The sequence below is a fragment of the Streptomyces colonosanans genome, assembly GCF_001866645.1.
GTDB lineage: Bacteria > Actinomycetota > Actinomycetes > Streptomycetales > Streptomycetaceae > Streptomyces > Streptomyces colonosanans.
In genome coordinates this window covers 57,672-99,476 of record NZ_MLYP01000024.1, presented here as the reverse complement: position 1 = coordinate 99,476, position 41,805 = coordinate 57,672, and the positions used below count along the sequence as shown (strand labels likewise).

At 69.8% G+C, this 41,805-nt stretch carries 36 protein-coding genes and 2 pseudogenes (1 of these 38 cut by a window edge); 8 read left to right on the top strand and 30 right to left on the bottom strand.

The window, feature by feature from the left end; all coding sequences use genetic code 11:
• Window positions 1-65: pseudogene (locus BIV24_RS33135) on the top strand (ATP-binding protein); the annotation flags it as partial.
• Between the two features lie 159 nt (window positions 66-224).
• On the opposite strand, the gene BIV24_RS09685 reads toward BIV24_RS33135, so the two are convergent.
• Window positions 225-422, bottom strand: coding sequence for an acyl-CoA carboxylase subunit epsilon (locus BIV24_RS09685; protein ID WP_071365806.1), 198 nt, complete (start codon window positions 420-422; stop codon window positions 225-227).
• Between the two features lie 57 nt (window positions 423-479).
• Window positions 480-2,072, bottom strand: a complete 1,593-nt coding sequence (locus BIV24_RS09680; RefSeq protein WP_071365805.1) for an acyl-CoA carboxylase subunit beta — start codon at window positions 2,070-2,072, stop codon at window positions 480-482.
• Window positions 2,073-2,497: 425 nt separating this feature from the next.
• Between BIV24_RS09680 and BIV24_RS09675 the strand changes: the two genes are divergently transcribed.
• Entirely contained in the window at window positions 2,498-3,121 is a 624-nt protein-coding gene (locus BIV24_RS09675; protein WP_071365804.1) for a YceI family protein, read from the top strand.
• 147 nt (window positions 3,122-3,268) lie between these two features.
• Here BIV24_RS09675 and BIV24_RS09670 read toward each other — a convergent pair whose 3' ends face one another.
• The 6 genes from BIV24_RS09670 to BIV24_RS09645 all read right to left on the bottom strand — a co-directional run bounded on the left by BIV24_RS09670 (window position 3,269) and on the right by BIV24_RS09645 (window position 8,962).
• Entirely contained in the window at window positions 3,269-3,640 is a 372-nt protein-coding gene (locus tag BIV24_RS09670; protein WP_177198664.1) for a hypothetical protein, read from the bottom strand.
• A gap of 309 nt (window positions 3,641-3,949) precedes the next feature.
• On the bottom strand, window positions 3,950-4,978 hold the full coding sequence (locus BIV24_RS09665; RefSeq protein ID WP_071365802.1) for a phosphotransferase family protein: 1,029 nt from the start codon (window positions 4,976-4,978) through the stop codon (window positions 3,950-3,952).
• A 123-nt stretch (window positions 4,979-5,101) separates the two neighbouring features.
• Window positions 5,102-5,620 carry a GNAT family N-acetyltransferase gene (locus BIV24_RS09660; protein WP_071365801.1) on the bottom strand — a complete coding sequence of 173 codons (519 nt, stop codon included), beginning with the start codon at window positions 5,618-5,620 and terminating at the stop codon, window positions 5,102-5,104.
• Between the two features lie 146 nt (window positions 5,621-5,766).
• The gene (locus BIV24_RS09655; RefSeq protein WP_071365800.1) at window positions 5,767-6,507 is read right to left on the bottom strand and encodes an ABC transporter permease; all 741 of its coding nucleotides are present in this window, start codon (window positions 6,505-6,507) and stop codon (window positions 5,767-5,769) included.
• Window positions 6,507-8,027 (bottom strand): ABC transporter permease subunit, encoded by a 1,521-nt coding sequence (locus BIV24_RS09650; protein ID WP_071365799.1) that lies wholly within the window; start codon window positions 8,025-8,027, stop codon window positions 6,507-6,509. The genes BIV24_RS09655 and BIV24_RS09650 overlap by 1 nt, the downstream gene beginning before the upstream one ends.
• Complete coding sequence (locus BIV24_RS09645; protein WP_071365798.1) at window positions 8,024-8,962, bottom strand: ABC transporter ATP-binding protein; 939 nt, start codon at window positions 8,960-8,962, stop codon at window positions 8,024-8,026. Before BIV24_RS09645 ends, BIV24_RS09650 begins: the two co-directional genes overlap by 4 nt.
• Before the next feature lie 121 nt (window positions 8,963-9,083).
• On the opposite strand from BIV24_RS09645, the gene BIV24_RS09640 reads away from it, so the two are divergent.
• A complete protein-coding gene (locus tag BIV24_RS09640; protein ID WP_071365797.1) occupies window positions 9,084-9,422 on the top strand; it encodes a hypothetical protein in 339 nt (112 codons plus the stop codon).
• Window positions 9,350-9,526, top strand: a pseudogene (locus tag BIV24_RS31535) (response regulator transcription factor); the annotation flags it as partial. The gene BIV24_RS09640 and the pseudogene BIV24_RS31535, both read left to right, overlap by 73 nt.
• 42 nt (window positions 9,527-9,568) lie before the next feature.
• On the opposite strand, the gene BIV24_RS09635 reads toward BIV24_RS31535, so the two are convergent.
• The 13 genes from BIV24_RS09635 to BIV24_RS09580 form a co-directional block, all read right to left on the bottom strand.
• A complete protein-coding gene (locus BIV24_RS09635; RefSeq protein ID WP_071365796.1) occupies window positions 9,569-10,924 on the bottom strand; it encodes a hypothetical protein in 1,356 nt (451 codons plus the stop codon).
• A 78-nt stretch (window positions 10,925-11,002) separates the two neighbouring features.
• Window positions 11,003-12,607 (bottom strand): citramalate synthase, encoded by a 1,605-nt coding sequence (gene cimA, locus BIV24_RS09630; RefSeq protein WP_071365795.1) that lies wholly within the window; start codon window positions 12,605-12,607, stop codon window positions 11,003-11,005.
• A 301-nt stretch (window positions 12,608-12,908) separates the two neighbouring features.
• Window positions 12,909-14,210 carry an MFS transporter gene (locus BIV24_RS09625; protein ID WP_071365794.1) on the bottom strand — a complete coding sequence of 434 codons (1,302 nt, stop codon included), beginning with the start codon at window positions 14,208-14,210 and terminating at the stop codon, window positions 12,909-12,911.
• A 364-nt stretch (window positions 14,211-14,574) separates the two neighbouring features.
• Window positions 14,575-15,165 (bottom strand): TetR/AcrR family transcriptional regulator, encoded by a 591-nt coding sequence (locus BIV24_RS09620; protein WP_071365793.1) that lies wholly within the window; start codon window positions 15,163-15,165, stop codon window positions 14,575-14,577.
• Window positions 15,166-15,174: 9 nt separating this feature from the next.
• Complete coding sequence (locus BIV24_RS09615; protein WP_071365792.1) at window positions 15,175-16,212, bottom strand: agmatine deiminase family protein; 1,038 nt, start codon at window positions 16,210-16,212, stop codon at window positions 15,175-15,177.
• 10 nt (window positions 16,213-16,222) lie between these two features.
• Window positions 16,223-17,905, bottom strand: a complete 1,683-nt coding sequence (locus tag BIV24_RS09610) for an urease subunit alpha (protein WP_071365791.1) — start codon at window positions 17,903-17,905, stop codon at window positions 16,223-16,225.
• On the bottom strand, window positions 17,902-18,582 hold the full coding sequence (ureA, locus tag BIV24_RS09605) for an urease subunit gamma (RefSeq protein ID WP_071365790.1): 681 nt from the start codon (window positions 18,580-18,582) through the stop codon (window positions 17,902-17,904). Before ureA ends, BIV24_RS09610 begins: the two co-directional genes overlap by 4 nt.
• Before the next feature lie 222 nt (window positions 18,583-18,804).
• Window positions 18,805-19,893: a branched-chain amino acid aminotransferase gene (locus BIV24_RS09600; RefSeq protein WP_071365789.1), complete on the bottom strand. Its 1,089-nt coding sequence runs from the start codon at window positions 19,891-19,893 to the stop codon at window positions 18,805-18,807.
• A gap of 276 nt (window positions 19,894-20,169) precedes the next feature.
• On the bottom strand, window positions 20,170-21,213 hold the full coding sequence (locus BIV24_RS09595; RefSeq protein ID WP_071365788.1) for a 3-isopropylmalate dehydrogenase: 1,044 nt from the start codon (window positions 21,211-21,213) through the stop codon (window positions 20,170-20,172).
• Between the two features lie 141 nt (window positions 21,214-21,354).
• Window positions 21,355-21,486, bottom strand: a complete 132-nt coding sequence (locus BIV24_RS35975; RefSeq protein WP_107459322.1) for a hypothetical protein — start codon at window positions 21,484-21,486, stop codon at window positions 21,355-21,357.
• A 255-nt stretch (window positions 21,487-21,741) separates the two neighbouring features.
• Complete coding sequence (locus BIV24_RS09590) at window positions 21,742-22,272, bottom strand: GNAT family N-acetyltransferase (RefSeq protein ID WP_071365787.1); 531 nt, start codon at window positions 22,270-22,272, stop codon at window positions 21,742-21,744.
• Between the two features lie 96 nt (window positions 22,273-22,368).
• Window positions 22,369-24,000: an L-glutamate gamma-semialdehyde dehydrogenase gene (gene pruA, locus BIV24_RS09585; RefSeq protein ID WP_071365786.1), complete on the bottom strand. Its 1,632-nt coding sequence runs from the start codon at window positions 23,998-24,000 to the stop codon at window positions 22,369-22,371.
• 38 nt (window positions 24,001-24,038) lie between these two features.
• On the bottom strand, window positions 24,039-24,965 hold the full coding sequence (locus BIV24_RS09580) for a proline dehydrogenase family protein (protein WP_071365785.1): 927 nt from the start codon (window positions 24,963-24,965) through the stop codon (window positions 24,039-24,041).
• A gap of 162 nt (window positions 24,966-25,127) precedes the next feature.
• On the opposite strand from BIV24_RS09580, the gene BIV24_RS09575 reads away from it, so the two are divergent.
• Entirely contained in the window at window positions 25,128-26,339 is a 1,212-nt protein-coding gene (locus tag BIV24_RS09575; protein WP_071365784.1) for a PucR family transcriptional regulator, read from the top strand.
• Window positions 26,340-26,406: 67 nt separating this feature from the next.
• Window positions 26,407-27,273: an alpha/beta fold hydrolase gene (locus BIV24_RS09570; protein WP_071365783.1), complete on the top strand. Its 867-nt coding sequence runs from the start codon at window positions 26,407-26,409 to the stop codon at window positions 27,271-27,273.
• Here BIV24_RS09570 and BIV24_RS09565 read toward each other — a convergent pair.
• Window positions 27,260-27,469, bottom strand: a complete 210-nt coding sequence (locus BIV24_RS09565) for a DUF397 domain-containing protein (protein WP_071365782.1) — start codon at window positions 27,467-27,469, stop codon at window positions 27,260-27,262. The genes BIV24_RS09570 and BIV24_RS09565 overlap by 14 nt on opposite strands.
• Window positions 27,470-27,472: 3 nt before the next feature.
• Window positions 27,473-28,354, bottom strand: a complete 882-nt coding sequence (locus BIV24_RS09560; RefSeq protein WP_071365781.1) for a DUF5753 domain-containing protein — start codon at window positions 28,352-28,354, stop codon at window positions 27,473-27,475.
• Window positions 28,355-28,559: 205 nt separating this feature from the next.
• On the opposite strand from BIV24_RS09560, the gene BIV24_RS09555 reads away from it, so the two are divergent.
• The gene (locus BIV24_RS09555; RefSeq protein ID WP_245766722.1) at window positions 28,560-28,928 is read left to right on the top strand and encodes an ATP-binding protein; all 369 of its coding nucleotides are present in this window, start codon (window positions 28,560-28,562) and stop codon (window positions 28,926-28,928) included.
• 944 nt (window positions 28,929-29,872) lie between these two features.
• Here the strand turns inward: BIV24_RS09555 and BIV24_RS09550 are convergent.
• Window positions 29,873-30,484 (bottom strand): TetR/AcrR family transcriptional regulator, encoded by a 612-nt coding sequence (locus BIV24_RS09550; protein WP_071365780.1) that lies wholly within the window; start codon window positions 30,482-30,484, stop codon window positions 29,873-29,875.
• A gap of 97 nt (window positions 30,485-30,581) precedes the next feature.
• Between BIV24_RS09550 and BIV24_RS09545 the strand changes: the two genes are divergently transcribed.
• On the top strand, window positions 30,582-32,150 hold the full coding sequence (locus BIV24_RS09545) for an MFS transporter (protein WP_071365779.1): 1,569 nt from the start codon (window positions 30,582-30,584) through the stop codon (window positions 32,148-32,150).
• A gap of 157 nt (window positions 32,151-32,307) precedes the next feature.
• Here BIV24_RS09545 and serA read toward each other — a convergent pair whose 3' ends face one another.
• The 6 genes from serA to BIV24_RS09515 form a co-directional block, all read right to left on the bottom strand.
• Window positions 32,308-33,909, bottom strand: a complete 1,602-nt coding sequence (serA, locus tag BIV24_RS09540; RefSeq protein WP_071365778.1) for a phosphoglycerate dehydrogenase — start codon at window positions 33,907-33,909, stop codon at window positions 32,308-32,310.
• 347 nt (window positions 33,910-34,256) lie between these two features.
• Window positions 34,257-35,255 carry a ketol-acid reductoisomerase gene (ilvC, locus tag BIV24_RS09535; RefSeq protein ID WP_071365777.1) on the bottom strand — a complete coding sequence of 333 codons (999 nt, stop codon included), beginning with the start codon at window positions 35,253-35,255 and terminating at the stop codon, window positions 34,257-34,259.
• Between the two features lie 138 nt (window positions 35,256-35,393).
• The gene (gene ilvN / locus BIV24_RS09530) at window positions 35,394-35,918 is read right to left on the bottom strand and encodes an acetolactate synthase small subunit (RefSeq protein WP_071365776.1); all 525 of its coding nucleotides are present in this window, start codon (window positions 35,916-35,918) and stop codon (window positions 35,394-35,396) included.
• Between the two features lie 18 nt (window positions 35,919-35,936).
• Window positions 35,937-37,784, bottom strand: coding sequence for an acetolactate synthase large subunit (locus tag BIV24_RS09525; RefSeq protein WP_177198663.1), 1,848 nt, complete (start codon window positions 37,782-37,784; stop codon window positions 35,937-35,939).
• A gap of 231 nt (window positions 37,785-38,015) precedes the next feature.
• The gene (locus BIV24_RS09520; protein ID WP_107459318.1) at window positions 38,016-41,249 is read right to left on the bottom strand and encodes an EAL domain-containing protein; all 3,234 of its coding nucleotides are present in this window, start codon (window positions 41,247-41,249) and stop codon (window positions 38,016-38,018) included.
• Between the two features lie 345 nt (window positions 41,250-41,594).
• A protein-coding gene (locus BIV24_RS09515; RefSeq protein WP_071365774.1) for a 2-hydroxyacid dehydrogenase crosses the window boundary here: on the bottom strand, window positions 41,595-41,805 show its end. It continues 731 nt past the right edge of the window; only the last 211 of its 942 coding nucleotides appear in the window; its start codon lies beyond the right edge, outside the window; its stop codon occupies window positions 41,595-41,597.

Here is a 41,805-nt window from a genome sequence, read left to right as displayed (position 1 = left end):
GCGCGGACGCCAAGAGCGCGCTGATCACCCTCGTGGAGCACGCGCTGATGGCGCGCCTGCGGTAGGCACCGCCGAGGTGCGGCTTGTGTGCGCGCCAGGGCCCCTCCTCACCGGAGGGGCCCTTCTTCATGTGCCCGATGTACCCGCATGTACCCGCACAACGGCATGACAAGAGGGGCCCCTCCGAAGCGGAGGGACCCCTCGAAACCCGGCTGGCGCCGGGCCTATGCGTGCCAGCTGTGCGGTGCGCGGAAGCCCGGCTCGCGGTCCAGGCGGCGCCAGCCTGCCTTGGCGCGGCCTCGGTGGGCCGGGGTCGTGGAGGGCGACTGGGCGGCGGCGCGGGCCAGGAGGACGGCCGTGATGGCGGCCACCTCCTCGGGCTCGGCGTGGCCCTTCTCGACGCGAATGTCAGAGTTGCTCATGGGTGTCGGTCTCCGTGAGAGAGGGGTCCGCGGAGTTGCCGCGGCGGGTCCGCTCGGCTACTGCGGGGGGTTGCCGTGCTTGCGGGAGGGCAGGTCCGCGTGCTTGGACTGCAGCATCGCAAGCGACCTGATCAGGACCTCACGCGTCTCGGCGGGGTCGATGACGTCGTCCACCAGACCGCGTTCGGCGGCGTAGTACGGGTGCATCAGCTCGGACTTGTATTCCTTGACCATCCGTGCCCGCATGGCCTCCGGGTCCTCAGCCCCGGCGATCTGGCGTCGGAAGATGACGTTGGCGGCACCCTCCGCACCCATCACGGCGATCTCGTTGGTCGGCCAGGCGTAGGTGAGGTCCGCTCCGATGGACTGGCTGTCCATCACGATGTAGGCGCCTCCGTATGCCTTGCGCAGGATCAGCGAGATCCTCGGCACGGTCGCGTTGCAGTAGGCGTACAGCAGCTTCGCGCCGTGACGGATGATTCCGCCGTGCTCCTGGTCGACACCGGGAAGAAACCCGGGGACGTCCAGGAACGTCACCAACGGAATGTTAAAAGCGTCACACATCTGCACAAAACGTGCAGCTTTTTCCGAGGCCTCGATGTCCAGGACACCGGCGAGCGTCTGCGGCTGGTTGGCGATGATGCCCACCACCTGACCGTCCAGACGGGCCAGCGCGCAGATGATGTTGCGCGCCCAGCGCTCGTGGATCTCCAGGTATTCGCCGTCGTCGACGATCTCCTCGATGACCTTCGCCATGTCGTACGGCCGGTTGCCGTCCGCCGGCACCAGGTCCAGCAGGCTGTCGCCGCGGCGGTCCACCGGGTCCGCGCTCGCGACCCGCGGCGGGTTCTCCCGGTTGTTCTGCGGGAGGAGGGAGAGGAGGTAGCGCACCTCGGCGATGCAGGTCTCCTCGTCGTCGTAGGCGAAGTGACACACGCCGGAGGTCTCGGCGTGCACATCGGCGCCACCGAGCCCGTTCTGGGTGATCTCCTCACCGGTCACGGCCTTGACCACGTCCGGCCCGGTGATGAACATCTGCGAGGTGTCACGGACCATGAACACGAAGTCCGTCAGCGCCGGGGAGTAGGCCGCGCCGCCCGCGCACGGGCCGAGCATCACCGAGATCTGCGGGATCACTCCGGACGCCTTGGTGTTGCGCTGGAAGATGCCGCCGTAGCCGGCGAGCGCGCTGACGCCTTCCTGGATACGGGCGCCCGCGCCGTCGTTCAGCGACACCAGCGGCGCGCCCGCCGCGATGGCCATGTCCATGATCTTGTGGATCTTCGTGGCGTGGGCCTCACCCAGCGCACCGCCGAAGATGCGGAAGTCATGGGCGTAGACGAAGACCGTACGGCCCTCCACCGTGCCCCAGCCGGTGATCACACCGTCCGTGTACGGCTTCTTGGCCTCCAGGCCGAATCCGGTCGCCCGGTGCCGGCGCAGCTGCTCGACCTCTTGGAACGAGCCCGGATCCAGCAGCAGCTCGATGCGCTCCCGCGCCGTCAGCTTGCCCTTGGCGTGCTGTGCCTCGGTCGCCCTCTCGCTGGGGCCGGCCAGGGCCCGCGCACGAATCTCGTGCAGTTCGGCGACGCGCCCGCGCGCGTCCGTGGGCCCGCTCCCGGTGTCTACAGCCTCGTCCAAAACGGTCATGTAGTGACCTTACGAAGTAGACCAAGGAAACCGGGCCGTCGACTCCGCACAGTCTCAGGCCTGTTTTCCTGGTACCACCGAACAGAACCATTCCCCCATGCAGCCGATCTGACTGCCCAGAAGGCCCTGACGTTGTAGAGGTCACACAAAGCCGTCGGCCGAGTACCGACACACATCGGCGAGGCGCATATGCCGCCCCTGGAGTGACACGGAACCTCGAACGGCCCTCTGAGGCCACCGTCCCGGAGACGCCGCACCTCCCTCATCGTCGTCACGCACGGCGACATCGGCAACACATTCCCGATGATGTTGAAACTTGAACGGAATGGGTCTACCGTCGATTGCGTTCGGCTCGTTGAAGATTAAACAGCTTCGGCGCCGCGGCCTCCCGTGGAGACCGCGCACTCGTCCCCAAGGAGCACATCATGGGCATTTTCGGCCGCAAGAGCAGCACCGGCGACCTCGCCACCTCCACCGCCACCACGCCGGCCGCCCGGGTGAACCCCGAGCTCGCCGCGCTGACCGGCGACTACACGCTGGACCCGGCGCACAGCACGATCGGCTTCGTGGCCCGCCACGCCATGGTCACCAACGTCAAGGGCGGCTTCCAGGACTTCGAGGGCACGCTGCACCTCGACGGCACGGACCCGTCGAGGTCCACGGCCTCGATCGACGTCAGGATGGACAGCATCGACACCGGGTCCGCGGACCGCGACGGCCACCTGAAGAGCGCGGACTTCTTCAAGACCGACGAACACCCGGCCATGACGTTCCGCTCCACCAAAGCGGAGGCGCTCGGCGGCGACGCGTACCGGATCACCGGCGACCTGACCATCCTCGGCACCACCAAGCCGCTCGCCATCGACCTGGAGTTCAACGGCGCGGCCAAGGACCCGTTCGGCAACGAGCGCGTCGGCTTCGAGGGCAAGGCGGAAATCCTGCGCTCGGAGTGGGGCCTGACCTGGAACGCGGCACTGGAGACGGGCGGTGTGCTGGTCTCGGACAAGATCAAGCTGGTGCTGGACATCTCGGCGATCAGGCAGGCGTGATCGCCACCACCGTCACGCTCAGCGCCCGCCCACATGATGGGGAGGGCGGACGCCTGGTCGTGTGGCGGACGGGCGCCCGGGGTCATTCGCCTTCGTACAACCGCGGCAGATCGACCAGGATCACCTCACCCCGGGCCTCGGCCGCCCTCAGGTCGTCGCTGAATCCCGCGCCGCTGTAGCACGCGAGCCGTACGGCGAACCTGTCGACGCCACGGGTGGCGAGCACAGCGACTGGACCCGGCGCAGACGGTCCAGATGACCCACACCCATGACCTGGTCCCACTTGGCCTCGCCCAGGGAGAGCAGCACTCCGCTGTCCTGGCCGACCGCGCCGCGCACCACCACGTCGATCTCGTGGCTGGTGCGCGCTTCCGGGTCCGCGACGGTCCCGTACGACACCTCGATGGGCATGCCGCCCGGGGTGTCCGGCGACGCGAAGTGCGCCACCCACTCCCGGCAGACCTGCTCGAAGTGCGGCCCCACGACGGCGGAGAGGAATCGGGCGCGGGAACTCTCCATCCACATCCGCGACTCCAACCCCCGACGGTGACGCCCTCACCGTCTCCCCCGCCGCCTGGAGCGAGTTCCTCACACGTCACGCCGCCTGAACGGAATCGAGTCCGCCGCCAGGCCTGGTCGCGTCCATGCACATGGTGTGACGGCGGCTGCTCACCGGGAGGGGATTCTGCAGATGTGACACATCTGCCAAAAATGTCACACTCCGCCGATACACACCCCCGTGGACCCGGCCGCTGGGGCGGTGCCCACGCCCGGCCGCGGCCCGTGGCTCGGGGGGATGCGCTGCGGGCGCGCCGGGCGAAAGGTCGCCTACGGCCGTTGCGGCGGCAGCGGTCGAAGCTTGGGCCAGCGGATGAGCATCCGTTCGCGCATGGCCGCGGCGATTCTTCCGAGATCCTTCAGGTCACTGCTCTCAGCGGTCATCCGGCTGACGACCCGAAGACGGTGGACCAGGCGCTGACGGGCGGTCGCGGTGCCCCACTTCCAGTCTTGGTTCGGGATTTCGCCCAGGTGGTCGCTGGTACCGCGCTGGGCCCGCTGGACCAAGGCATCGCCCCGTAGCAGCCAGCCGGCGCACGCGTCCATGAGATCGCCTTGGACCTCGGCGCCTGTCGAGTCGCGCCATGTCGTGCGGTAGGCGGTCTCTGCCGCGTCCAGTACGTCGGCGTCGGGAGCGGTAACGCACCAGCAGGTCGGGAAGCCGATGCGCAGGTAGGCGAGTTCCACAAGGCCGTTACCCAGCGCGGCCTGTTCGAAGTCGATGAACCTCACACCGGTCCCGGTGTGCATGTCGTTGCCGGGACAGGGATCGCCGTGCAGCAGGGCATGGCCCGCCGTCTCGGTCAGGCGGTTCAGCAGGCCGTCGAGTTCCGCTTGAACCCCGGCCGGCACCTCCACGCCGAGCGTCCGGGCCAGCCTGAGGAACGAGTCGACGTCACCCTGGGTCGGGCCCGACCAGGTCGGAAGACTGCCTGCCGCGTCAGCGCCGGTGGCCGCGTGGAGCCGGGCCAGCGCTGCCGCGTAGTCCACCATCCAGTCCTCGCGTGGCTTCTGGTGGTCCAAGTACTCCAGGACCAGCACCCGTTCACCTGGATCTGTACCGAGAAGCATCGGAACCACAGGCGGATCGACCTGGGACGCGAGGTGCAGGGCAGACACCTCGCGGGCGTACCTCTCGGCCGCTTCCGGTCCGTCGATGAGCTGCTTGACCACTACGGGTGTGCCCGACAGCTCGGCCCGCCATACCCGTGAGCGCGGGCTGCTGCCCAGCCTGCGGACCCGTCGGGGTGAACCCAGTTCGGCGCTGAGCTTCTCCCCCAGGGGCAGGCGTGACCACATGGCCTCATCCTTCCATGCGCGCAACCTCGTTACTGGGAAGTGGAGTCAGGAACCCATTCGGTTCACGCTGCGCACCTCCGTTGTCTCAGGCGCGGGCGAGCGGCACGCAAAGGAGTCTTGAAGTCATCGCCTGATGCTCCAGTGCCATCGGATCTCGCCGTCGTGCCATTCATCGGTGGGCGCGAGCCCGGCGACTTTGGCGACGGCAGCGGATGCCCGGTGTTCGGGGTGGATGTGGGCGATGACGGTGTGCACGGGCTGTCGGCTGAGCCAGTCGACGAGTCCTCGGGCCGCTTCGGTGGCGATGCCTCTTCGCTGCCACGGGGTCCCCACCACCCAGGCGATCTCGGCGAGGAGGCCATGTCCGGAGGGGCTGACCGTCGCCTGGACCGTACCCGTCAGGCAGGACTCATCGCGGAGTCGGATCACCCAGTTCAGCCAGATGACGGCTGGATCGGGAGAGCCTGCGGTCATGCGCCGGTAGCGCGAACGCAGGGCCTGCGGGGTGTCCGGAGTGCCGCCGATGAAAGTGTGCAGGGCCGGATCGGACAGCACTACGGCCATCTCCTCGGCGTGCTCGACGTCCAACGGAAGCAGGTCCAGCCGCCTGGTGCCGATGACCTGGGCCGCAAACTTGCTCACGCCGTGACCTCCTCGGGGCGTTCGACGAGCCGACCGCGTGCGAGCATACGCGGAGCTGAGTGGCACCAACTTGCCGGTCCAGCCGGCATCTTGGCCAGGGCCCAGCTGGCGCCCCGACCGACAAGCCCCGCCACCTGGCGCGGTCCTCACGCGTCACGCCGCCCGAACAGGACCGAGCCCGCCACCAGCAACCCCAGCGCGTACGCCGCCAGGACGCCCAGGCCCGGCCAGGGGGCGATGGGCAGGTGGTCCAGGTTTCTCGTCGCCTGGATCGACAGGGCCGCCGGCATCGGGGCCCAGCGTTCCAGGCGGTGCTGCCAGGTGGGTGAGTGGAGGATGTCCGCCAGGAGCGGGACGATGTAGAGCAGGCCGAGGCCGCAGATGATCGCGGCTGCCGTGTCCCTCAGCAGGGTGGCCAGGGACAGGCCCAGCAACGCCACCAGGATGAGGCAGAGGACCGTGCCCGTCGCGGGGCGCAGGGTTGAGCCATGGAGCGGGAGGATCAGGCGGGCGGTCCACAGCGAGGCCAGGACCGCCACCACTCCCGCCGCCCCTGTCAGCAGGGACAGCGCCGTCGCCTTCGACACCAGCAGGCGCCGGCGGATCGGCACCGCCGTGAGCGTCGTACGGATCATGCCCGTGCTGTACTCCGCCCCCATCGACAGCACGCCGAGGACCAGGCAAGCCGCCTGGCCGAGCCACACGCCCGTCAGGCTCAGTTTCACCGTGTCCTCGTGGCAGTCGGCGGGCGACAGGCACGCCTGGGAGGTGACCGAGTCGACCGCGGCCGCACCCAACGCCACCATCAGCACCACCGTCGCCGCCAGCAGCCACCAGATGCTCGGCAGGGTGCGGAGCTTCGTCAACTCGGCGTGCAGGGACCTCATCACACGTCCCTCCTGCGCAGCCGCCACCCCGCCAGCAGCAGGGCCACCGCCGCATACGCCACCAGCACCAGCAGGCCGTTCCACGGGGCCATCGGGTAACAGCCGCTCTCCGGCAGGCAGTTGTGTTCCACCTGCGGGTAGTACGTCAGCCCCTGCTGGATCGCGTACGCCGCCGCCGGGGTCAGCCGCAGCAGCCAGTGTGCGGTGGGGAGGGGAAGCGCGAAGGCCAGGATCTGCGGGAGGATCACCAGCACGAGGACGGTCGCGATGGTGCCCGCGCTGCTGCGCACCAGCGCACCCACCGCCAGAGCGAGGACCGCGACCAGGGACAGCAGGACCGCGCTACCGACGACCGCGCGGAGCGCCGTGGCGTCCAGGAGCGAGTAGTCGGGGAAGGCGGGGGGCTTGTAGCCGTTCGCCCGCAGGCGGCTCTGGGCCAGCGGGAAGGCCACCGCCGTGGCGATCAGGCCGACCACGAACGTCACCGTGGCGATCACCAGCGTCTTCGCCGCCAGGACCCGCACCCGGCCGGGTGTCGCCGTGAACGTCGTACGGATCAAACCCCGTTTGTACTCGCTGGTCACGAAAAGCGCGCCCAGTGCGACCATGAACAGCACACCGACGAAGACCCCCTGGAAGCTCATCTGGACGGTGTCGCCGACCGTCTCGTCGGGGGCGATGTCGCCGTGGCCGGTGAGCGTGTAGGAACCGGAGGCGGAGACGGCCGTCCGGCCCGTCGCGCCCTCCCGGACGCCGGCCGGGATCGGGCCGCTCACGTCCGTGCTCGTCCAGCGCGCGGCGGCCGAGGTGCCCCGCAGGGACAGGTGGCCGAACGTCCCCGTCACCTCTCCCCCGCCGGACGTCTCGCTCGTGCCACCGAAGGAGCGGTGCAGTTTCTGATGGTCGGGTGTGGCGACGAACGGGCCCACCTCGACCGTGCGCGGCAGGCCGTCCAGCCGTACTTCCTTGATCTTTGTCCAGGTCCGGCCGTCCGCCGACTCGTACCCGGTGAGCAGGTCGCCCTTCCTCGTCAGGCGAAGCCAGCGCGGGGCCGAGGCCACATCGGCCGTGCTGCCCGCCGTGTCCTGGGTGAAGTTCCACTGCATGCGGACGCCGTGGTCGGGAGTCCCCAGCACCGCCGCGTACGGGGAGCCGGGCCGCAGGTCCTTCTTGACGATGATCCCGGCCTTGGCCCAGGACTCCAGACCGCCCCGCACGCCCTTCAGGCCGGTGACGCGGACAGTGATACTGCCGTCGCCGGTCAGCGGGCGGTGGGTGAAGCGGAAGGCATCGCGGACCACCGTGCCGTCGGGGCCGGCGATGAGCTCGCCCGCGCCGGTGTCGATGGAGCCGCTCGCCCCGAGCTGCGAGATCACCACGGTGACGGCCGCCGCCACGGCCAGGACCAGCAGCCAGGCACGGACCGTCCAGAACTTCGCCCACTCCGCGCGCAGCAAACGGGCGAATCCGGCGCGGGCCGGGTGAAGACGGGAACGGTAGGGGGTGAGCGTCGTCGTCACGGGGTGACCTCCTCGCCGTCCGGTGAGGAGCCGAACTCGACCGCCTCCCGGGTGAGTTCCATGTACGCCTCCTCCAACGTCGCCCGGTGCGCCCCCACCTCGGTGACGGGCACCCGTGCCTCGCTCAGCAGCTCGACGATGCGTTCCACGGGCAGTCCGGTGACCGTGAGCGTCTCGCGGTCGGTGACCGTCACCGTGCCGCCCTCCCGGGCGAGCAGTTCCAGCGCCTCCGTGCGGGCGGCGGTGCGCAGCCTGACGCGGTCACCGGAGGCGGCGGCGAGCAGGTCGGCGACCGCCCTGTCGGCGATCAGCCGGCCGCGGCCGATGACGACCAAGTGGTCGGCGGTGTCCTCCAGTTCACTCATCAGATGGCTGGAGACGAGGACGGCGCGACCCTCGGCCGCCAGTCGGCGCAGAAGGGTGCGGATCCACTGGATGCCCTCCGGGTCCAGGCCGTTGACCGGTTCGTCCAGGAGCAGGACCGGGGGGTCACCGAGCAGGGCGGCCGCGATGCCGAGGCGCTGGCGCATGCCCAGCGAGTAGCCGCCCGCCCGGCGCCTGGCCGCCTTGTCCATGCCGACCTGTTCGAGAACCTCGTCCACGCGGTGCGTGGGCAGGCCGTGCGAGTGGGCCAGCCAGCGCAGATGGTCGCGTCCGCGACGGCTGGGGTGCAGTGCGGCGGCGTCCAGGAGGGCGCCGACCTCCAAGAGGGGGGTGCGCAGGTCGCGGTAGGGGCGGCCGCCGATGAGTGCCGTGCCCTGGTCGGGGGCGTCCAGGCCGAGGATCGCCCGCATGGTGGTGGACTTGCCCGCGCCGTTGGGGCCTACGAAACCGGTGACCGTGCCGGGCTGAACCGTGAAGGAGAGTCCGTCGACGGCGACGGTCCGGCCGAACCGCTTGCGCAGATCGCGGACTTCGATGGTTGCGTCGCTCATGTCGAGGGAGGCTAGGCCTGGTCGAGGCCAGCGTCGTCACGCCCGGGAGGTCCCTCGCACGAGGGACGCCGTCGGCGGGGCGTCTCGGCACAATAGCGGGGTGGGTGAGGGGAAGAGAGGGATGGCGGACGAAAGGGTGCTGCGGCTGCTGCCCGCGATACTGGCCCTGCTCTCCGTCGGCGAAGTCCTCGTCCGCGGTGGCGATCTGCGGGGCGGCTTCGCGGCCGTGCTGCTGCTCGCGCCCGCCACGACCCTGCCGCTGTTCTTCGTTCTCGGGTCCGAGCGGGTGGCCCGGGCGGGGGCCGCGCTCGGGTTGAGCGCCGCCGGTGTGCTGGCGCTCGTGCCGTTCGGGGCGCTCACCGTCGCCGGTGTCGTGGCCCAGCTGAGCTGCGGCTGCTGGCGGAAGGGCTCTCGAACCCGGAGATCGCCGGGCGCCTGCGGGTCGGCGAGGAGACGGTGAAGACGCACGTCAGCCGTGTCCTGTCCAAGCTCGGGCTGCGCGACCGTACGCAGGCCGTCGTCGTGGCGTACGAGTCGGGGCTGGTCGTGCCGCGGATGTCGTAGCGCGTAGGGCCACCGATCACCAGGAGCCCCCTGCGGACGCGGTCAGAACCCTCCGCCGAAGTCCCCGCCGCCTCCGAAGTCTCCCCCTCCCCCGCCGTCGCCGAAGCCGCCGCCGAAGTCTCCGGGGTCGAAGTCGGCGCCCGAGACGTCCCCGCCGTCGTAGCCGGCGGCGCCGAAGTCGCCGTAGCCGGTGCCGTAGCCGGCCGCGTACGACGGGGTGGACATCATGCTGCCGAGCAGCGTGCCGACCAGCAGGCCGGGCAGCATGCCACCGCCGAAGTAGCCGCCCGCCCAAGGGCCGTAGGCCGGGCCGGCGTCCCAGTAGGGGCGGCGACCGTACTCCGTGTCCACCTCGCGGACCATGGGCTCGCGGCCGTCGGCCAGCCGGGACCGGTCGGCCGCGCAGACAGGGACCTCGCGCGGACTGCCGCCCGGGGGCGTCCAGGTCGCGTCGGCGATGGACGGACCGTGGCGCGGGTCGAAGAAGCAGGGCGGCCGGCGTTCGGGCAGCGGCCTGCCGGCGCGCCGGGCGGCGAGCACCGCCAGCGAGAAGCGGCCGTCCTCCAAGGCCTGGGTCACGGCCTTCACGTCCTCGGGGCGCTCGGCCGCCGCCATGAACGACTTCGCCTGGTCGTACACGTCCAGCGCCCGCACGTAGTCCGCGCGCATCGCGTCGTCCGCACCCGGCTCCGCCGGCTGGAAGTCGAGGCGGTCCAGCTCCTCGCCGAAGGCGGTGATGTCCTCGTCGACCACGACCCGCAGCTTCTCCAGCGCGGCCCGCTGCTCCTCCTCCCGTCGGCGCCGGTTCACCCGTACGAGTGCATAGGCGCCCACGCCGGCCGCAACGATCACCGCACCCGCCGCGATCAGGGAAGTGGACGAGAACCCGCCGCCCGCGCCCGCGGTGCCCCAGCTCGACGGGGCGTGGCCGCGGACGTTCAGGAGGGCGCGGTCGGTGAAGTCGTTCAGCTGGGCCTTGGCACTCTCGCCCTGGACGCTGGCGGTCAGGTTCACCACGGCGGTGCGGGGCAGGACCGAGGAGTCCGCCCGCGCGTCGAAGCGATCACCGAGACGGATCGCGTACACGCCGGTGATGCCGGTGGCCGTGCGCAGGTCGGAGAAGAGGTTCTGCGTGGGGTAATCCGCGGGCAGGACCGCCACGAAGACGGGTTTGTCGGCGTCCTTGATCTTCTTCGCGAGGGCGTCGGCGTCCTGGGGCGACAGCTGCCCGGAGGCCGCGGGGTCGACGTACACCGGGCCTTTGCGCAGTGACTCGGCGATGACCGAGATATTCGTCGCCGTGTACGCGCGGGCTGCTCCCGTGGACAGCACCGTCAGGAGCGCTATGAGCAGGGCGACCAACGGTATGGCGCATATGCGAACCGGCCTGGCGTTCATAGTACGAAGCTACCTGAACTCCCCCAAAAGGGGCCGTCCCGCCCCGGAAGGAGGGGCGGGACGGGCAACCCTGGAGATCTACTCCGCCGGTTCCACGCCCGCGCGCAGCAGACCGTAGGTGTACGCGTCCTCCAGCGCCTGCCACGACGCCGCGATCACGTTCTCCGCCACGCCCACCGTGGACCACTCGCCCCTGCCGTCGGACGTGGAGATGAGGACGCGCGTCGTGGACTGCGTGCCGTGCTTGCCCTCCAGGATGCGGACCTTGTAGTCGACCAGGCCGAGGGCGGCGAGCTCGGGGTAGATCCGTTCCAGGGCGACCCTCAGCGCGCGGTCCAGGGCGTTGACCGGGCCGTTGCCCTCCGCTGTCGCCACGATACGCTCGCCCTTCGCCCAGAGCTTGACCGTCGCCTCGTTGGCGTGGGTACCGTCGGGGCGGTCCTCGACGATCGCCCGCCAGGACTCCGTGCGGAAGTAGCGCAGCGGCTTCCCCGCCACCTCCTCGCGCAGCAGCAGCTCGAAGCTCGCGTCCGCCGCTTCGTACGTGTAGCCCTTGAGCTCGCGCTCCTTCACGCGCTCCACCACCCGGCCGACCAGCTCCCGGTCGCCGCCCAGGTCCACCCCCAGTTCCTTGCCCTTGAGCTCCACGGACGCCCGGCCCGCCATGTCGGAGACCAGCATCCGCATGGTGTTGCCGACGAGCTCGGGGTCGATGTGCTGGTACAGGTCCGGGTCGACCTTGATCGCGGACGCGTGCAGGCCGGCCTTGTGGGCGAAGGCCGAAACGCCGACGTAGGGCTGGTGTGTGGAGGGGGTGAGGTTCACGACCTCCGCGATCGCGTGCGAGATCCGCGTCATCTCGCGGAGCCTGCCCTCGGGCAGCACCTTCTTGCCGTACTTCAGCTCCAGGGCCGCCACCACCGGGAACAGGTTGGCGTTGCCCACCCGCTCGCCGTAGCCGTTCGCCGTGCACTGCACGTGGGTCGCGCCCGCGTCCACCGCGGCCAGGGTGTTCGCGACCGCGCATCCCGTGTCGTCCTGGGCGTGGATGCCGAGGCGGGCGCCCGTGTCCGCCAGGACCGTGGAGACCACCGCGTGCACCTGCGCCGGCAGCATGCCGCCGTTCGTGTCACAGAGGATGACGACGTCCGCGCCCGCCTCCGCCGCCGCGCGGACCACCGACTTCGCGTACTGGGGGTTCGCCCGGTAACCGTCGAAGAAGTGCTCGCAGTCCACGAAGACCCGGCGGCCCGCCGCGCGCAGACAGGAGACCGTGTCGCGGATCATCTCCAGGTTCTCGTCCAGCGTGGTGCGCAGGGCCAGCTCGACATGGCGGTCGTGGGACTTGGCGACCAGGGTGATCACCGGCGCCCCCGAGTCCAGCAGGGCCTTGACCTGGAGGTCCTCCGCCGCCTTGGCGCCGGGCCTGCGTGTCGCGCCGAAGGCGACCAACTGGGCGTGCCGGAAGTCGATCTCCTGCTGGGCGCGAGCGAAGAACTCGGTGTCGCGCGGATTTGCACCAGGCCAGCCGCCCTCGATGAAGCCGACGCCGAAGTCGTCCAGGTGCCGTGCGATGGCCAGCTTGTCCGCGACGGTGAGGTTGATGCCCTCGCGCTGCGCGCCGTCACGCAGCGTCGTGTCGAAGACGTGGAACGAGTCGTCGAGCTCGCTGGTTTCCGTCATGGTGTGAAGGCTCCTGTATTGGGTCTCGGTCTACCGGAATGACCGGTTCCACCGTCCCTCCATGGTCCCTCGCGCTTCCCTCCCGGCTGAAGGTGGGCCAGGAAAACGAAAAACCCCTCGCGGGTGCGAGAGGTCTGCGCGCGGGTCGAGGACGACGATGGCCGCCCGCACCGGGTCGTGCGGGACGGTCACTGCGGACCGGCGCGCCTGCTGCCAATAATCATGGCGAACGAGAGCACGGGGGAAGTTTGGCACATTCCGCCCCCGCACTCATCGCCGTCTCAGGATGCGGGCGTCGGCTTCAGGATGCGGGCGTCAACGAGGACGGCTCGGAGTCCTTCATCCTGGTGAGGTCCAGGTCCCGGGTCTCCCGCATGGTGAGGTAGACGACCAGGGACACGGCCGCACAGCCCGCCACGTACCAGTAGAAGCCGGACTCGGCGCCCGCGTTCTTGAACCACAGCGCTACGTATTCCGCCGTGCCGCCGAAGAGGGCGTTGGCGATGGCATAGGGCAGGGCGACCCCCAGGGCGCGGACCCCCGTCGGGAACAGCTCCGCCTTCACGCACGCGTTGATCGAGGTGTAGCCGGTGACCACGATCAGGGCCAGCAGGGACAGGCCCAGCGCCGGCCAGTAGCCGCCCGCGTGCTTCAGCATCGTCATGATCGGCACGGTCAGGAAGGTGGAGCCGATCGCGAAGGTGATCAGCAGCGGGCGGCGGCCGATCCGGTCGGAGAGCCGTCCGGCGAACGGCTGGAGGCAGGCGAAGACGATCAGCGCGGTGAAGGAGACCAGGGTCGCGGTCTGCTTGGACAGGCCCGCCGAGTTCGACAGGTACTTGGTGAGGTACGTGGTGTACGTGTAGTAGGCGACCGTGCCGCCCATGGTCAGCGCGATCACCAGGAACGCCTCGCGCTTGTGCCGCCACAGCGCGCGCAGCGTGCCGCGCTCATCGCCGCCGTTGTCGTCGGCCTCGTAGACCTCGGTCTCCAGCATGTTCCGCCGCAGGTAGAAGATCACCGCCGCGCCGAGCGCGCCCACCACGAACGGGATGCGCCAGCCGTAGCTGTGCAGTGCGCTGTCGGACATGGTGCGCTGCAGGACGATCTGGAGACCGAGGCCGACGATCTGGCCCGCGGTCATCGAGACGTACTGGAAGCTGGAGGCGAAGCCGCGCCGCCCGGGGTCGGAGGCCTCGGTGAGGTAGGTCGCGCTGGCCGCGTACTCGCCGCCCACCGACAGCCCTTGCAGCAGCCGGGCGACGAGCAGCACGAGCGCGCCGCCGTACCCGGCGACGGCGTAGGTCGGTGCGATCGCAATGAGGATCGCGGAGGCGGACATCAAGGTGACCGTGAGGGTCAGCGCGGCCTTACGGCCCTTGCGGTCACCGACCCGGCCGAGCAGCCAGCCGCCGACCGGGCGCATGAAGAACCCGACCGCGAAGATGCCCGCGGTGTTCATGAGCTGGGCCGTGGGGTTCCCGTCGGGGAAGAACGCCCCGGCGAAGTACGTGGCGAAGCTGGCGTAGACGAACCAGTCGTACCACTCCACCATGTTGCCGGCCGAACCGATCCAGATCCTCTTCCAATGCTCTCGTCCCATGGCCGGTAACGTGCCGGTCGTTCGCGGATGCGACAAGAGCGCCTCGGGTTTCGTTCATTGCGTTCACGGCGCCTGGCCGGATCATTCGGCCGGGAACGGGCGATCACGCCTTTGCGAGCGCACGCTAGTGCCCCAACAGGCAACGTTCGCCCCGTCGCGACGCCCGGCACGCTCCCCCAAGCTCTTCGAGCAGGGGGTACCCCCACTCGCCGCACCGGCCGAAAACCCAAGTACATCCAGTACGAGGGCTTCCGGCCGGCACGCCGAGAGCACGCTCCCCCACTCTCGGCTTCGCTCGAGCGGGAGGTGCCCCCACGACGCCGCTCCTTGACGGGCAAACGTTGCCTGCCGGGGCACTAGCTGGTCAGCCGAGAGATTCGTCCAGGAACTCCCCCACATGGCGCAGGACCTGCTCCCGGTCCGTTCCGCGCAGACCGATCGCCACATGGATGGAGAACCCGTCGAGGAGGGCGCGCAGCCGGGCGGCGAAGCGGTCCGGGTCGACCGGCCGGAACTCCCCGCGCGACACCCCTTCGGCGAGCAGGGCCGCCAGGTCGCGGTGCCAGGCGCCCTCGACGGCGGCCTGCCGGTCGCGGGCGTCGCCGGCGGCGGTCTGCGAGCGGTTCCAGACCTCCAGCCAGAGCGTCCAGTGCGGGTCGCGGTGGCCGTCGGGGACGTACAGGTCGACGTACGCGGCCAGCCGTTCCCGGGCCGGGCCGAGGCCGCTCAGCAGCCGGCCCCGTTCGGCGCCCAGGCGGCCCTCGCTCCACTCAAGGGTCTGCAGCAGCAACTCGTCCTTGGAGCGGAAGTAGTAGAGCAGATGCCCGCTGCTCATCCCGACCTCACGACCCAGCGCCGCCATGGTGAGCTTCTCCAGCCCGCGCTCGGCGATCATGCGCATCGCGGCGGCGAGGACGTCCTCGCGCGGCGGCGCGTTCCTGCGCGCACCGGCCATCTGCGGCTCCTAGATCTTCGGCTGCTGTTGCGTGATGCAGTGGATGCCTCCCCCGCCCGCGAAGATCGTACGGGCGTCGACCAGCGTCACCGTCCGCTCGGGGAACAGCCGGCGGAAGATCCCGGTGGCTGTCTCGTCCCGGGGGTCGTCGAAGCCGCACAGCACGACTCCGTCGTTGCAGAGGTAGTGGTTGATATAGGAGTAGTCGGCCCAGCGGCCGTCGGCCTCCAGGACGGTCGGCGCGGGAACCTCGACCACCTCCAGGCGGCGGCCGCGCGCGTCGGTGGCGGACCTCAGGATCCCGATGACCTCCTTCGTCACCTCGTGGTCCGGGTGCGCCGGGTCCGGCTGCTGGTGGGCGACCACGACGCCGGGGCGGGCGAAGGCGGCCACGATGTCGACGTGGCCGAGGGTGCCGTAGCCGTGGGGAGGGTAGTCGCCGGTCAGGCCGCGCGGCAGCCAGATCGCCTTGCGGGTGCCGAGGTGGGCGTGGATCTCGGCCTCGACCTGCTCCCTCGTCCAATGCGGGTTGCGTTCGGGGCCGAGTTGCACGGTCTCGGTGAGCAGGACCGTGCCCTCGCCGTCGACGTGGATCGCGCCGCCCTCGTTGACGAGCTTCGACGCGTACGTCCTCGCCCCCGCGAGGTCCGAGACATACGAGGCGATCTTCGCGTCGTGTTCCCAGCGGGCCCAGTGCTGGGCGCCCCAGCCGTTGAACGTCCAGTCCACGGCGGCCAGTTCCCGCCCGTCGGTGAGGAAGGTGGGGCCGATGTCGCGCATCCAGGCGTCGTCGAGATCGCGCTCGACCGTCTCGATGCCGTCGCCCAGCAGGGTGCGCGCCTCGGCGGACTGACCGGGGCCGCAGACCACGGTCACCGGCTCGAAGCGGCGCACGGCGCGGGCGACCGACGCCCAGGCCGCGCGGGAGGCGGCCAGATCGTCCGGATCGTCGAAGGTCGGGTTGGGGCCCGGCCACGCCATCCAGGTGCGCTCGTGCGGGGCCCACTCGGCGGGCATACGGAAGCCGTCGGCGGCGGGAGTGTTCACAGAAGGGTCCTCAGAGGAAGTACAGGCGGTTGAGGGAGACCGAGTCGGCGGGCGCGGAGCGGAGCGGGTCGCCGTCGAGGGTGACCAGGCCGGTGCGCTGATCGACGTCGACCGCCCCGGTGCGGGAGTTGAGACGCAGATCGGCGGGGCCGATGCCGCGGGTGCCGCGGACGGCGACCCTGCGGCGCCGGGTCGGCATCCGGTCGTGTCCCTGGTCGACGGCGGCCTGCGCGACGAAGGCGACGGAGAGATCGGCCGCGGTGGCTCCGTGCGCGCCGAACTGCGGGCCGAGCACGAGGGGTTCACAGGTGTCGGTGGCCGCGTTCGGGTCGCCGACCACGCCGTACGCCGGGAAACCCGACTTGAGTACGAGCTGCGGCTTGGCGCCGAAGAACTCCGGCCGCCACAGCACGATGTCGGCGAGCTTGCCGGCCTCCAGGGAGCCCACCTCGTGCGCAAGGCCCTGCGCGATGGCGGGGTTGATGGTCAGCTTCGCCATGTAGCGCAGGACGCGGGCGTTGTCGTCGTCCGGTCCGTCGCCCTCCATCGGGCCCAGCTCGGCCTTCATCTTCCCGGCCATCGCGAAGGTGCGGCGCACGGTCTCGCCCGCGCGTCCCATGCCCTGCGCGTCCGAGGAGGTGATGCCGATCGCGCCCAGGTCGTGCAGCACGTCCTCGGCGCCCATCGTTCCGGCCCGGATGCGATCGCGGGCCATGGCGGCGTCGCCGGGCAGGTCGGTCTTCAGGTCGTGGACGGAGACGATCATGCCGTAGTGCTCGGCGACCGCATCCCGGCCGAAGGGCAGGGTGGGGTTGGTGGAGGAGCCGATGACGTTCGCGACGCCCGCCATCTTCAGGACGTTGGGCACATGACCGCCGCCGCACCCCTCGATGTGGAAGGCGTGAATGGTCCGCCCTTCCAGGACCCGGAGCGTGTCCTCGACGGACAGGCATTCATTCAACCCGTCACTGTGCAGGGCGACTTGGACGTCGTGCTCCTCGGCCACGCGGAGGGCGGTGTCCAACGCGCGCGTGTGGGCGCCCATGTCCTCGTGCACCTTGAAGCCCGAGGCGCCGCCTTCGGCGAGCGCTTCGACCAGGGGCGCGGAATCCGAGGACGAACCCCGGCCCAGGAAACCGATGTTGACCGGCCAGGCGTCGAAGGCGTTGAACGCGTGCCGCAGCGCCCAGGGCGAGTTGACGCCGACACCCCACACCGGCCCGAACTCCTGGCCGATGATCGTGGTCACCCCGGACGCGAGCGAGGCCTCCATGATGCGCGGCGACAGCAGATGGACGTGGGTGTCGACGGCCCCGGCGGTGGCGATCAGCCCCTCACCGGACACGATCGACGTACCCGTGCCGACCACGACGTCGACGCCGTCGAGGGTGTCGGGGTTCCCGGCCCGCCCGATGGCATGGATCCGGCCTTCCCGGATCCCGATGGAGACCTTCCGGATCCCGAGGGCGGCGTCGATCACGAGGACGTTGCTGATGACGACGTCGCAGGTCTCGCGCACGGCTGCGGCCTTGAGGTGCAGCCCGTCACGGGCGGTCTTGCCGAAGCCGGCGAGGAACTCGTCGCCGTACTTCTGCGCGTCGGACTCGACCCGCACGACCAGCCCGGAGTCGCCGAGCCGGATGCGGTCGCCGGCGCGGGGGCCGTGGGTGGACGCGTACTCGTACGGGTTCATCGCGCGGCTCCCAGGTATCCGCAGGCTGCGGCCCTCTGCAGGGCCTCCTTCTTGGCTCCGGGCGCGTCCAGCGGCCCGTCGACGAGGCCCGCGAAGCCGATGGCGATCCGGTCGCCGCCGATCGGTACGAGCCCCACCTCGACGGTCTCCCCCGGCCCGAAGCGGACCGATGACCCTGCGGGTACGGCGGCCCGCATCCCGTAGGCCCGCTCCCGTGCGAAGTCGAGCCGCGGATTGGCCTCGAAGAAGTGGAAGTGGGAGGTGACGGACACCGGGACCGTGGCGGTGTTGGTGACGGATATCCGCACGACCGCCTCGGGCTCGGTGTGCTCGGGCCCCGGCAGCAGTGCGCCCGGCGCCCGGTCGGCCAGGTGGCCCCCGATGGGGTCGGTGACCACCGCGAGCCGCGATCCGTCGTCGAAGACCGCCTCGACGTGCACCTCCGTGACGATGTCCGCGACGCCCGGCAGCACATCGTCCGGGCCGAGCACGGACCGGGCCGCCTCGATGGCCTCGGCGAGCCGCTTCCCGTCGCGGGCGGCCTCGCACACGGTGTCCGCGATCAGCGCGGTGGCCTCCGGCACGTTCAGCCTCAGGCCCCGGGCCCGGCGGACACGGGCCAGCTCGGCTGCCCCGAAGAGCAGCAGCCGGTCACGCTCTGTGGGGGTGAGTCTCACGTCGCGGCGCCTCCTTGCCTCACGGATTTAGAACGCCACTCTAACCGTGAGATCTATTCTCGGGAAGAGTGCAAGAAGTCATAGGGATCTGCTATTGAGCAACACTCAAAGGGTGTGGGGAGGACGGGGCAGTCAGCACCGCCGCCCGGCCGCACGCACGAACAGGGCCGCTCCGGACGCGTTGTCCGGAGCGGCCCTGTTCGTGTTGTCCGTGGCCGGGGATCAGCCGAGGCGGTGCATCCAGCCGTGGCTGTCCTCGCGGGTGCCGCGCTGCAGGTCCAGCAGGGCCTCGCGGAGCTTGAGGGTGACCTCGCCGGGCTCGCCGTTCGACTGATTCCACTCGGCGCCCGCGCGCTTCACCGTCCCGACCGGCGTGATGACGGCCGCGGTGCCGCAGGCGAAGACCTCCGTGAGGGTGCCGTTCTCGGAGTCGGCCTGCCACTGGTCGATGGAGACGCGGCCCTCCTCGGCCTCGTAGCCGAGGTCGCGGGCGACGGTCAGCAGGGAGTCACGCGTGACGCCCTCGAGGATGGACCCGGTCAGCGACGGGGTGACGATCTTGTTCCCGTACACGAGGCACAGGTTCATGCCGCCGAGCTCCTCGACCCACTTGTGCTCCACGGCGTCGAGGTAGCAGACCTGGTCGCAGCCCTTGGCCGCGGCCTCGGCCTGGGCGAGCAGGGAGGCGGCGTAGTTGCCGCCGGTCTTGGCGTCGCCCATGCCGCCGGGGACGGCGCGGACGCGGTCCTCGGAGACCCAGATGGAGACCGGCTTCACACCGCCCGGGAAGTAGGCGCCCGCCGGGCAGGCGATGACGACGAAGAGGTACTCGTTGGACGGCTTCACACCGAGGCCGACCTCGGTGCCGATCATGAAGGGACGCAGGTAGAGAGACTCCTCGCCGCCGTGCGCCGGCACCCAGGCCTGGTCCTGCCGGACGAGGACATCGCACGCCTCGATGAACGTCTCGACCGGCAGCTCGGGCATCCCCAGGCGGTGGGCGGAGTGCTGGAAGCGCCGGGCGTTCTTGTCGGGGCGGAAGGTGGCCACCGAGCCGTCGGGCTGGCGGTACGCCTTCAGACCCTCGAAGATCTCCTGCGCGTAGTGCAGCACATTGGTGGCCGGGTCGAGGGGGATCGGCGCGTACGGAACGAGCTGACCGTCATGCCAGCCCCGCCCCTCGGTCCATTTGATCGTCACCATGTGGTCGGTGAAGTGGCGGCCGAACCCGGGGTTGGCCAGAACCGCCTCCCGCTCGGTGTCGGAGAGCGGGCTTGCGGAGGGCTTGAGCTCGATCGTGGGCGTCGTCATGTGTGTTGTGTCCTTCACCGTTGGTGTGTGACGGGCCGCGCTCACGCCCATACCGCTACCGCCGGTGGCGGGTGGTAGGACGTCCGAGCATTCCCTCATTCCGCGGCTCCGCGTCCGATTATCGCAATCGCGGAACCTGGACGAAAACGGTGTGAACGCGGCCCATTTGCTTGCCCAGGGTTGGGTTGATGGTGGCACCCGGCGAAGGCAGGAGAAAGCCGCCGGGCGCGATGCGGACCCGGCGGCCTTCTCAGGGAGTGTGAGTGGCGGCCGGGATCAGCCGGCTACTCGTACGGCGAGCGCGTCGCCGATCTCGTCGGTGCTGCGGGCGGGCTTGCCCACACGCTCGGCAAGGTCGACGGAGACGGCCTCCTCGATGCGGGCGGCCTCGGCCTCGTAGCCGAGGTGGCGCAGCAGCAGGGCGACGGACAGGACGGTGGCCGACGGGTCGGCCTTGCCCTGGCCCGCGATGTCCGGAGCCGAGCCGTGCACGGGCTCGAACATCGACGGGAACTCGCCGGCCGGGTTGATGTTGCCGGAGGCGGCGACCCCGATGCCGCCGGAGATGGCCGCGGCCAGGTCGGTGATGATGTCGCCGAAGAGGTTGTCGGTGACGATCACGTCGAAGCGCTCGGGCTGTGTGACAAGGTAGATCGTCGCCGCGTCCACGTGCATGTACTCGGTGGTGACCTCGGGGAACTCCTCGCCCACCTTGTTGAAGATGTCCGTCCACAGGTGACCGGCGTGCACCAGCACGTTGTTCTTGTGGACGAGGGCCAGCTTCTTGCGGGGGCGGGCCTGCGCACGGGCGTACGCGTCACGCACGACGCGCTCGATGCCGAACGCGGTGTTCAGCGAGACCTCGGTGGCGACCGCGTGCGGGGTGCCGGTGCGGATCGTGCCGCCGTTGCCCGTGTAGGGGCCCTCGGTGCCTTCGCGGACGACGACGAAGTCGATCTCCGGCTGGCCCGCGAGCGGGGTCCGGACGCCCGGGAGCAGCCGGGAGGGGCGCAGGTTGACGTGATGGTCGAAGGCGAAGCGGAGCTTGAGCAGGAAGCCGCGCTCCAGGACGCCGGACGGGACCGACGGGTCACCGATCGCGCCGAGCAGGATCGCGTCGTGCTGCCGCAGCAGCTCCAGGTCGGCGTCGGTGAGGGTCTCGCCGGTGGCGTGGTAGCGCCGGGCGCCGAAGTCGTACTCCTTGGTCTCCAGCTTCACATCCTGCGGGAGGACGGCGGAAAGGACCTTGAGCCCCTGGGCCACGACCTCCTGGCCGATGCCGTCACCGGGAATCACTGCGAGATTGATGCTGCGAGACATGACAGCACCGTACCTCTTGTCCCATGGAATGACACGCGCGTCCGGGATGCGGACACCACGCCTCGTCCATCGGTGCGGGACCCACCGGCCCACGGTGGGCCACGCACCCTCTGGATTCCGGCTGTGCGGTGCAGCTTCGGCTCAGTGGCCGGTCTCTCCGCCGTTGTCCCTGCGGTCGAGGGCGCGCTGGAGCGCGGCGGCGGCGTTCCTGCGGTCGGACTCGCTCGTACGGGACACGTGACGGACTCGGCGGCGGGCGGTCGTCTCGGCCATGGGAAATCGACTCCTTCAAAGTCCGGGAGCGCGGAAGGGGGAGACGCCGGAGGGGCGGGGAGCGGTGCCGCAGGGGTTGCCTGCCAAGGGCCCGGCTCACGGCCGCCATTCGCTTGATCGAGCGAGACGTTCGGCTCCTACCAAGCTAAGTGAGGACGGGACATCTGTCTCCACCATTACTCGGACTTCCTACTATCTGAGACGGCGGACCGGGTCACACGCCGCTGACCAGCGCTTTCCTCTGGCTCGGATGGATCAGAGGACGTCCCCGTCGCGCCAGTCGAAGACCAGTTCGGCCGCGGGACCGATCGCCGGCCACACGTACGTGGAGCCCTCCTCCTCGACCAGCCGCACCACACCGTCCGGCCCGAGCACCTGGATCCGCCCGTCCCACACCCGCCAGCCCCGCGCCGCGTACAGCGGGGCGCCGTCGTCACTCGCCGAGAGCGCGCCGAAGGCGTACGCGCGCGTGATGACCCCTTCCAGCGCGGCCATGATCCGGCCACCGAGACCGGTCCGCCGTACGTCGTGCCGGACCGCCACGCCCTCGACGTACCCGATCCGCAGCCACCGCCCCCGGTACCTCACCCGCCGCATGACCACCGCCCCGTGCCCCGCGAGCCCGCGCGCGTCGTACGCGAGCGCGTGCACACCGCCCAGCGCATGGTCCCAGTCGTCGTCACCGAAGTCGGCGTCGAAGGCGTCGTACAACAGCCCGCGCACGGCACGCAGTTCGTCGGGACGCAGCTCGGCGGTGTGGGCGGTGCGCAGCAGCTCGATGGCCATCGGACCAGTATTCAGGGGCCGCCGGACATGGCACCGCCCCCGGTCCGGAACAGTGCTTCCAGAGCGGGGGCGGAGTTCGGGGGTACCGCGCGGGTGTCAGCCCATGTGCGGGTACGTGTAGTCCGTCGGCGGGACCAGCGTCTCCTTGATGGCGCGGGTCGAGGTCCAGCGCAGCAGGTTCAGCGGGGCACCCGCCTTGTCGTTGGTGCCGGAGGAACGGCCACCGCCGAAGGGCTGCTGGCCGACCACGGCGCCGGTCGACTTGTCGTTGATGTAGAAGTTGCCGGCCGCGAAGCGGAGCTTCTCCATCGTGTACGCCGCGGCAGCGCGGTCGTTCGCGATGACCGAGCCCGTCAGGGCGTAGTCCGACACCGACTCCATCTGGGTCAGCATCTCGTCGTACTTGTCGTCCTCGTAGACGTGCACGGCGAGGATCGGGCCGAAGTACTCGGTCGTGAAGACCTCGTTCTCCGGGTCGGTGCACTCGATGACGGTCGGGCGGACGAAGTAGCCGACCGAGTCGTCGTAGGTGCCGCCCGCGACGATCGTGCAGGCCGCGTCCTCCTTGGCGCGGTCGATCGCGGCCTTGTTCTTGGCGAACGACCGCTCGTCGATGACGGCGCCGATGAAGTTCGACAGGTCGGTGACATCACCCATGGTCAGGCCGTCGACCTCGGCCGCGAACTCCTCCTTGAAACCGGAGTTCCAGATGGAGGCCGGGACGTAGGCCCGGGAGGAGGCCGAGCACTTCTGGCCCTGGAACTCGAAGGAACCGCGGGTCAGGGCGGTCTTCAGCACCGCACGGTCGGCCGACGGGTGGGCCACCACGAAGTCCTTGCCGCCGGTCTCGCCGACGAGACGCGGGTAGGAGCGGTACTTCTCGATGTTGGTGCCGACCGTCTTCCACAGGTACTGGAAGGTCTTGGTCGAACCGGTGAAGTGGATGCCCGCGAGGTCGCGGTGGTTCAGGGCGACCTTGGAGACCTCGATGCCGTCGCCGGTGACGAGGTTGATGACACCCTTCGGCAGGCCCGCCTCCTCCAGCAGCTGCATCAGCAGCACGGCGGCGTGGGTCTGGGTCTGGGACGGCTTCCAGACCACCACGTTGCCCATGAGGGCGGGGGCGGTGGGCAGGTTGCCGGCGATCGCCGTGAAGTTGAACGGGGTGACCGCGTAGACGAAGCCCTCCAGCGGGCGGTGGTCCATGCGGTTCCACACGCCCGGGGAGTTGGCCGGGGGCTGCTCGGCCAGGATCTGCCGGGCGTAGTGGACGTTGAAGCGCCAGAAGTCGACGAGCTCGCAGGGGGTGTCGATCTCGGCCTGCTGAGCGGTCTTCGACTGGCCCAGCATGGTGGAGGCGGCCATGGTCTCGCGCCAGGGGCCGGCCAGCAGCTCGGCGGCACGCAGGATGATCGCCGCGCGGTCGTCGAAGGACATCGCGCGCCAGGCCGGCGCAGCGGCCAGGGCCGCGTCGATGGCGTCCTGCGCGTCCTGCTCGGTGGCGTTGTGGAACGTGCCGAGGACGGCCTTGTGGTTGTGCGGCTGCACGACCTGGTGCGCCTCACCGCCACCCATGCGCCGCTCGCCGCCGATGGTGCACGGCAGGTCGATGGGGTTCTCGGCCAGTTCCTTGAGCTTGACCTCCAGGCGGGCGCGCTCGGGCGAGCCGGGGGCGTAGCCGTGCACCGGCTCGTTGACAGGGGTGGGGACCTGGGTCACAGCGTCCATGGGTTCCGAAACTCCTTACTGAGCGGGGCGGGTCGGGCTCAGCCCTTGCTGACCATCGAACGGAGGAAGAAGCGCAGGTTCGCCGGCTTCTCCGCCAGGCGGCGCATGAAGTAGCCGTACCAGTCCGTGCCGTACGCCGTGTACACGCGCATCCGGTGGCCCTCTGCAGCCAGCCGCAGATGCTCGTCGCTGCGGATGCCGTACAGCATCTGGAACTCGTACTCGTCGAGCTTACGGCCGGCGCGCCGGCCGATTTCCTGCGCGATGGAGATCAGCCGCGGGTCGTGCGAGCCGATCATCGGGTACCCCTGACCCTCCATGAGGATCTTCAGGATACGGACGTACGCCTTGTCGATCTCGGCCTTGTCCTGGTACGCGACCGACGCGGGCTCCTTGTACGCCCCCTTCACAATACGCACCCGGCTGCCGGCGGCGGCGAGACGGCGGGCGTCGTCCTCGGTGCGGAAGAGGTAGGCCTGGATCACACAGCCGGTCTGCGGGAAGTCCTTCCGCAGCTCCTCGTGGATGGCGAACATCGAGTCGAGGGTGGTGTGGTCCTCGGCGTCCAGCGTGACGGTGGTGCCGATGGCGGCGGCGGCCTCGACGACCGGGCGGACGTTGGCGAGGGCCAGCTCGTGGCCGCCCTCCAGCGCCTGGCCGAACATGGACAGCTTGACCGACATCTCGGCCTTGGTGCCGAGGTTCAGCTTCCCGAGGTGCTCGATCAGCTGCAGGTAGGCGTCGCGCGCGGCCGCGGCCTGGTCGGGACTGGTGATGTCCTCGCCGACGACGTCCATGGTGAGCTCGAGACCCTTGCCGGTGAGGTCCTTGACGATCGGGACGATCTCACCGACGGTCTCGCCGGGGATGAAGCGGTCCACGACCTGCTTGGTCACCGGCACCGCCGAGATCAGGCGGCGCATCCGGTCGCTTCGCGACGCGGCGAGAATCACGGGACCCAGCACGGGGCACCTCCAACACACTCATCAAAAGACCGCATCCCGAGCATTTCGGGTACGGCACGGAGAACCACCGTGAAACCTACGGATCGCTCCGGGCGTCGACCATCGACAGCTGTCACGCATCCGTGCCCTGGATCTCATACATCCGTATGAAGGCTGCGGCGAATGCGGGAGAATACTGCTGTGGCGGATGTCTTCAAATCAGGGCGGGGCGACTACCAGGAGCTCGTCGACGAGATCTCGGCACTGCTGGGTGCCCCCGCGACCCTGGAGAACCGGGACTTCGAACTGATCGCCTTCGCCGCGTACGACAGCGACGGCGACTTCGACGAGGCGTCCCTCGACCCGGTCCGCACCCGCTCGATCCTCACGCGCCGCTCCACGGCGGCGGTGCGGAAGTGGTTCGAGGGCTTCGGCATCGCTCGGGCCACCGGGCCGGTACGCATTCCGCCCACGCCGGAGGCGGGCGTCTACCGGGGACGGATCTGCCTGCCGGTACGCCATCGGGGTGTCGTCCTCGGGTACGTATGGCTGCTCGCCGACGAGCCGGGCCCACCCGAGACACAGCTGTCCGCGGCGATGGAGGTCACCGCCCGCATCGGCGCGCTGCTCGCGGACGAGGCGCAGGCGGGCGCGGACCTGACCCGTGAACTGCGCGCGGTCCTCACCGCCGAGCCCGGCTGGCAGCAGGACATGGCGGTGGCCGAGATGCGTACGGCGCTGGGCATGCGGGGCGACGGTCTGCAGACGGTGGTGTGTGTGGCCCCCTGGCTTTCGGCCGACCCGGACGACGCCCCCTCGGCCCGCACGATCCCGGCGGCGACCGCGCTGTGCACGGTGCCCTGGGGCACGGAGGGCCAGAGCCTGGCCCTCCTGGTACGGCTGCGCTCGGCGGATGTGCTGACCCCGGCGCTGACGGCGGCCTCCCGGCTGCTGCGGGAGGCGGAGGGGACGCACGGTGGCGGGCGGACCGCGGCCGGGGTGGCCGGCGCCCGCCACGGCCTCGCGGAGCTGGGCGCCGCGTGGCGGGAAGCCTCGGCGGCGGCCCGCGCGGCCCTGGCCGATCCCCGGCTCGGCCCGGTCGCGCAGTGGTCGGCCATCGGCCCGTACCGCCTGCTGACGTCGCTCCCGCCGGAGGCGGCCCACGACCCCGCCGTGCACGCCCTGTTGTCCCCCGCCCACCGCGAACTCGCCCGTACGGCAGAGGTGTTCCTGGACTGCGCCGGCCAGGCGGGCCGCACGGCGTCGGAACTGGGCATCCACCGCCAGACCTTGTACTACCGTCTGTCCCGCGTCGAACAGCTCACGGGACTGGACCTGGACGACGGGGAGGACCGGTTGCTGCTGCATATGGCGTTGAAGGGGGCTCGGCTGTAGGCGCGCCACGCCTGGACATCCTGGCTGCCTGTTGTTTCAACTGGGGGCCGTTGAGAGGGTGTTGACCATGTCTACCTTCTCTTCCTCCTTCTCCACGTACGACGGGACCGAACTCGCCTACCACGTATCCGGAGAGGGCCTTCCGCTGGTCTGCCTGCCCGGCGGCCCCACGGACTCCGCCTACCTCGGCGACCTCGGCGGACTGTCCGCGCACCGCCGACTGATCAGGCTGGACCTCCGGGGGACGGGCCGGTCCGCGACGCCACGGGACACCGCCTCCTACCGCTGCGACCGGCTCGTCGACGACGTGGAGGCCCTGCGCGAGCACCTCGACCTGGACCGGATGGACCTGCTCGCACACTGCGCCGGCGCGAACCTGGCCGCGCTGTACGTGAGCCGCCGCCCGGAACGCGTCGGCAGCCTCGCACTGATCACACCGAGCGTCCGGGCCGTCGGCCTCACGATCAGCGGGGAACTGCGGCTGGAGGCGGCCGGGCTGCGCAGGGACGAGCCGTGGTTCACGGAGGCATTCGCGGCACTGGAGGCGATCATGGCGGGCGAGGCCACCGCTGACCACTGGCAAGCCATCGCCCCGTTCTCGTACGGCCGCTGGGACGAGGCGGCTCAGGCATATCAGGCCGCAGGGGACGAGCGGTTGAACCCGGAGATCATGGCCGCCTCCGGCGCCGAGGGCGCCTTCGACCCGCCCGCCACCCGGGCCGCGCTCGCCCGATTCACACGACCGGTGCTGCTTCTCGCCGGGGAGGTCGACCCGGGCGCCCCTCCCGCCACGATCACCGAATTCGCCGAACTGTTCCCGAACGCCGAGCTGCTGATCCAGCCCGGCGCGGGCCACTACCCGTGGCTGGACGACGCCGAATGCTTCGCCACGGCCACGGCAGGGTTTCTGAACCGGGCCGTCAGCTCTCGCTGACGTAAGCGATGAACTCTGTCCAGGCGTGGGAGGGGAGGAGGAGGGCGGGGCCGTGGGGGTTCTTGGAGTCGCGGATGCCGATGTGGGGGGCGACGTGGGCTACTTCGACGCAGTTCTGGCCGTTGCCATCGCTGTAGGAAGACTTGAACCAGGCGTGGTCGGGTGCGAGTTCCGGTGCGGTGTGGCGCAGGCGCATAGCTCACAGCTCTCGTTGTAGTCGTTGCAGGAAAGCGGGCGTGTCCTCGGGCGGCAACGCTGATGCCGTCATCGCGTCGTACTGCCGGATGAACCGGTCGACCTCACGGCGCTTTTCAGACGTGTGAGTTGCCCCCCAGGCGCTGTCGATCTGAACCCTCGGTGGAAGATCGTCACCGAGGTCCAGGATGGCAAAGTCGTGGGTGGACCGGAAGCCAGGGCGGAACGGCAGCACCTGGATCGTGACGTGGTCCCAGGACGACATCGTCACGAGTCGTTCGTACTGCTCACTCATGACGTCGGCGCCTCCGACCGGGTAGAGCAGAGCCGCTTCACCGAGGATCACGCGCAGCTTGACCGGGTTCTCCCGGCTGAGTACCTCCTGGCGCTTCATCCTGAGTTCCACGCTATTGCGGATGAACTCGGATGTGTGCTCCTCTACCGGCTTGTTCGCTTCGGAGAGGGCCTGCGCGTAGCGCCTGGTCTGGAGGAGACCGTAGACGAGAGTCGGGTGGTACGCCCGCATGCCACGAGCTTCCGGCTCCAGACCGACGAACGCCGGCATTCCGGCGGGCATGAGCCCCCGGAACTGGGTGAGCCAGTCCTGATGCCCCGACTCACGGTTGAGGTTGACCAGCGACTCAATGATCTCCTCGTCAGTAACGCCATACTTTTCGAGCAGTTTGCGCAGGTCACCGATGTTCCGGAAGTTGAGGGCGCCGGTCTCGATCCGCAGGAGGCTTGCCTCAGAGATTCGCAGCCCTTGTACGGCCTGCTTGCGGGTGAGTCCACCTCCCCGGTCTCCGCGGCCGCAACCCTCCCTTAATTGGCGGAGCTGCAAGCCAAGTTCAAGTCGCTGTGCCGTACGTCCGCGCTTGGATGCCATGCGCAGAGTGTGACACCCCCTGTACGGACCATGCAGCCGAATACGCAGATCCGGGCATAGTCCAATTTCAACTCCCTTGAAATTTCTGCGGAGTTTCGATTGCAGCTCGATAGACGGTCTCGCCACCGTGGACGGCAACCACTCCACAGAACGGAGCCCCCATGCCCCCACTCTCCTCACCCACGACTGGTCCATGAGCTACCCCATGACCACTCGCAGCGTTCCCGTCACCCGGATCCACGTCCGCCGCCGCCTCACTCTGTGGAACTGGGCCGGGGACGTGGAGGACGCCGTACTCGTGGCCTCGGAGCTGGTCGCGAACGCGGTGGTGCACGGCAGGGCGCCCGGTCATGAACTGTGGCTGCGGCTCGCCGAGTTGGAGGGAGGCGGATTGATCGTGGACGTGTCGGATCCGGTACGGGCATTCCCCGAGCCGGGCCGGGTGGGCATCGGAGGCGAGCGCGGCCGGGGACTCCTGGTCGTCACCCAACTCGCCGAGGAGTTGGACTGGTTCCTGAGGGCGGAGGTCGGCAAGACGGTACGGGCGCGGTTGGGTGTCGCGGGCCCAAGTTGAAAGGTTGCCGTGGGGCCGCCCGCTTCTCGGCCAGAGTCGTGCTTCCGCGAGGCGAGTCAAGGGCGCTACGCGTCGCCTTCGGCGATGGCCCTCCGGGCCACCCTTGACACGCCTCGCTCCAGCACGGGTAAGAAGCGAGCGGGTGGCCAGCCCGGTGTCGGGGGTGGAGTTGGCCGGGACGTGGGCTGGTGGTGGCGGCGCGTTCGCGTCTCGCCAGCACGCCGGGGGGGCTTAGCGGCTTACGGCCGGTGGGACAGGGGGCGCGGTCGCACCTCACATGCACGCCGGGGCGGCTCGGCAGATTGCGATGAGCGGCGGGGCGCGATGGCAAGCTGGGGCACGCCGGGCTGGCTCAGCGGCAATCGGCCGATGGGATGGGGAGGTGGTATGCCCCCGGGTACCAATCTGGGCAGGGACTGCAGCAATAGGCACGATTGGAGGGTTTGTGCCACGGCCGGAGCTTCCCACCAGCGCTTCTGTCCCCGCCTGCTGGCACAAACCCTCCAATTAGCGTCCGCGCTCCCGCGTAAGAGCACCAGCGTCACACCTGTCACTCCTGACCGGCCCACCGGCCGCAGCCCGGACCCACCACCCCAACCCGCCGCAAGCCGTCAAACCCACCCGGCGTGCCCCCACTCAGCGAACGCACCCTCCCGCCCCACCGGCAGTAAGCCGCTAAGCCCACCCGGCGTGCTGGCGAGACGCGAACGCGCCCCCGGCCAAGGGCACGATCGCAGCCCACCCGAAGCTCGACACCGGGCTGGGCCACTGCTCTTCCGGGCCGCTCGCTCGCTTCTTACCCGTGGTGGAGCGGGCCGGGTCAAGGGTGGCCCGGAGAGCCATCGCCGAAGGCGACGCGAAGCGCCCTTGACGCGGCCCCCTCCACCACGACACTTGGCAAAGAAGCGAGCGGCCCAACGGTCACTTCTCGGCCTACGTAAGCGTCAGCTCTGCCCCTCACCCTGAGGCGCCGCGTTCGCCGCCTTCATCACCCGGCGCAGCCCCTCGGTGAGTTGATCGGCATGGGTGGCCGTGTCGGGGTCGAAGAGCCACTGCACCATGAGGCCCTGAAGCAGGGTCTGATAGAGGCGGCCCTCGGTGTCGACGGTCTCCTTGTCGAGCTCCGCCTCCGGGACGTCGGTGAACAACGGGACGATCCCCGAACGGCCCTCCTCCTGCGACTCGGCGAGCAGCTTACGCACCTCAGGCACCCGGTCCCCCTGAAAGATGAGCTCGAAGCTCAGCAGCCAGATCGCGCGTGACTCGGGCACCGAGCGGATGATGTTCGCCCATACCTCCTGGAAGCGCTCCAGCGACCCGGCGGGCGTCCGGGGCACGGCACTCGCCTCCCAGCCCGGCCCGGTGCCGTCGCTCATCTCCTCCACGAAAGAGATGTACGCCTGCACCAGCAGCGCGTCCTTGGAGCCGTAGTGGTAGCCGATCGACGCCAGGTTGGTCCCCGACTCCTTGACGATGTCGCGCGCGGTCGTGCGCACGAACCCCTTCTCCAGCAGGCAGCGCTTGGCGCCCTCGAGCAGATCCTCACGGTGTCCCATGCGGCTCACCCTACTCCGGACCCATACAACCGTCCTAGACGAGCGATTTATACGTCCGTACTAGACAAGCGTTTAAGACATCCGTACAGTCACTGCCATGACGAACCCAACGAGCACCACCACGACCGCGACCGCACCTGCCGCCCGCGCCGGCCGTCGCGAATGGACCGCCCTCGGCGTGCTGATGCTGCCGCTGCTGCTGGTCTCGATGGACGTCTCGGTCCTGTACTTCGCCATCCCGGAGATCAGCGCGGACCTGGAGCCGAGCAGCACCCAGCAGCTGTGGATCTTCGACATCTACGCGTTCGTCCTGGCTGGTCTGCTGATGACGATGGGCTCGCTCGGTGACCGCATCGGCCGCCGCAAGCTGCTGCTGTTCGGCGCCGCCGCCTTCGGTGCCGCCTCGCTGACAGCCGCGTACGCGAACAGCGCCGAAACCCTGATCGCCGCCCGCGCGGTTCTCGGCATCGGCGGCGCAACCCTGATGCCCTCGACGATGGCGCTGGTCCGCACGATGTTCACCGACCCTGGCCAGCGGGCGAAGGCGATCGGTCTCTGGTCCGGGGTGATGACCGGCGGCATCGCACTCGGCTCGGTGCTGAGCGGCGTCCTGGTGCAGTACTTCTGGTGGGGCTCGGTCTTCCTGGTCAACCTGCCCGCGATGGCGCTGCTGCTGGTACTGGGCCCGATCCTGCTGCCCGAGTCGAAGAACCCGGAGCCCGGCCGCTTCGACCTTCTCAGCGTGCCGCTGTCGATGGCGGCGGTTCTTCCCTCGATCTACGGCCTGAAGGAGATGCCCTCACAGGGCGTACGCCCGCTGTACATCGGCTCGATCGCCGTCGGCCTGCTCTTCGCCGCCCTCTTCGTCCACCGCCAGCGCACCACGGCCTCTCCGATGATCTCGCCGGCGCTGTTCCGCGGCCGGGGCTTCGCCCCCGCGGTGGTCCTCAACCTCGTCTCCACGTTCGCCATGATGGGCTCGGCCTTCTTCACCACGCAGTACCTGCAGTCGGTGCTCGGCAAGAGCGCGCTGGAGGCGGCGCTGTGGTCGCTGCTGCCGTCGGTGCCGATCGGGATGGCGGCTCCGGTGGCGGCCGCCCTGGTACAGAAGGGCGTCAACCGGGCGTACGTCGTCACGGCGGGCTTCGTGATCGCCGCGTCGGGCTACGGGATGCTGGCCCTGGCCGGGACGGACTCGCTCTGGCTGGTGCTGGCCGCGTGCGGGGTGCTGGCCTCGGGCATCGTGATGGTCATCTCCCAGATGACCGATCTGGCGCTGAGTGCGGCTCCCGTGGAGCAGGCCGGCGCGGCCTCGTCGCTGCTGGAGACGGGATCGGAGTTCGGTGGCGCGCTGGGCATGGCCGTCCTCGGCTCCATCGGTACGGCGATCTACCGCCACGAGATCCCGGCCTCCGCGCCGGCCCCGGCCCATGAGACCCTCGGCGGCGCGCTCGCGGTCGCCGGACAGCTGCCGGGACGTACGGGCGAGGCCCTGGTGACAGCGGCGCGGGAGGCCTTCACCAGTGGGATGCACGGGGCGGCGATCGCGGGGGCGGCGGTGCTGGTCCTCGCGGCGATCGCGGCGACGCCCCTCCGCCGGATCCACGTCAGTGAGGCCTCTCCGGCCGAGGACGAGGTGACCGAGTCTGCGATGGCCGTGGCCTGACACCCGGTCACTGCTCCCCAGCACGGAATGCGCCGGACGGGCTGCTGAAGCCCGTCCGGCGTTGACGTATGACCCCCGTTCCCCACGAACGGGGGTCACGGGGCAATACCCCGGGGTCGGTGCGGCGACCGCACGCGGCGGTCGCCCATGACGCACCTCAGACCAGGTTCACCGACCGGGCGAACGTCGCGCCGATCTCCGCGGCGACCTCCGCCAGCACGCCGGACGGCACCGTGTCGTCCACGGTCAGTACCGCCAGCGCCTCGCCGCCGGCCGCCGCGCGGGCGACCTGCATGCCGGCGATGTTGATGCCGGCCTCGCCGACGATGCGGCCGACCGCACCGACGACGCCGGGACGGTCCTCGTAGCGCAGGACGACCATGTGGTCGGCGAGCGCCAGGTCGACGTCGTACTCGCCGACGGCGACGATCTTCTGGAGGTGCTTGGGGCCGGTCAGCGTGCCGGAGACCGACACCTCCCCACCGTCGGAGAGGGTGCCGCGCACGGTGACGACATTGCGGTGGTCGGTCGCCTCGCTGCTCGTCGTCAGGCGCACCTCCACGCCCCGTTCCTGGGCGAACAGCGGTGCGTTGACGTAGGAGACGGTCTCGTCGACGACGTCCTCGAAGACGCCCTTGAGCGCGGACAGCTCCAGCACCTTCACATCGTGCTGAGTGATCTCGCCGTAGACCTCGACGTCGAGACGGACCGCGACCTCGCCCGCGAGGGCGGTGAAGATGCGGCCGAGCCTCTCGGCGAGCGGCAGACCCGGCTTGACGTCCTCGGCGATGACACCGCCCTGGACGTTCACCGCGTCCGGCACCAGTTCACCGGCGAGCGCGAGACGCACCGACTTGGCGACCGCGATGCCGGCCTTCTCCTGCGCCTCGTCCGTCGAAGCGCCCAGGTGCGGGGTGCAGACGACCTGGTCCAGCTCGAACAGCGGCGAGTCCGTGCACGGCTCCTTCGCGTACACGTCCAGGCCCGCGCCCGCGACCCGGCCCTCCTTGAGCGCCGAGTACAGCGCCGCCTCGTCGACGATCCCGCCGCGCGCGGCGTTGACGATACGGACGCCCGGCTTGACCTTGTGCAGTGCCTCGTCGCCGATCAGGCCGATCGTCTCGGGGGTCTTCGGCAGGTGGACGGTGATGAAGTCGGAGGTCTCCAGCAGTTCGTCCAGGGTCAGCACCTTGACGCCCATCTGCGCCGCCCGGGCGGGCTGGACGTAGGGGTCGTAGGCGACGACCTTCATGCCGAACGCGGACATGCGCTGCGCGACCAGCGCGCCGATGCGGCCGAGGCCGACCACGCCGAGGGTCTTCTCGGCCAGTTCGACGCCCGTGTACTTGCTGCGCTTCCACTCGCCGTTCTTCAGCGCGGCGTTGGCCTGCGGGATGTTGCGGGCGGTGGACAGGATCAGACCGCAGGCGAGCTCGGCCGCGGTCACGATGTTCGAGGTGGGGGCGTTGACGACCATCACGCCGGCCTTGGTGGCGGCGGAGACGTCCACGTTGTCCAGGCCGACGCCGGCGCGCGCGACGACCTTGAGCTTCTGCGCGGCGGCGATGGCCTCGGCGTCGACCTTCGTCGCGGAGCGGATCAGGATGGCGTCGACGTCGGCGATCGCCGGGAGCAGTTCGGCGCGGTCGGCGCCGTTGCAGCGCCGGATCTCGAAGTCGGGGCCGAGGGCATCGACAGTCGCGGGCGACAGCTCTTCAGCGATGAGTACCGTGGCTTTTCGACGAGGGTACGAGCTCACGTGAGTCCTCACATGTCCAATGCGGACGGCCGTGCCGACGGCCGCAGGCGGTGGAGGGGTGCTAGCCGCGTGGAAGACGCACGACACTGTGGGCCTGACGCGTTTGTTGTCCAGCAGTCTAGTGGCGCCGCGCGTATCGTTTTACGCCGCTGCGGAAGGATCACCCGTCCGTGGCTGGACGGGCCGGACAACGCCGGGTTCCGGGCATTGCCCACGGTGTGCCGAGGGCCTGTCGTCAAATTCCCGTCGTCGCCCGAAGGGCGGCCCCGCGGCGCGGGGCGGACCGGAATTTGACGACAGGCCCTCGGGGGCCGGAGCAGACCGCTCCGGCCCTCTGGCCATGAGGCTTACGCCTCCTCGTTCACCCAGCTCATGAGCTTGCGCAGCTCCTTGCCGGTGGTCTCCAGCAGGTGCTCGGAGTCCTGCTTCTTGTACTCGTTGTACTTCTTCAGACCGCCGTGGTACTCGTCCATCCAGTTCTGCGCGAAGGTGCCGTCCTGGATCTCCGCGAGGACCTTCTTCATCTCGGCCTTGGTGGCGTCGGTGATGATCCGCGGGCCGGTGACGTAGTCGCCCCACTCGGCGGTCTCGGAGATCGACCAGCGCATCTTCTCCAGACCGCCCTCGTACATGAGGTCGACGATCAGCTTCAGCTCGTGCAGGCACTCGAAGTAGGCGATCTCCGGCTGGTACCCGGCCTCGGTCAGGGTCTCGAAGCCCGCCTTCACCAGCGCGGCCGTGCCACCGCACAGGACGGCCTGCTCACCGAACAGGTCGGTCTCGGTCTCCTCGGTGAAGGTGGTCTTGATGACGCCGGCGCGGGTGCCGCCGATGGCCTTGGCGTAGGAGAGGGCCAGGGCGAAGGCGTTGCCGGAGGCGTCCTGCTCGACGGCGGCGATGCACGGAACGCCGCGGCCCTCCTCGTACTGGCGGCGCACCAGGTGGCCCGGGCCCTTCGGGGCGACCATGCACACGTCGACACCGGCCGGGGGCTTGATGAAGCCGAAGCGGATGTTGAAGCCGTGGCCGAAGAACAGCGCGTCGCCGTCCTTCAGGTTCGAGGCGATGGACTCCTCGTAGACCTGGGCCTGGATCGGGTCCGGGACCAGGATCATGATGACGTCGGCCTCGGCGGCGGCCTGAGCGGGGGTCACCACGCGCAGGCCCTGCTCCTCGGCCTTCTCCTTGGACTTGGAGCCCTCGTGCAGACCGACCCGGACGTCGACACCCGAGTCACGCAGCGACAGCGCGTGGGCGTGGCCCTGGCTGCCGTAGCCGATGACCGCGACCTTGCGGCCCTGGATGATGGACAGGTCGGCATCAGCGTCGTAGAACAGCTCGGCCACTTTCGGTTCTCTCCTTGGTGTGCAGATGTTGCGTCCCACCGTATGACGGTGAGGCGAAGGGACGTTGCGGGTATCGGATACGGGCGGCCGGCGGCCGGCCACCCCTCTCCGGTGGTACGGGATTCTTCTGGACGGGTCCTAGGCGGACCGGTCAAGGGCGCGTAGCGACCGGTCCGTGATCGAACGGGCGCCGCGGCCGATCGCGATCGTGCCGGACTGGACCAGTTCCTTGATGCCGAACGGCTCCAGCATCTTCAGCATGGCCTCCAGCTTGTCGCTGGACCCGGTGGCCTCGATGGTGACGGCCTCCGGGGAGACGTCGACGGTCTTGGCACGGAACAGCTGGACGATCTCGACGACCTGGGAGCGCGTCTCGTTGTCGGCGCGCACCTTCACCAGAACGAGTTCCCGCTGAACGGCGGACGACGGCTCCAGTTCGACGATCTTCAGGACGTTGACGAGCTTGTTGAGCTGCTTGGTGACCTGTTCGAGCGGGAATTCCTCGACACTCACCACGATGGTGATGCGGGAGATGTCGGGGTGCTCGGTGACGCCGACGGCGAGCGAGTCGATGTTGAAGCCGCGGCGGGAGAACAGCGCGGCGATCCGGGCGAGGATGCCCGGCGTGTTCTCGACGAGGACCGAGAGGGTGTGCTTGGACATGGTTCTCACTCAGCTCTCTCAGTCGTCTTCGCTGTCGCCGAAGTCGGGGCGGACGTCCCGGGCGGCCATGATCTCGTCGTTGGAGGTTCCGGCGGCGACCATCGGCCACACCATGGCGTCCTGGTGGACGATGAAGTCGATGACGACCGGCCGGTCGTTGATGGAGTTCGCCTCTTCGATGACCTTGTCGAGGTCGTCCGGGGACTCGCAGCGGATCGCGTAGCAGCCCATGGCCTCCGACAGCTTCACGAAGTCGGGGACGCGGGTGCCCTTGGCCTCCGGGTTGACGTCGTCCGGGCCGGAGTGCAGGACCGTGTTGGAGTACCGCTGGTTGTAGAAGAGGGTCTGCCACTGGCGGACCATCCCGAGGGCGCCGTTGTTGATGATGGCGACCTTGATCGGGATGTTGTTCAGGGTGCAGGTGGTCAGCTCCTGATTGGTCATCTGGAAGCAGCCGTCGCCGTCGATCGCCCAGACGGTCCGGTCGGGCCGTCCGGCCTTGGCACCCATGGCGGCCGGGACCGAGTAGCCCATGGTTCCCGCACCACCGGAGTTCAGCCAGGTGGCGGGCTTGTCGTACTGGATGAAGTGCGCGGCCCACATCTGATGCTGGCCGACGCCCGCCGCGAAGATCGTGCCCTCGGGTGCGAGCTGCCCGATGCGCTCGATGACCTGCTGCGGGGAGAGCGTGCCGTCCTCGGGCTGGTCATAGCCGAGCGGGTATGTCTCGCGCCAGCGGTTCAGATCCTTCCACCAGGCGGTGTAGTCGCCCTTGTGGCCCTCGCCGTGCTCCTTCTGCACGGCCTGGATCAGGTCGGCGATGACCTCGCGGGCATCGCCGACGATCGGAACGTCGGCGACGCGGTTCTTGCCGATCTCGGCCGGGTCGATATCGGCGTGGACGACCTTGGCATAGGGGGCGAAGCTGTCGAGCTTGCCGGTGACGCGGTCGTCGAAGCGGGCGCCGAGGGCGACGATCAGGTCGGCCTTCTGCAGCGCGGTGACGGCGGTGACCGCACCGTGCATGCCCGGCATTCCCACGTGCAGCGGGTGGCTGTCGGGGAATGCGCCGAGCGCCATCAGGGTGGTGGTGACGGGCGCTCCGGTGAGTTCTGCGAGGACCTTCAGCTCGGCGGTGGCCTGCGCCTTCAGGACGCCGCCGCCGACGTAGAAGACCGGCCGCCGGGCGGAGGTGATCAGCTTGGCCGCCTCGCGGATCTGCTTGGCGTGCGGCTTGGTCACCGGTCGGTAGCCGGGCAGGTCCGTGACCGGCGGCCAACTGAAGGTGGTCCGGGCCTGGAGGGCGTCCTTGGCGATGTCGACCAGGACGGGGCCCGGGCGGCCGGTGGAGGCGATGTGGAAGGCCTCCGCGATCGTCCGCGGGATGTCCTCCGCCCGGGTCACGAGGAAGTTGTGCTTGGTGATCGGCATGGTGATGCCGACGATGTCCGCCTCCTGGAAGGCGTCGGTGCCGATCGCCCGGGAGGCGACCTGGCCGGTGATGGCGACCAGCGGCACCGAGTCCATGTGGGCGTCCGCGATCGGGGTCACCAGGTTGGTGGCGCCGGGACCCGACGTCGCCATGCAGACGCCGACCTTGCCAGTGGCCTGCGCGTACCCGGTGGCCGCGTGACCCGCGCCCTGCTCGTGCCGCACCAGCACGTGCCGCACCCGAGTGGAGTCCATCATCGGGTCGTAGGCCGGAAGGATCGCACCGCCGGGAATGCCGAATACGGTCTCGGCGCCGACCTCCTCGAGAGAGCGAATGAGCGACTGCGCACCCGTGACGTGCTCGGGCGCGGACTGCTGTCCTCCGGATCGGGGCCGCGGATGCGGGTGTTGGGCCCCGGTGGCCTGCTCGGTCATCGGCATTCTCTTCTCGGTGCTGAGGGTTTTTGCGATGTTTGGGCGTTGTGCGGCAGGTGCCTGTGCAACAAAAAACCCCTCGTGCCATGAGGCAAGCGAGGGGAGCGCGCCGGGTGTGGTCGCTGGGTGTCCGGTTCATGTCCGGTGAGTCCCAGTTCAGCCGACGCGCTGTCCAAGTACGAGAATTCGGGTGCGCATGGCACTGACCCTCCCCCCGGCACACCGTCACTGTCAAGTAGGTGGGACGGGAGTCTCATTATGTGAGCGGAGGTGCGTTCCGCCTCCGAAAACAGCGGGCACGCTGGTGTACACCGCCGCGCTGCCGCCGGCGAGGACCGGCTCCACCGGGCCGTGCGGCACGGGATGGCAGCCGGAGGTCAGCGCCCGGCGCAGCCGGTACTCGTCCAGCGGCCCGGAGAAGGCCATGCCCTGCCCGTGTGTACAACCCATCGCATGCAGCGCGACGGCCTGCTCGGGCAGGTCCACGCCGTCGGCGACCGACTGCAGGCCCAGGTCCGTGGCGATGCGCAGCAGCCCGCTGGTGATCTTGTGCAGTTGCGCGGACTCGACGACCCCCTCGACCAGGCTGCGGTCGATCTTGAGTACGTCGATGGGAAGCCGGCGCAGCGCCGTGATGGCCGCGTGGCCGCTGCCGAGGCCGTCGAGAGCGATACGGACGCCGATCCTGTGCAGGGCGCCGAGTCTGCGTTCCAGCTCGTCCAGACAGACCCTCGGGTCGGCTCCGGACAGTTCGATCGTCAGGGCGCCCGAGGCCAGGCCGTGCCGGGTGAGCAGGGTCTCGACGGAGCCGAGGGGCAGGGAGCGATCGAGGAGGCGGCGGGCGCTCAGCCGCACGGCGACGGGCACGGCGAGCCCGGCGGCGGTGCGCTCGGCGGCCTGCTCGACGGCCTCCTCGAGCATCCAGCGGCCCAGCTCGGCGGCCTTGTCGCTGTCCTCGGAGACGCGCAGGAACTCGGCGGGCGTGAAGAACACGCCCTGGGAGGAACGCCAGCGCGCCTGAGCACTGACCGAGGTGATCCGGCCGTCGGCCAGCGACATCACGGGCTGGTGCAACAGGGTGAACTCACCATCGTGCAGTGCGGCCCGCAACCGGGTGGTCAGCTCGGCCTTGCGCACCACGTCCTGCCGCATATGGGGCGCGTACAGCTCGACGCGGCCCTTGCCCGCCGCCTTGGCGCGGTACATGGCAAGGTCGGCGTTGCGCAGCAGCTCGCCGGTGCCCAGGCCCGGTTCGGCGAAGGCCACTCCGATGGACGCGGCCACCCGGACGTCGCCGCCGTCGATGTCGTACGGCTGGGAAAGGGTGAGGCGGAGTCGGTCGGCGAGTTCGAGGATGTGGCGTTCACGTGCGGCGCGGTCGCGGGTGCCGTCCCCGATGATCAGGGCCGCGAACTCGTCGCCGCCGAGGCGGGCGGCGGTGTCGCCCTGCCGGACCGCGTCCTGGAGTCTGCGGGCGGCCTGAACGAGCAACTCGTCCCCGGCATGGTGTCCGATCGTGTCGTTGACGGCCTTGAAGCCGTCGAGGTCGATGAAGAGGACCGCCGTGTTGCGCAGGGCTGTGCCGCGGTCGGTGGAGCGGCGGCCGGACAGGGCCTGCTGGACGCGCTTGGTGAACAGGGCGCGGTTGGGCAGGTCGGTGAGCGGGTCGTGCTCGGCGCTGTGCTGGAGCTGCGCCTGCAGGCGCACCCTCTCGGTCACGTCCCGGCTGTTGAAGATCAGCCCGCCATGGTGGCGGTTGACGGTGGACTCGACGTTGAGCCAGCCGCCGCGGCCCGACCTGAAGCGGCACTCGATGCGGGTCGTGGGTTCCTCGGCGTGGCTGGCCGCGAGGAAGCGGCGCACTTCGTGCACCACGCAGCCCAGGTCCTCCGGGTGGATGAGCGCGGCGAGTTCGGTTCCGACGAGGTCCTCTGCGGGCCGCCCGTACACACCGGCGGCGGCCGGGGAGACGTACCTGAGGGTGCCGTCGGGTGCGGCGATCATGATGACGTCGCTGGAGCTCTGCACCAGGGAGCGGAAGTGGTTCTCCTTCTGCGCGAGTTCCTGGGTGAGGGTGATGTTGTCGAGCAGCATGATGCCCTGGCGCACGACCAGTGCGAGCACCACGGCGCCGGCGGTGACGAGCACCACGCGGTCGACGCTCTGGCCGTTGAGGACGTTGTAGAGGACCCCCAGGGTGCAGACGGCGGCGGCGAGGTAGGGCGTGAGCGCGGCCAGGGATCCGGTGATCGGGCGCGCGGCCGTGGACGGGTACCGGTCGCGGCCCGCCTCCGGCGGGAGCTGCCGGCCCAGGTCCCGCGGCAGGCCGGGGTCCGGGTCCCGAGGGAGCACATGGTCCAGGTCCGGAGAGAGCGCATGCGGGTGCCCTCCCTGATGGTCCGCTCCCCGCACAGCCGCCTGCCGCTGCCCCGGCACGTGGTCGTGCACCGCGCGCGCGTGCCCGTCGTCGCGCGGCAGCGCCTGCGAAGGAGGACCGACCCAGGGGGCGTAGGCGAGGAGCAGCGAGCCGGAGAACCAGCCCGCGTCCAGCAACTGGCCCGAGTGGTAGCTGCTGTGGAGCAGCGGCGAGGTGAACAGCGCGTCGCACACCACGGTCAGGGCGAGCGCGCCGATGGCGGTGTTGATGGCGGACCGGTTGACCGCCACACTCCGGAAGTGCAGGGCGAGGACCATGCTGATCAGGGCGATGTCCAGCAGCGGGTAGGCGAGCGAGAGCGCGGTGTGCGCGACGCTCGGCCCGTCCAATTTGGCCGCCTGAGCGAGCGCAAGGCTCCAGGACAGCGTGAGCAGCGAGCCGCCGATCAGCCATGCGTCGAGTGCGAGGCAGACCCAACCCGCCCTGGAGACGGGCCTTTTGGCGAGCACGAGCAGTCCTACGATGGCCGGCGGCGCGAAACAGAGGAAGAAGAGGTCGGCGCAACTGGGCGAGGGGACGTGGCGGTCGAGGACGACCTCGTACCAGCCCCAGACGGCGTTGCCCAGCGTCGCCATGGCGGAGGAGAGCGCGAACAACAGCCAGGCGGGTCGAAAGCGGCTGCGCCTGCTACGGGCGTAGACGAAGCAGGAGACTGCCGCGATACCCGCCGCCACGCTCAGCCCGAAGTCGCCCATGAGAAGCGCGGCCTCCCGGGAGCCCCAGCCGAGCGCGGAACCGACGGCGTATCCCGCGCACACCAGGGCCAGGACGAACTGCGGAACCCGGCGCGTTTGGCCGCCGGGCCGCGGGCTGCGGACCGGAGCCGCCCCGAGGGAGCTCACCGGGTCCACCCGGTCCGAGGCGCCACCGGCTCCCGCCGGTCCGGGTGGGCTGGGTGCGCATGCCTCTTGCGGCCGCTGTGCCTGCGGTGGTGGTGATGGCTGCCGTGACCGCTGTGGCCGCGTCTGTGTGCCGCCGCTCGCCAGGGTCGCCGCCCGTGGCCCCGCCCCGTCGGATCGCTCGTCCATTGGCCGTACATCGCCCGTCGCCCCCCTCGCATGTCTGAAAGTTCCATCCCCGGCGCCGAACGGTCGCGGCGCATCCCCTGTCGGGACGATACACCAGTCTCGTCACTCAGGGACATAGTTCCTCTACGCTCCGTAACGAGCAGCGAGGAAGTGGGTACGTACCGCGTACGGGGGACTGCAGAGTGTGCCCGAAGCAGACGGGGAGCGGACGGGAGACGACGCGTACACCGGTCGTACGCCCGGCGGCCGGGGCGTGCGCCGGAGGCCGTGTCGGCTGAAATCGTGCGCCGGACGGGCCCGTTCACACCCGGGCCGGTCCTCCCCGTGCCGTCTCCGCTCCGTGCCCTACGCGCCGGTCGTCGATATCACGTTCTCCATCGGTTCCCCCTGCACGAAACGGTTCAGCTGAGCGCTCAGAAGGCGCTTGGCGCGGGGCCAGAACGCCGAAGTGGGGCCGCCGACATGGGGGCTTATGAGCACGCCGGGCGCATGCCAGAGGGGGTGCCCCTCGGGCAGCGGTTCGGGGTCGGTCACGTCCAGGGCCGCCGTGATGCGG

What these genes read in the sequence shown, in the direction of transcription:
- BIV24_RS09685 (WP_071365806.1), bottom strand. Translation starts at nt 422, where the DNA reads ATGAGCAACTCTGACATTCGCGTCGAGAAGGGCCACGCCGAGCCCGAG.
- BIV24_RS09680 (WP_071365805.1), bottom strand. Translation starts at nt 2,072, where the DNA reads ATGACCGTTTTGGACGAGGCTGTAGACACCGGGAGCGGGCCCACGGAC.
- BIV24_RS09675 (WP_071365804.1), top strand. Translation starts at nt 2,498, where the DNA reads ATGGGCATTTTCGGCCGCAAGAGCAGCACCGGCGACCTCGCCACCTCC.
- BIV24_RS09670 (WP_177198664.1), bottom strand. Translation starts at nt 3,640, where the DNA reads ATGGAGAGTTCCCGCGCCCGATTCCTCTCCGCCGTCGTGGGGCCGCAC.
- BIV24_RS09665 (WP_071365802.1), bottom strand. Translation starts at nt 4,978, where the DNA reads ATGTGGTCACGCCTGCCCCTGGGGGAGAAGCTCAGCGCCGAACTGGGT.
- BIV24_RS09655 (WP_071365800.1), bottom strand. Translation starts at nt 6,507, where the DNA reads ATGAGGTCCCTGCACGCCGAGTTGACGAAGCTCCGCACCCTGCCGAGC.
- BIV24_RS09645 (WP_071365798.1), bottom strand. Translation starts at nt 8,962, where the DNA reads ATGAGCGACGCAACCATCGAAGTCCGCGATCTGCGCAAGCGGTTCGGC.
- BIV24_RS09640 (WP_071365797.1), top strand. Translation starts at nt 9,084, where the DNA reads ATGGCGGACGAAAGGGTGCTGCGGCTGCTGCCCGCGATACTGGCCCTG.
- BIV24_RS09635 (WP_071365796.1), bottom strand. Translation starts at nt 10,924, where the DNA reads ATGAACGCCAGGCCGGTTCGCATATGCGCCATACCGTTGGTCGCCCTG.
- cimA (WP_071365795.1), bottom strand. Translation starts at nt 12,607, where the DNA reads ATGACGGAAACCAGCGAGCTCGACGACTCGTTCCACGTCTTCGACACG.
- BIV24_RS09625 (WP_071365794.1), bottom strand. Translation starts at nt 14,210, where the DNA reads ATGGGACGAGAGCATTGGAAGAGGATCTGGATCGGTTCGGCCGGCAAC.
- BIV24_RS09620 (WP_071365793.1), bottom strand. Translation starts at nt 15,165, where the DNA reads ATGGCCGGTGCGCGCAGGAACGCGCCGCCGCGCGAGGACGTCCTCGCC.
- BIV24_RS09610 (WP_071365791.1), bottom strand. Translation starts at nt 17,905, where the DNA reads ATGAACCCGTACGAGTACGCGTCCACCCACGGCCCCCGCGCCGGCGAC.
- BIV24_RS09600 (WP_071365789.1), bottom strand. Translation starts at nt 19,893, where the DNA reads ATGACGACGCCCACGATCGAGCTCAAGCCCTCCGCAAGCCCGCTCTCC.
- BIV24_RS09595 (WP_071365788.1), bottom strand. Translation starts at nt 21,213, where the DNA reads ATGTCTCGCAGCATCAATCTCGCAGTGATTCCCGGTGACGGCATCGGC.
- BIV24_RS35975 (WP_107459322.1), bottom strand. Translation starts at nt 21,486, where the DNA reads ATGGCCGAGACGACCGCCCGCCGCCGAGTCCGTCACGTGTCCCGTACG.
- BIV24_RS09590 (WP_071365787.1), bottom strand. Translation starts at nt 22,272, where the DNA reads ATGGCCATCGAGCTGCTGCGCACCGCCCACACCGCCGAGCTGCGTCCC.
- pruA (WP_071365786.1), bottom strand. Translation starts at nt 24,000, where the DNA reads ATGGACGCTGTGACCCAGGTCCCCACCCCTGTCAACGAGCCGGTGCAC.
- BIV24_RS09575 (WP_071365784.1), top strand. Translation starts at nt 25,128, where the DNA reads ATGCGGGAGAATACTGCTGTGGCGGATGTCTTCAAATCAGGGCGGGGC.
- BIV24_RS09570 (WP_071365783.1), top strand. Translation starts at nt 26,407, where the DNA reads ATGTCTACCTTCTCTTCCTCCTTCTCCACGTACGACGGGACCGAACTC.
- BIV24_RS09565 (WP_071365782.1), bottom strand. Translation starts at nt 27,469, where the DNA reads ATGCGCCTGCGCCACACCGCACCGGAACTCGCACCCGACCACGCCTGG.
- BIV24_RS09560 (WP_071365781.1), bottom strand. Translation starts at nt 28,354, where the DNA reads ATGGCATCCAAGCGCGGACGTACGGCACAGCGACTTGAACTTGGCTTG.
- BIV24_RS09555 (WP_245766722.1), top strand. Translation starts at nt 28,560, where the DNA reads ATGACCACTCGCAGCGTTCCCGTCACCCGGATCCACGTCCGCCGCCGC.
- BIV24_RS09550 (WP_071365780.1), bottom strand. Translation starts at nt 30,484, where the DNA reads ATGGGACACCGTGAGGATCTGCTCGAGGGCGCCAAGCGCTGCCTGCTG.
- BIV24_RS09545 (WP_071365779.1), top strand. Translation starts at nt 30,582, where the DNA reads ATGACGAACCCAACGAGCACCACCACGACCGCGACCGCACCTGCCGCC.
- ilvN (WP_071365776.1), bottom strand. Translation starts at nt 35,918, where the DNA reads ATGTCCAAGCACACCCTCTCGGTCCTCGTCGAGAACACGCCGGGCATC.
- BIV24_RS09525 (WP_177198663.1), bottom strand. Translation starts at nt 37,784, where the DNA reads ATGACCGAGCAGGCCACCGGGGCCCAACACCCGCATCCGCGGCCCCGA.
- BIV24_RS09520 (WP_107459318.1), bottom strand. Translation starts at nt 41,249, where the DNA reads ATGGACGAGCGATCCGACGGGGCGGGGCCACGGGCGGCGACCCTGGCG.